The organism is Streptomyces buecherae (assembly GCF_014295035.1).
GTDB lineage: Bacteria > Actinomycetota > Actinomycetes > Streptomycetales > Streptomycetaceae > Streptomyces > Streptomyces youssoufiensis.
On sequence record NZ_CP060404.1, the window covers coordinates 6,200,296 to 6,257,966 of the forward strand.

Annotated in this window: 44 protein-coding genes, 2 tRNA genes and 2 pseudogenes (1 of these 48 running past the window's edge); 39 read left to right on the forward strand and 9 right to left on the reverse strand. The window is 72.3% G+C overall.

What is annotated here, in order from left to right:
* The 4 genes from H7H31_RS24500 to obgE all read left to right on the forward strand — a co-directional run.
* Positions 1 to 3,112, forward strand: the 3' portion of a protein-coding gene (locus H7H31_RS24500; RefSeq protein ID WP_187061770.1) for a ribonuclease E/G. 1,277 nt of this gene lie to the left of the window's left edge; 3,112 of the gene's 4,389 nt are visible here — the last part of the coding sequence; its start codon lies off the left edge, out of view; its stop codon occupies positions 3,110 to 3,112.
* Between the two features lie 412 nt (positions 3,113 to 3,524).
* The gene (gene rplU / locus H7H31_RS24505) at positions 3,525 to 3,845 is read left to right on the forward strand and encodes a 50S ribosomal protein L21 (RefSeq protein ID WP_176161587.1); all 321 of its coding nucleotides are present in this window, start codon (positions 3,525 to 3,527) and stop codon (positions 3,843 to 3,845) included.
* Positions 3,846 to 3,859: 14 nt separating this feature from the next.
* Positions 3,860 to 4,114: a 50S ribosomal protein L27 gene (gene rpmA / locus H7H31_RS24510; RefSeq protein ID WP_176161586.1), complete on the forward strand. Its 255-nt coding sequence runs from the start codon at positions 3,860 to 3,862 to the stop codon at positions 4,112 to 4,114.
* Between the two features lie 174 nt (positions 4,115 to 4,288).
* Positions 4,289 to 5,725 (forward strand): GTPase ObgE, encoded by a 1,437-nt coding sequence (obgE, locus tag H7H31_RS24515; RefSeq protein WP_176161585.1) that lies wholly within the window; start codon positions 4,289 to 4,291, stop codon positions 5,723 to 5,725.
* A 141-nt stretch (positions 5,726 to 5,866) separates the two neighbouring features.
* On the opposite strand, the gene H7H31_RS24520 is transcribed toward obgE, so the two are convergent.
* The gene (locus H7H31_RS24520; protein ID WP_187061771.1) at positions 5,867 to 7,981 is read right to left on the reverse strand and encodes a hypothetical protein; all 2,115 of its coding nucleotides are present in this window, start codon (positions 7,979 to 7,981) and stop codon (positions 5,867 to 5,869) included.
* A gap of 724 nt (positions 7,982 to 8,705) precedes the next feature.
* Between H7H31_RS24520 and proB the strand changes: the two genes are divergently transcribed.
* The 5 genes from proB (at position 8,706) to H7H31_RS24545 (ending at position 14,211) form a co-directional block, all read left to right on the forward strand.
* The gene (gene proB / locus H7H31_RS24525; protein ID WP_176166040.1) at positions 8,706 to 9,809 is read left to right on the forward strand and encodes a glutamate 5-kinase; all 1,104 of its coding nucleotides are present in this window, start codon (positions 8,706 to 8,708) and stop codon (positions 9,807 to 9,809) included.
* A gap of 215 nt (positions 9,810 to 10,024) precedes the next feature.
* Positions 10,025 to 10,540, forward strand: a complete 516-nt coding sequence (locus H7H31_RS24530; protein ID WP_176161583.1) for a hypothetical protein — start codon at positions 10,025 to 10,027, stop codon at positions 10,538 to 10,540.
* A gap of 159 nt (positions 10,541 to 10,699) precedes the next feature.
* Entirely contained in the window at positions 10,700 to 11,983 is a 1,284-nt protein-coding gene (locus H7H31_RS24535) for a glutamate-5-semialdehyde dehydrogenase (RefSeq protein WP_372455984.1), read from the forward strand.
* A gap of 170 nt (positions 11,984 to 12,153) precedes the next feature.
* The gene (locus H7H31_RS24540; RefSeq protein WP_372455983.1) at positions 12,154 to 12,966 is read left to right on the forward strand and encodes an SCO2584 family spore wall biosynthesis protein; all 813 of its coding nucleotides are present in this window, start codon (positions 12,154 to 12,156) and stop codon (positions 12,964 to 12,966) included.
* Positions 12,967 to 13,041: 75 nt separating this feature from the next.
* Positions 13,042 to 14,211 (forward strand): SCO2583 family membrane protein, encoded by a 1,170-nt coding sequence (locus H7H31_RS24545; protein WP_187061951.1) that lies wholly within the window; start codon positions 13,042 to 13,044, stop codon positions 14,209 to 14,211.
* 94 nt (positions 14,212 to 14,305) lie between these two features.
* On the opposite strand, the gene H7H31_RS24550 is transcribed toward H7H31_RS24545, so the two are convergent.
* Positions 14,306 to 15,520, reverse strand: a complete 1,215-nt coding sequence (locus H7H31_RS24550; protein ID WP_187061952.1) for a M48 family metallopeptidase — start codon at positions 15,518 to 15,520, stop codon at positions 14,306 to 14,308.
* 94 nt (positions 15,521 to 15,614) lie between these two features.
* Between H7H31_RS24550 and H7H31_RS24555 the strand changes: the two genes are divergently transcribed.
* From H7H31_RS24555 to H7H31_RS24600, 10 genes are all read left to right on the forward strand, one after another.
* Positions 15,615 to 15,809 carry a hypothetical protein gene (locus H7H31_RS24555; protein WP_176159880.1) on the forward strand — a complete coding sequence of 65 codons (195 nt, stop codon included), beginning with the start codon at positions 15,615 to 15,617 and terminating at the stop codon, positions 15,807 to 15,809.
* Between the two features lie 159 nt (positions 15,810 to 15,968).
* A complete protein-coding gene (locus H7H31_RS24560; RefSeq protein ID WP_187061953.1) occupies positions 15,969 to 16,139 on the forward strand; it encodes a hypothetical protein in 171 nt (56 codons plus the stop codon).
* 43 nt (positions 16,140 to 16,182) lie between these two features.
* Positions 16,183 to 16,794, forward strand: coding sequence for a nicotinate-nucleotide adenylyltransferase (gene nadD / locus H7H31_RS24565; protein WP_176161579.1), 612 nt, complete (start codon positions 16,183 to 16,185; stop codon positions 16,792 to 16,794).
* A gap of 10 nt (positions 16,795 to 16,804) precedes the next feature.
* Positions 16,805 to 19,066 carry a LytR C-terminal domain-containing protein gene (locus tag H7H31_RS24570; RefSeq protein WP_187061954.1) on the forward strand — a complete coding sequence of 754 codons (2,262 nt, stop codon included), beginning with the start codon at positions 16,805 to 16,807 and terminating at the stop codon, positions 19,064 to 19,066.
* Positions 19,067 to 19,240: 174 nt separating this feature from the next.
* Positions 19,241 to 19,693: a ribosome silencing factor gene (rsfS, locus tag H7H31_RS24575; RefSeq protein WP_176161577.1), complete on the forward strand. Its 453-nt coding sequence runs from the start codon at positions 19,241 to 19,243 to the stop codon at positions 19,691 to 19,693.
* The gene (locus H7H31_RS24580) at positions 19,690 to 20,343 is read left to right on the forward strand and encodes a histidine phosphatase family protein (RefSeq protein WP_187061956.1); all 654 of its coding nucleotides are present in this window, start codon (positions 19,690 to 19,692) and stop codon (positions 20,341 to 20,343) included. Before rsfS ends, H7H31_RS24580 begins: the two co-directional genes overlap by 4 nt.
* Before the next feature lie 140 nt (positions 20,344 to 20,483).
* A tRNA-Ala gene (locus H7H31_RS24585) sits at positions 20,484 to 20,556 on the forward strand.
* 693 nt (positions 20,557 to 21,249) lie between these two features.
* Positions 21,250 to 21,510 (forward strand): hypothetical protein, encoded by a 261-nt coding sequence (locus H7H31_RS24590; RefSeq protein WP_187060751.1) that lies wholly within the window; start codon positions 21,250 to 21,252, stop codon positions 21,508 to 21,510.
* Between the two features lie 3 nt (positions 21,511 to 21,513).
* Complete coding sequence (locus H7H31_RS24595; RefSeq protein WP_176161576.1) at positions 21,514 to 21,747, forward strand: hypothetical protein; 234 nt, start codon at positions 21,514 to 21,516, stop codon at positions 21,745 to 21,747.
* A 97-nt stretch (positions 21,748 to 21,844) separates the two neighbouring features.
* Positions 21,845 to 21,917: transfer RNA gene (locus H7H31_RS24600), tRNA-Ala, on the forward strand.
* A 75-nt stretch (positions 21,918 to 21,992) separates the two neighbouring features.
* Here the strand turns inward: H7H31_RS24600 and H7H31_RS24605 are convergent.
* From H7H31_RS24605 to H7H31_RS24620, 4 genes are read right to left on the reverse strand one after another with little or no spacing between them, the layout of a single operon-like run.
* Complete coding sequence (locus H7H31_RS24605; RefSeq protein ID WP_187060745.1) at positions 21,993 to 23,186, reverse strand: ABC transporter permease; 1,194 nt, start codon at positions 23,184 to 23,186, stop codon at positions 21,993 to 21,995.
* On the reverse strand, positions 23,183 to 23,878 hold the full coding sequence (locus tag H7H31_RS24610) for an ABC transporter ATP-binding protein (RefSeq protein ID WP_187060746.1): 696 nt from the start codon (positions 23,876 to 23,878) through the stop codon (positions 23,183 to 23,185). The genes H7H31_RS24605 and H7H31_RS24610 overlap by 4 nt, the downstream gene beginning before the upstream one ends.
* Positions 23,875 to 24,951: a peptidoglycan-binding protein gene (locus H7H31_RS24615; protein ID WP_187060747.1), complete on the reverse strand. Its 1,077-nt coding sequence runs from the start codon at positions 24,949 to 24,951 to the stop codon at positions 23,875 to 23,877. Before H7H31_RS24615 ends, H7H31_RS24610 begins: the two co-directional genes overlap by 4 nt.
* Entirely contained in the window at positions 24,948 to 25,604 is a 657-nt protein-coding gene (locus H7H31_RS24620) for a hypothetical protein (protein ID WP_187060748.1), read from the reverse strand. The genes H7H31_RS24615 and H7H31_RS24620 overlap by 4 nt, the downstream gene beginning before the upstream one ends.
* A gap of 134 nt (positions 25,605 to 25,738) precedes the next feature.
* On the opposite strand from H7H31_RS24620, the gene H7H31_RS24625 reads away from it, so the two are divergent.
* The 16 genes and pseudogenes from H7H31_RS24625 to H7H31_RS34340 all read left to right on the forward strand — a co-directional run.
* The gene (locus tag H7H31_RS24625; RefSeq protein ID WP_187060749.1) at positions 25,739 to 26,434 is read left to right on the forward strand and encodes a response regulator transcription factor; all 696 of its coding nucleotides are present in this window, start codon (positions 25,739 to 25,741) and stop codon (positions 26,432 to 26,434) included.
* A gap of 295 nt (positions 26,435 to 26,729) precedes the next feature.
* Positions 26,730 to 28,412: a sensor histidine kinase gene (locus tag H7H31_RS24630; RefSeq protein ID WP_232110059.1), complete on the forward strand. Its 1,683-nt coding sequence runs from the start codon at positions 26,730 to 26,732 to the stop codon at positions 28,410 to 28,412.
* On the forward strand, positions 28,409 to 29,077 hold the full coding sequence (locus H7H31_RS24635; RefSeq protein ID WP_308284277.1) for a hypothetical protein: 669 nt from the start codon (positions 28,409 to 28,411) through the stop codon (positions 29,075 to 29,077). Before H7H31_RS24630 ends, H7H31_RS24635 begins: the two co-directional genes overlap by 4 nt.
* A 381-nt stretch (positions 29,078 to 29,458) precedes the next feature.
* Positions 29,459 to 32,353, forward strand: a complete 2,895-nt coding sequence (gene leuS / locus H7H31_RS24640; RefSeq protein ID WP_187064860.1) for a leucine--tRNA ligase — start codon at positions 29,459 to 29,461, stop codon at positions 32,351 to 32,353.
* A gap of 1,427 nt (positions 32,354 to 33,780) precedes the next feature.
* A complete protein-coding gene (locus tag H7H31_RS24645; protein ID WP_187064861.1) occupies positions 33,781 to 34,695 on the forward strand; it encodes a hypothetical protein in 915 nt (304 codons plus the stop codon).
* A 143-nt stretch (positions 34,696 to 34,838) separates the two neighbouring features.
* A complete protein-coding gene (locus H7H31_RS24650) occupies positions 34,839 to 35,684 on the forward strand; it encodes a DegV family protein (protein WP_187064862.1) in 846 nt (281 codons plus the stop codon).
* A 398-nt stretch (positions 35,685 to 36,082) separates the two neighbouring features.
* Entirely contained in the window at positions 36,083 to 36,463 is a 381-nt protein-coding gene (locus H7H31_RS34335) for an MmyB family transcriptional regulator (RefSeq protein ID WP_232110360.1), read from the forward strand.
* Positions 36,464 to 36,473: 10 nt separating this feature from the next.
* Positions 36,474 to 36,785 carry an MmyB family transcriptional regulator gene (locus H7H31_RS34860; RefSeq protein ID WP_332112645.1) on the forward strand — a complete coding sequence of 104 codons (312 nt, stop codon included), beginning with the start codon at positions 36,474 to 36,476 and terminating at the stop codon, positions 36,783 to 36,785.
* Between the two features lie 1,178 nt (positions 36,786 to 37,963).
* On the forward strand, positions 37,964 to 38,974 hold the full coding sequence (locus H7H31_RS24660; RefSeq protein ID WP_187064863.1) for a ComEA family DNA-binding protein: 1,011 nt from the start codon (positions 37,964 to 37,966) through the stop codon (positions 38,972 to 38,974).
* Positions 38,971 to 41,193 (forward strand): annotated as a pseudogene (locus H7H31_RS24665) (ComEC/Rec2 family competence protein); the annotation flags it as partial. The gene H7H31_RS24660 and the pseudogene H7H31_RS24665, both read left to right, overlap by 4 nt.
* Positions 41,194 to 41,312: 119 nt before the next feature.
* A complete protein-coding gene (locus tag H7H31_RS24670; RefSeq protein ID WP_187064865.1) occupies positions 41,313 to 42,776 on the forward strand; it encodes a site-specific integrase in 1,464 nt (487 codons plus the stop codon).
* A gap of 104 nt (positions 42,777 to 42,880) precedes the next feature.
* The gene (locus H7H31_RS24675; protein WP_372456004.1) at positions 42,881 to 44,713 is read left to right on the forward strand and encodes a hypothetical protein; all 1,833 of its coding nucleotides are present in this window, start codon (positions 42,881 to 42,883) and stop codon (positions 44,711 to 44,713) included.
* A complete protein-coding gene (locus tag H7H31_RS24680; RefSeq protein WP_187064867.1) occupies positions 44,710 to 46,800 on the forward strand; it encodes an integrase in 2,091 nt (696 codons plus the stop codon). The genes H7H31_RS24675 and H7H31_RS24680 overlap by 4 nt, the downstream gene beginning before the upstream one ends.
* Before the next feature lie 14 nt (positions 46,801 to 46,814).
* Positions 46,815 to 47,243, forward strand: a complete 429-nt coding sequence (locus H7H31_RS24685; protein ID WP_187064868.1) for a hypothetical protein — start codon at positions 46,815 to 46,817, stop codon at positions 47,241 to 47,243.
* A gap of 35 nt (positions 47,244 to 47,278) precedes the next feature.
* On the forward strand, positions 47,279 to 47,941 hold the full coding sequence (locus H7H31_RS24690) for a HEPN domain-containing protein (RefSeq protein ID WP_187064869.1): 663 nt from the start codon (positions 47,279 to 47,281) through the stop codon (positions 47,939 to 47,941).
* 48 nt (positions 47,942 to 47,989) lie between these two features.
* Positions 47,990 to 48,802: pseudogene (locus tag H7H31_RS34340) on the forward strand (ComEC/Rec2 family competence protein); the annotation flags it as partial.
* Here H7H31_RS34340 and H7H31_RS24695 read toward each other — a convergent pair.
* On the reverse strand, positions 48,705 to 50,201 hold the full coding sequence (locus tag H7H31_RS24695; protein WP_187064870.1) for a substrate-binding domain-containing protein: 1,497 nt from the start codon (positions 50,199 to 50,201) through the stop codon (positions 48,705 to 48,707). The pseudogene H7H31_RS34340 and the gene H7H31_RS24695 sit on opposite strands and share 98 nt — an antisense overlap.
* Before the next feature lie 274 nt (positions 50,202 to 50,475).
* Between H7H31_RS24695 and H7H31_RS24700 the strand changes: the two genes are divergently transcribed.
* Both H7H31_RS24700 and H7H31_RS24705 read left to right on the forward strand, forming a co-directional pair.
* On the forward strand, positions 50,476 to 51,222 hold the full coding sequence (locus H7H31_RS24700) for a winged helix-turn-helix domain-containing protein (RefSeq protein WP_232110060.1): 747 nt from the start codon (positions 50,476 to 50,478) through the stop codon (positions 51,220 to 51,222).
* Positions 51,219 to 52,709, forward strand: coding sequence for an MFS transporter (locus tag H7H31_RS24705; RefSeq protein WP_187064872.1), 1,491 nt, complete (start codon positions 51,219 to 51,221; stop codon positions 52,707 to 52,709). The genes H7H31_RS24700 and H7H31_RS24705 overlap by 4 nt, the downstream gene beginning before the upstream one ends.
* Positions 52,710 to 52,810: 101 nt before the next feature.
* Here the strand turns inward: H7H31_RS24705 and H7H31_RS24710 are convergent, their stop codons facing one another.
* On the reverse strand, positions 52,811 to 53,038 hold the full coding sequence (locus H7H31_RS24710; protein WP_176166032.1) for a hypothetical protein: 228 nt from the start codon (positions 53,036 to 53,038) through the stop codon (positions 52,811 to 52,813).
* A gap of 438 nt (positions 53,039 to 53,476) precedes the next feature.
* On the opposite strand from H7H31_RS24710, the gene holA reads away from it, so the two are divergent.
* Entirely contained in the window at positions 53,477 to 54,466 is a 990-nt protein-coding gene (holA, locus tag H7H31_RS24715; RefSeq protein ID WP_187064873.1) for a DNA polymerase III subunit delta, read from the forward strand.
* Between the two features lie 344 nt (positions 54,467 to 54,810).
* Here the strand turns inward: holA and H7H31_RS24720 are convergent, their stop codons facing one another.
* Positions 54,811 to 55,824: a hypothetical protein gene (locus H7H31_RS24720; RefSeq protein ID WP_232110061.1), complete on the reverse strand. Its 1,014-nt coding sequence runs from the start codon at positions 55,822 to 55,824 to the stop codon at positions 54,811 to 54,813.
* A 431-nt stretch (positions 55,825 to 56,255) separates the two neighbouring features.
* On the opposite strand from H7H31_RS24720, the gene H7H31_RS24725 reads away from it, so the two are divergent.
* On the forward strand, positions 56,256 to 57,416 hold the full coding sequence (locus H7H31_RS24725; protein WP_187064874.1) for a GDSL-type esterase/lipase family protein: 1,161 nt from the start codon (positions 56,256 to 56,258) through the stop codon (positions 57,414 to 57,416).
* Positions 57,417 to 57,671: the final 255 nt, after the last annotated feature.

Consider the following 57,671-nt stretch of genomic DNA (forward strand, 5'->3'; position numbering starts at 1 on the left):
ACGACAGGACGACGGGTACGAGGAGGAGGAGCCCGCCGCGGAGCGGGCCACCACCAGCAGCCGGCGCCGCCGCCGGCGCCGGGCCGTCGAGGACGAGCCGGCCGCCGAGCGGGCCGTGCCCGAGACCAGGGCCCCGAGCGAGGCCGGCCAGCCCGCGACCGAGCCGGCCGACGAGGCCGACGAGGCGCTCGCCGACGGCGCCGCCGAGCCGGAGCACGACGCGGAGGCCGAGGACGAGGGCGGCGACCGCCCCTCGCGCCGTCGCCGTCGCGGTGGCCGCCGCCGTCGCCGGGGCGAGGCGCTCGACGCCGAGGGCGCCGACGAGCACGCCGATGGTGAGCGAGCCGACCAGCCCGAGCAGGCCGAGCACGCGGAGCAGGCTTCCGCGCCCGAGCCCGCCGACGAGGAGCAGCACGCCGAGGACGACGAGCCCGGCGAGGACGACGCGACGGGCGGCGGCTCCAGCAGCAGCCGGCGTCGTCGGCGCCGGCGCCGGCGCAGCGGCGACGGCGCGGACGCCACCGGCGGGGACGACCCGGAGCGTACGGTCGTCAAGATCCGCGAGCCGCGCGAGCGGCGCGCCAAGGACGTCGAGCCCTCCGACGAGGTGCAGTCCATCAAGGGCTCCACGCGCCTTGAGGCCAAGAAGCAGCGCCGCCGCGAAGGCCGCGAGCAGGGCCGGCGTCGGGTGCCGATCATCACCGAGGCGGAGTTCCTGGCGCGCCGCGAGGCCGTCGAGCGCGTGATGGTCGTCCGGCAGAGCGGCGAGCGCACCCAGATCGGCGTGCTGGAGGACAACGTCCTCGTCGAGCACTTCGTGAACAAGGAGCAGGCCACCAGCTACGTCGGCAACGTGTACCTGGGCAAGGTGCAGAACGTGCTGCCGTCGATGGAGGCCGCGTTCGTCGACATCGGCAAGGGCCGCAACGCGGTCCTGTACGCCGGTGAGGTGAACTTCGAGGCGCTCGGCATGGGCCACGGCCCGCGCCGCATCGAGACCGCGCTCAAGTCCGGCCAGTCCGTCCTGGTCCAGGTCACCAAGGACCCGATCGGCCACAAGGGCGCCCGGCTGACCAGCCAGGTCTCGCTGCCCGGCCGCTACCTGGTGTACGTGCCCGAGGGCTCGATGACCGGCATCAGCCGCAAGCTCCCGGACACCGAGCGGGCGCGGCTGAAGCAGATCCTCAAGAAGATCGTCCCCGAGGACGCGGGCGTCATCGTGCGCACCGCGGCCGAGGGCGCGAGCGAGGACGAGCTGACCCGCGACGTCGCCCGCCTGCAGGCGCAGTGGGAGGAGATCCAGCAGAAGGCGAAGAACGGCGGCAGCTCGCACGCCCCCACGCTGCTCTACGGCGAGCCGGACATGACCGTCCGCGTCGTGCGCGACATCTTCAACGAGGACTTCTCCAAGGTCATCGTCAGCGGTGACGGCGCGTGGGAGACCATCCACGGGTACGTCTCGCACGTCGCGCCCGACCTCGCCGACCGGCTCCAGAAGTGGACGTCGGACGTGGACGTGTTCGCCACGTACCGCATCGACGAGCAGCTCATGAAGGCGCTCGACCGCAAGGTCTGGCTGCCCAGCGGCGGCTCGCTGGTGATCGACCGGACCGAGGCGATGGTCGTGGTCGACGTCAACACCGGCAAGTTCACCGGCCAGGGCGGCAACCTGGAGGAGACGGTCACCAGGAACAACCTGGAGGCGGCCGAGGAGATCGTGCGTCAGCTCCGGCTGCGCGACCTCGGCGGCATCATCGTGATCGACTTCATCGACATGGTCCTGGAGTCCAACCGGGACCTGGTGCTGCGCCGCCTCCTGGAGTGCCTGGGCCGCGACCGTACGAAGCACCAGGTGGCCGAGGTGACCTCGCTGGGCCTGGTGCAGATGACCCGCAAGCGCGTCGGGCAGGGGCTCCTGGAGTCCTTCTCCGAATCGTGCGTGCACTGCAACGGGCGCGGCGTCCTGGTCCACATGGACCAGCCGACCTCCGTCGGTGGCGGGGGCGGCGGCAAGCGCGGCAAGAAGAAGAAGGGCGGCGCCGACCAGCACGAGCACGTCCACGTGCCGGCCGAGGCCGAGCGCCCGGCGATCCAGCCCGTGCCGGCCGAGACCGCCCCGGCCCCGGTGGCGGAGCCCGTCGAGCCGGCCGTCGCCGAGGCGGAGGAGGAGTGGTTCGGCAGCGCCGCCGAGGCGCAGGCCGCCGCCGAGTCGGGACGCGGTTCGGCCGCCTCGCGCCGCGGTCGCCGGCGCGCCAGCCGCAAGGCGTCGGCCCCCGCGGGCTCGCCCCGGCAGGCCGAGGTGAGCGTGGACGAGCAGGTCGCCCCGCCCGCCGCCGAGACCCCGGCCCCGGCCGTCGCCCCGGCCCCGGCGGAGCCGACCCCGGCTGCCGCCGAGCCAGTCGCCGAGCCGGCCGCGCAGCCGATCCCGGAGCCGGCCGCACAGTCGGTCCCGGAGCCGGTCGCACAGCCGACCCCGGAGCCGGCCGCGCCCGCCGCGCCGCCGCGCGCTCGCCGTCGGGTGACGCGCAAGGTCACCGCGCCGGCCGGGTCGCCGGCCGACGCGGAGGCGGCCGTGGTCGTGGTCGGCCCGTCCGGCACGGACCGCGTCGCGGACGAGACGCCGGCCGAGCCCGTGGCGGAGCCGGCGGTCGCCGGTACGCCGGAGCCGGTCGCCGCCCCCGACGCGCTGGTCGAGGCGGCGGAGGAGGAGGCCGCGTCGGAGGAGGCGGCCCCGGTGGCGAAGAAGGCCGCCAGGAAGGCTCCGGCCAAGAAGACCGCGGCCAAGAAGGCCACCGCGAAGAAGACGGCCGCGAAGAAGGTCCCGGCCAAGAAGGCGGCGGCCAAGAAGGCGGAGCCCGAGGCGGCGGCGTCCGACGCGGCCGAGGCCGAGGACGCGGCGGCCCCGGAGGCGGACGAGCCGACGACCGCCAAGAAGGCCACCGCGAAGAAGACGGCCGCCAAGAAGGCCCCGGCCAGCAAGGCAGCCGCCAAGAAGGCCCCGGCCAAGAAGGCGGCGACCAAGAAGGCCACCGCCAAGAAGACGGCCACCAAGAAGACCGCCGCGGCGGAGCAGTCGCCCGCCTCGGCCGTGTCGGCCACCACGGAGGACTGACCGCCCCGCGCAGGCACCCGGCCCCACCGAGCGCCGCTCCCCGGACCCGTCACGGGCCCGGGGAGCGGCGCGTCGGGGGTCCCGTGAGCCTGCGCGGCGGATCCCGTACGAGCGATCCCGTACGAGCCGCCCCGGGCGGGGGCGCGGGTGGCGTCATGGGACGGAGCGCTGTGGCGGGTGCGGCCCGTGGTGCGGCCGGTGCCTCAGCGGGGCCGGTTTGACCCTGCGGCGCGGCACGCCGTAATCTTGACTGTCGGCGTCTGTACGCCAAACCCCTGAGCAACTCCCTTCCGACGCGGGCCCTCGGGCTCCTCGGTAGAGGCCGCTCGTCCACTCGGATCTCATGAGCCCTCGGCCCATGTGAGCGGCTGGCATCAGGGGTCCCGTTTACTAGCGAGAGAGCGAGATCCGCGTGTACGCCATCGTGCGCAGCGGTGGTCGCCAGCACAAGGTTGCTGTCGGCGACATCGTTGAGGTTGACAAGATTTCCACCGCCAATGTTGGCGACACGGTAGAGCTCTCTACCCTGCTCGTTGTCGACGGCGACGCGGTCACCAGCGACCCGTGGGTGCTGGCCGGGATCAAGGTGCAGGCCGAGGTCGTGGACCACCACAAGGGCGCGAAGATCGACATTCTTCGCTACAAGAACAAGACCGGCTACCGGCGTCGTCAGGGCCACCGCCAGCAGTACACGGCGATCAAGGTCACCGGCATCCCGACGGCCGCGAAGTAAGGGACTGAGGAGAGATGGCACACAAGAAGGGCGCATCGTCCACTCGGAACGGTCGCGACTCCAACGCTCAGCGGCTCGGCGTGAAGCGCTTCGGCGGTCAGGTCGTGAACGCCGGTGAGATCCTGGTCCGCCAGCGTGGCACCCACTTCCACCCGGGCTCCGGCGTCGGGCGCGGCGGTGACGACACCCTGTTCGCGCTGAACGCCGGCGCGGTGGAGTTCGGCACCTTCCGCGGCCGCAAGGTCGTGAACATCGTTCCGGTCGCCTGATCACCCTGATCACGGCGGACCGCGCGTAACGGTTCTTTCGCGGAGGCGGACCTCCCTTCTCGTACGGACTCCGACGGAGTCCCGATGCGGGAAGAGGGTCCGCCTTTCGCGTGTTGTCCCACCAGACAGCACGCAGTAGACATCTTTGTATGCAGGTAACTGGAGGCACATCCCATGACCACCTTCGTGGACCGCGTCGAACTCCATGTCGCCGCGGGTAACGGAGGCCACGGCTGCGCCTCCGTGCATCGCGAGAAGTTCAAGCCGCTCGGCGGGCCCGACGGCGGCAACGGCGGACGCGGCGGTGACGTGATCCTGGTCGTCGAGCAGTCGGTCACGACGCTGCTCGACTACCACCACTCGCCGCACCGCAAGGCCACCAACGGCAAGCCCGGCGAGGGCGGCAACCGCTCCGGCAAGGACGGCGGCGACCTCGTGCTGCCCGTGCCCGACGGCACCGTCGTGCTCGACAAGAACGGCGAGGTGCTGGCCGACCTGGTCGGCCAGGGCACCACGTACGTGGCCGCGCAGGGCGGCCGTGGCGGCCTGGGGAACGCGGCGCTGGCCTCCGCGCGCCGCAAGGCGCCCGGCTTCGCGCTGCTCGGCGAGCCGGGGCACGCCGGGGACGTGGTCCTGGAGCTGAAGACCGTCGCCGACGTGGCGCTGGTCGGCTACCCGAGCGCGGGCAAGTCGTCCCTGATCTCCGTGCTGTCGGCCGCCAAGCCCAAGATCGCCGACTACCCGTTCACCACCCTGGTGCCCAACCTCGGCGTGGTGACCGCCGGCGCCACCGTCTACACGATCGCCGACGTGCCGGGGCTGATCCCGGGCGCGAGCCAGGGCCGTGGCCTGGGCCTCGAGTTCCTGCGCCACGTGGAGCGCTGCTCGGTCCTGGTGCACGTGCTGGACACGGCCACGCTGGAGTCCGAGCGCGACCCGCTGAGCGACCTGGACACCATCGAGGCCGAGCTGGCCGCGTACGGCGGCCTGGAGAACCGGCCGCGGCTCGTCGTCCTCAACAAGGTCGACATCCCCGACGGCAAGGACCTCGCCGACATCATCCGGCCCGACCTGGAGGCGCGTGGTTACCCGGTGTACGAGGTCTCCGCGGTCTCGCGGACGGGCCTGAAGGAGCTGTCCTTCGCGCTCGCGGGCATCGTCGCCGAGGCCCGTGCGGCCAAGCCCAAGGAGGAGGCCACGCGGATCGTCATCCGGCCCAAGGCCGTGGACGACGCCGGCTTCACGGTCACCGCCGAGGGCGACGACCTGTTCCGGGTGCGCGGCGAGAAGCCGGAGCGCTGGGTGCACCAGACGGACTTCAACAACGACGAGGCCGTCGGCTACCTGGCCGACCGGCTCAACCGGCTCGGCGTGGAGGACGCGCTGCTCAAGGCGGGCGCCCGGGCCGGCGTCGGGGTCGCCATCGGCGCGGACGAGAACGCCGTCGTCTTCGACTGGGAGCCGACCATGGCCGCGGGCGCCGAGATGCTCGGCCGCCGTGGCGAGGACCACCGCCTTGAGGCCCCCCGGCCGGCCGCTCAGCGCCGCCGGGACCGCGACGCGGCCCGGGACGAGGCGGACCAGGAGTTCGACCAGTTCAAGCCCTTCTGAGCGGGCGGGAGCCGCGCGCGCCCGGTCGGCTCAGCCGAAAGGCCCTGAGAAGCAGCCTGCTTCTCAGGGCCTTTCGCGTGCTCGGCGCGGTCACCGCGTCCCCGCCGGCCGGGCCGTGACCCGGCCGGCGGGTGGCCGGGGTCAGACCCCGGCGGTGGTGTCGCTGCTGGCGCCGTCGGACTCGCTCTGCGCCGGGTCGAGCGCCGGCAGGCCGTCGTCCGCGTCGGCCGCCAGGGCCGCGGCGGCGTCGCCGTCCGTGGGCTGCGCGGCACGCGCCGCCACCCGGGCCCGGCGGGCGTCGGCCTCGGCGCACAGGGCCTGGGCCGCCTGGTTGAAGCGCACGATCGACGGCGGGTCGGACGGGCCGAGCAGGTGCACCTTGAGCGCGGCGCGCTCGGCGGCGTACGGGTCGCGCTCCGGGTGGCGTACCGCGTCGAGCAGCGCCGGCACGCCGTCCGCCTCCGGGGTGAGGATCGCCGCGGCGCGCACGGTCGGGAACCCGGCCCGGAACTCCTCCTCGGACAGCCCGCTGGTGTTGGCCACGGCGTACGGCTTCTCGCTGCTCAGGTAGTCCGAGACCACGCTGGAGACGTCGGAGATCAGCAGGTCGGCGTGGTTGAAGCAGGAGAAGATCGCCGGTCGCGGGCCGGTGATGACCTGGTGCTCCCACTCCGGCAGCGAGGCCCAGAAGGCGTCCTCCCAGGCGGCGACGGCGGCGTCCACCGCGGCGGCCCGGTCGCTGTCCGGGGCGCCCTGGAGCAGCATCCGCTCCAGTTCGTCGCTGTCGCGCCGGAAGGAGGTCGTGGTCACGCTCTGCAGGGCCTCGGTGCACCGCGCCAGCTCGGCCGCCGCCTCAGGGCCCGGCCGCGCGCCGGAGCGGCGGGTGTTGGCCTCGGCGATCATCGCCTTGATGCGCTCGTTGGCCAGGCCCGCGCGCGGGTCGACCGAGCCCGTCATCGGGTGCGGCTTGTAGAGGAGGCGCACGCCGGGGTCGGCCAGCAGCGCGCGGACGATGTTCTCGCCGGCGAGGATGACCGAGGTGTTGCCCGGGTTGCCGTCCCAGCCCTCCCACGTGGGGGCGTACAGCACCTGCGTGTACGCGCCGGTGGGGGCGCCGGCGTACGGGGCGATCGGGGCGAGCTGCGGGCGGCCGACCTCGACCACGTCCCGGTCGTCGACGCCGATGTCGGCGAGCTGGTAGCGCTCGCGGGCGGCCGGCCCGGCCACCCAGACCTCGTCGTACGCCTTCGCGTACGGGTTGCAACTGGAGAGCTTGTCGCTCTCGCCGTGGTTGGTGAACGCGTGCTTGATCGAGGGGATGCGCAGCACCTGCGAGGTCTTGCCGGAGTTCGCCGGGTGCAGCAGCACCTTGAGCGTGCTGTGTTCGAGCCGCATCAGGTGGACGACCTTGGGGATGCACACGATCGGGATGTCCGTGGCGTCGATCTTCTGCACCATGAACCGCTCGCGGAGCACGATGATCGGGTTGCCGTCGAGCGCGGCGAGCGTGGAGAGCCACATGTTCGCCTGGTACGCGGACGAGGTGCCGCCCGAGAAGTACATGCCGACCGTCGGCTGGTACTCGGCCAGCCACTGGTCCAGCCACTCCAGGGCCTGCTGCTCGCTCACGGCCCGCTTGCGCGGCAGCAGCCAGGTGCTCAGCCAGGCGACGCTGCCGAGCGAGAGGGCGAGCGCGATGCCGAGGCCGGCCCAGCCCCAGGCGGCGTCCTCGGTGGCCGCGGTGGCGAGCAGGCCGGCGGTGGCCGGCACGGCGAAGCGCAGCAGCCGGCGGGCGGGCTGGCGGGCCAGCAGGCGCGGCGGCGCGGCGGTCAGGTGCAGGGCGCTCGCGTCGATGTTGCGGGTGACGAACGGCAGCAGCCGCCGGCGCTTGATGAGTATCGCGATCGCCTGGCAGGCGAAGTGCGCGATGTAGAAGACGAGCAGTCCCACGGTGAGCGGCGCCTGCTCGTGCGTGGGGTCGACGCCTTCGACCCGGAGCAGCCCGACCATGATCAGCATGTCGCGCAGCAACTGCCGAACCGTGGCGTCGAAGCGGACCTTGCTCAACAGCGACAGCAGACCCGGCTGCTTGTGCTGGAGATACAGGTCGAGGGCGAGCCCCGCCGCGGACGCGCCGATGAAGAGGGGCACGTTGGGGAGCAGGGCGCCGATGAGCTGAGTGGTGAAGAACACCATCATCGCGAGCAGTGCCGCCAACTGGACGAGTCGGCGGGGGGCGATTCCGGCAGAGGGCACGGGGTGGGCTCCTGGCAGAGGAGAGCGACGGAAACGAGGGGAACGAGCAAAACGGCCACACGTTGGCCGACCGTTCCACGCGCCGTCACCTGAGCGACAGCGTCTGGATACGGTTTGACCACCGAAGGTATGCCGTGGCCAGGCCCGGTGACAATCCGCTGCGGGGACAAGAGCCGCGAACTAGGGCAATTGCCTGGTGTTCGACGGATGATCGAGGCTCGCCACCCGCCCGCCGGCGCGTCGGCCCACGCCCGGCCCACGCCTTGGGGCCGCCCGCCCCCTCACCGTAGGACGCCCGCCCCCGCGCGGCGAACGGACGCCCGCCCCCGGCCGGCGCGGGCCCGTGGCGGAATGGCCGAAAGCGGCGCCCAGGTCGTGCCTCCGGGCTCCGGCGGGAGCCTAGCCCCGGCGGCAGCCAGTGCCCGGCCGGCGGCGCGGGCGGGGGCGTGACCCCACGGGCGGGGCGTACGCGCGGGCCCGCCCGGTCGAGCGGAGCGGCCCGGCGGGGCGGCGGTGCGCGGGCCGTCCGGCTGGCGAACGCCCGCCCGGCCGAACCGCCCGCTGCCGTACATTGCCCACGAACGTGGGCAGCGATGAGTGCGGTACGGAGGGGCAGGTGGCAACGGCCGTGGCAAGCCAGGACGGCTCGGCGCGAGCGGGCGCGCGCACGTCGGCGGGCGATCAGGCGGGGGCGAGCCCGGCGGACGGCGCGGCGCGCGACGAGGTGACCTCCGCGCGCCGGATCGTCGTCAAGGTCGGCTCCTCGTCGCTGACCACCGCGGCGGGCGGGCTGGACGCCGACCGGGTGGACGCGCTGGTGGACGTGTTGGCCGCCGCGCACGGCGAGCGCCGGGAAATCGTGCTGGTCTCCTCCGGCGCCATCGCGGCCGGCCTCGCACCGCTCGGCCTCGACCGCCGCCCCCGCGACCTGGCCCGCCAACAGGCCGCCGCCAGCGTGGGCCAGGGCCTGCTGGTCGCCCGCTACACCGCCTCCTTCGCGCGGTACGGGCGACGGGTCGGCCAGGTGCTGCTGACCAGCGACGACACCAGTCGCCGCGCCCACTACCGGAACGCCTACCGGACCCTGGACCAGCTCCTGGCCATGGGCGCGATCCCGGTGGTGAACGAGAACGACACGGTGGCCACCGACGAGATCCGGTTCGGCGACAACGACCGGCTCGCCGCGCTCGTCGCCCACCTGGTCCGCGCCGACCTGCTCGTGCTGCTCTCGGACGTGGACGGGCTCTACGACGGCGACCCGAGCACCCCCGGCACCTCCCGGATCGCCGAGGTCGCCGGCCCCGCCGACCTGGAGGGCGTCTCCATCGGCAGCGCGGGCCGGGCGGGCGTGGGCACCGGCGGCATGGTGACCAAGGTGGAGGCCGCCCGGATCGCCGCGGCGGCCGGCGTGCCGGTCGTGCTCACCTCGGCGAGCCGGGCGGCCGACGCGCTGCTCGGCCGGCCCACCGGCACCTTCTTCCACCGCACCGGCCGCCGCTCCACCGGCCGCCTGCTGTGGCTGGCCCACGCCTCCGCGCCGCGCGGGGCGCTGGTCCTTGACGAGGGGGCGGTGCGGGCCGTGGTCGACCGGCGCACCTCGCTGCTGCCGGCCGGCATCAGCGCCGTGGAGGGCGAGTTCACGGCGGGCGACCCGGTCGAGCTGCGGGACGCCACGGGCCGCCCGGTGGCCCGTGGCCTCGTCAACTTCGACGCCCGGGAGATGCCCAAGCTGATCGGCCGCTCGACCCGGGACCTGGCGCGCGAGCTGGGCCCGACGTACGAGCGCGAGGTCGTGCACCGCGACGATCTGGTCGTGCTGGCCCCCTGACGGGCGTCACCGGCGCACTGTGAGGCGAAGCGAACCGAAGGGAAAGCGGCAAAAGAGCCACCTTTCGCCGAGGACCTTCCGTAAAACCGCCACATCATCCGCCGCGGGCTGGTCAACTTTGTTGAACGGGGCCGCACGGGGAAAGCGGTCTCCCAGCGAGCACCACACGGCTTCGCTCGGGGGTGAGCGGAGCGGCGAGCAACAGGAGGCCGCCGGTGAGACGAGGGCGCCCAGTGGCGCAGTCCCGGGGCGGGGGAGCCTCCCCAACCCGTCGGACGATGACCGAGGAACGCAGACTGACCAGCGTGAACACGGGGGAGCAGCACGCGGGCGAGGCCACGGAGGCCGGCGCGACGGCGGCGGACGGACAGGCCCCGCGAGAGCGCGAGACCACCAGGATGTGGCACATCACGCTGAGCGTCTCCGGCCCCGTGGTCCCGCTGCCCGAGGTGCGGCAGGCCCTGGAGCAACTGGCGCACGACCACCCCTTCCTGCTGACCAGCCGGTACGCGGGCGACCACGCGGAGATCCGCTACTGGGAGGAGGCCCGCGACCTGCACGACGCGGCGGCGCTCGCGCTGCGCCTGTGGGGCGAGCACCGCTCGACGGCGAAGCTGCCGCCCTGGGAGATCGTCGGCCTTGAGGTCATCGACCGCGGGACGTACCACCACCGCATCACCCAGGGGCACGGCCTGACCCCGACGACGCCGGTGGGCGTGCACCCGTACTAGGCCGTCCCGGGGCGCCTGGGAGCCGTCGCCGCCCGGGCGGGAGCCGCCCGGGCGGGAGCCGCCGGGCGGCGAGGGCGGCGGGCCGGCGCGGGGCGGGCGGGCGTTTCGCAGGGCGAGATGGCCCGGGGCCCGCGCGGCGGCGCCGCTAGGCTGCCGCGCATGAGCAGCAGCGAATCCGCACCGTCCCCCGTCGTCCAGTCCGCCCACCGGGCCCGCGAGGCCGCCGCCACGCTGGCGCCACTGCCGCGCGCGGCCAAGGACGCGGCGCTGCTCGCGATCGCCGACGCGCTGGACGCCCGGACCACCGAGATCATCGAGGCCAACGCCGAGGACGTCGAGCGGGCGCGCGCGACCGGCACCTCCGACGCCCTCGTGGACCGGCTGACGCTGACCCCCCAGCGGGTGGCCACCGTCGCCTCCGACGTACGGGACGTGGTGACGCTCCCCGACCCGGTGGGCGAGGTGGTGCGCGGCTCCACCCTGCCGAACGGCATCGACCTGCGACAGGTCCGGGTGCCGCTCGGGGTGGTCGGCATCATCTACGAGGCCCGGCCCAACGTGACCGTGGACGCCGCCGCGCTGTGCCTCAAGTCCGGCAACGCGGTGCTGCTGCGCGGCTCGTCGTCGGCGTACCGCTCCAACACCGCGCTCGTCGCGGTGGTGCGCGACGCCGTCGCCTCGGCCGGGCTGCCCGCGGACGCGGTGCAGTTGGTGCCGGGTGAGGGCCGGGAGGCGGTCGGCGAGTTGATGCGGGCGCGCGGCCTGGTGGACGTGCTCATTCCGCGCGGCGGCGCCTCGCTGATCCGCACCGTCGTGGAACAGTCCACGGTGCCGGTCATCGAGACCGGGACCGGCAACTGCCACGTGTACGTGGACGCGGAGGCCGACCTCGACACGGCCGTGGAGATCCTGCTGAACTCCAAGGCCCAGCGGCCCAGCGTGTGCAACGCCGCCGAGACCCTCCTGGTGCACCAGGACATCGCGGAGGCGTTCCTGCCGCGGGCGCTGGACGCGCTCGCCAAGGCCGGTGTGACCGTGCACGGCGACGCGGCGGTACGCGCGGCGGCCGAGCGCGCCGGGTCCGCGGCCACCGTGACGGAGGCCACCGACGAGGACTGGGCCGCCGAGTACCTCTCGTACGACATCGCGGCCGGCGTCGTGCCCTCGCTCGACGCCGCGATCGCGCACATCCGCCGCTGGTCCTCCGGGCACACCGAGGCGATCGTGACCACCGCGCAGGCCGCGGCCCGCCGGTTCACGCAGTTGGTGGATTCCACGACGGTGGCCGTCAACGCCTCGACCCGGTTCACGGACGGTAGCCAGTTCGGGTTCGGCGCCGAGATCGGCATCTCCACCCAGAAGCTGCACGCCCGCGGGCCGATGGGGCTGCCGGAGCTGACCTCGACCAAGTACATTGTCACCGGCGACGGACACGTACGGTAACCGCCTCCGGGTGCCGGTCCGGCCGTGCGCCAGGGCCGGGGTCGCGGGGGCCCGGAGGGGATGACCCGCCCGTCGCGCGGCCGGGCCGCCACCCGGACGGCTCCGGACGGAATACCCCGGACTTTCCGTCCGCCCTGCCCAAATCGACCTCCCAGGGCTAACCTGGACGCGTGCCGGACGACGTGGGGGGCAAGCCGTTCCCGGACGGCGACGAGCCCGACGACCACCACCACGGGGCTGCCGAACTGGGTCCGACCTCGCCCTCGGCGGGCGAGGGGGACGCGTTCGCCTCCGTGGTCTTCGACGAGGACTTCGTGCGGTCCGCCGAAGTCCATGAACCCTCCGCCGTCGAGCGGATGCTGGCCGCCGCCCAGGCGCGCGCGGAGGCCGAGGCGACCCGCGGCGGACGCCGAGGCGCCCGCGACGACGATCCCTACGACGAGGGGTACGGGCCGGACGGAGAGTTCGGCCACGACCCCGACGACCCGCGCCACGACGGCCGGTACGGATACGGCCACGCGGGTGACGACCCCGACGCGGACGAGGAGTTCGGCCCGTACGGCGAGTACGGCGACGCGGGCCGCCCCTACCGTGGCCACGCGCACTGGCAGCGCCCGGTGGCCTGGGTGCTGGCTGTCCTGATGGGCATCGGGGTGGTGGCCATGGCCTTCACCGCCGTCTACCGGGGCGCGTCCGGGGGCGGCAACCGCCAGGACCCCAGCCCGCCGCCGGCCAGCTCGGAGGTGGACGGCGCGCCGGGCGCGCCCGGCGACGAGCCGGAGGCGGCCTACTCCGAGACGGTGCGCCGGGGCGCGGACACCCGACTCCTGGACCTCGACCCGCCCGACGTACGCGACGCGCGGGACGCCCCCGCCCTCCCGAACCCGCCGATCGCCTCTCCCGGACCCACCGCCTCCGCCGACGCCGTCGAATCCGCCCACACCACTCCGCCACCGGCCGCCGCCGCACCCCGGCTCCCGTGACCGCGTGCGCTTCCGTCCGAACTTGTCATGGCCGTGGGACGTTTATCCACGGCCCCGCCGGCCTACTCTGGTGATATGACCGGGCCTGGAGACCCTCCCGAGGGGACACCTGAGAGCGCCCCGGGAGGCGGTGACGACGAGTACCGCTCCGTCGTCTTCGACGAGTCGTTCGTCCGCGCCGCCCCCCTGCAAGAGTTCTCCGCCCAGGAGCGCATCGGCGACCACACGCCGGCCGTGCGCAGCCGGGGCGGTCCCCGACGGCGCGAGCGCGGCTCGCCGCAGCAGGCCGTCATCCTGGTCCTGCTCATCGCCGTCGCCTTCGCCACCGCCGTCTACATGGGCATCCAACGCCCGTACCAGAAGCCCACGACGCGCGCCGCCGAGCCGCTGCGCAGCACGCTGGTGCCGCTCACCCCGCGCGGCGAGGTGCCCGGCGGCGCCGCGGCCGACCTGTACGCGAGCAGCCCGGCGCGGAAGTTCCGCATCGGCGCCGAGGGCATCACGCTGCCCGCGGTGGAGCGCACCGCGCACTTCTCCGACGACCAGGTGCGGGAGGCGCTCGGCACGGCCAAGGAGTTCCTGGTGCACTCCGCGCTCGACGCGGACACGCTGGCCGGCGGCGACGCCCGCGCGGTCCGGATGCTGATCGACCCGGACCAGCTCGGCCAGTTCGACGCGAGCCTGTCCCGCCCCGCCGACGACGGGCGGCACGCGGCCACCGGCTGGGTGATGCGCTTCGACCCGGAGCGCGTCTCGCTGGCCAAGGAGCCGGTGCGGGTGCGGGGGAGCATGCGGGTGACCGAGGTGAACTCCACGGCCCTGGAGGTCGTCGCCGATCACACGTACGTGTACGCCGTACGCCGCGCCGCGGCGCACGCCCCGCGCACGGACACCCCGGCCACCGGCTCGGCCGGTACCGGGAACGGCCGGGACCTGGCGGAGCCGGTCACCGTGCCGGGCACCGGGCCGCACTCGCTGTTCACGGTGCGGCGCGAGGCCCGGCTCCGCTTCGACCGGGAGGACCTGCGCGACCACCACGTGGAGGTCGTGGAGAGCGCCCTACAGGCCGGGCCGCAGGCGTGCGCGACGGACGCCGCGACCTACCTCCAGCCGTTGTTCGCGGGGCAGCGCGCGCCAGCGGACGCCTCAGCCGGTACGAACCCGTACGCGACCGGGCGCCCCACCGACTCGCTGTGCGGCGTGCTGGCGCCGGACGCCCAGCCGTCTGGCACGGGCCGCCGCTAGCCCGGCGGGGGCCGTGCGGGCCCCGGGCGGGCCGTCGCGGGGCCCGTGGGGCCCCGGCGCGGGCCCGCCGGGGCCTTGCCGCTCGCGACGGCGCCTAGCGGCTCGCGTCGCCGCCCGTCGGGCCGGTGCCGCCGTCGCCCGTGGAGCCGTTGGAGCCGGTGCCGCCTCCGTCGCCCGCCGGGCCGCTGCCGCCCGCCGGGCCGCCGCCGGTCGGGCCGCTGCCGCCGGTGGGTCCCTCGCCGGCGGCCGGGCCGCCGGCGTCGGAGCCGCCGCCCCGACCGCCGCCGGTGAACCTGTCGCGCAGCTTGCCGCCCAGGTCGCCGGCGCCGCCCGCGATGTCCCGGACCAGGCCCATCAGCGGGTCCTTGCTGCTGCGCACGGTGTCCGCGTAGTGGCTCGCCGACTCCCGGAACGACTCGCTGACCGAGGTGTCCTTGTCCTCGTCCCGGCGCGGGTAGTGGCCGTCCATGATCCGCTGGTAGTCGCGGCTGGCCGCCCACTTCTTCAGCTCGGCCGCGCGCACGGTGGCGAACGGGTGGGTACGGGGCAGCACGTTGAGGATCTTCAGCACGGAGTCGCGCAGGTCGCCGCTGGCCTCGTACTCCTCGGCCTGCTCCAGGAACGCGTCCACGTTCATCTCGTGCAGGTGGTTGCCGCCCGCCAGCTTCATCAGGCCGCGCATCGACGCCCTGAGGTCCTGGCCGACGAGCAGCCCGGCCCGGTCCGCCGACAGCTCCGACTTGCGGAACCACTCGCGCAGCGCCGTCACGATCGCCATCACGGCGATGTTGCCGAGCGGGATCCAGGCGACCTTCGTCGCGAAGTTGGTGAGGAACAGCAGGATCGTGCGGTACACGGCGTGCCCCGACAGGGCGTGCCCCACCTCGTGGCCGATGACCGCCCGCATCTCCTCCTCGTCGAGGAGTTCGACCAGGCCGGTGGTCAGCACGATGATCGGCTCGTCGAGCCCGATGCACATGGCGTTCGGGTTCGGGTCCTGCTGGACGTACATCAGCGGGATCCGCTCCATGTCCAGCACGTAACAGGCGTCCCGCAGCATGTCGTTGAGGTGCGCGAACTGGCGGTCGCTCACCCGCACCGAGTCGGACAGGAACAGCAGGCGCAGGCTGCGCTCGGGGAGCAGGCCGCTGAGTGTCTTGAAGACGGTGTCGAACCCGCTCAACTTCCGCAGCGCCACCAGCGCGGACCGGTCGGCGGGGTGCTCGTAGGCGCGGGAGGAGATCCCGGGAAATCGCCTGCGCTCGCGGCTCGGTACGTGCTCGTGCCCGTGAGTGTTGCTGTCGCTCATCGTGCCCCCTCGTGTGACTGCCGGTCGTGGCCCCTGACGCCCCTTGGCCCCACCCCACCCTAGGACGTGCGGATGACGTGGCTACCGTGGAGTGATGCACTACCTCACTGGCCTGCACGACGTCGTCCTCGCCGTCCCCACCCCCACCGCGACCCCCGGCGGCGGTGGCTCGCACGGCGGCGGCGCGGGGCCCGTCCTGCGCACGGTGATCGTCGTCGGGGTGGTGGGCGCCGTCCTCCTCGCCTGGTTCCTGCTGCGCGGCTACCGGGGACAGGGCGGGCAGGACTGAGCCCCCGTCGGGCCCCGCCCCGGGCCTGCCAGTCGACAAGACGTGCGGAGTCGGCGTGAGGTTGCGCGAGGTCGCCGCATACGATGTGCCGGAAGTCTTCTGCCCGACCCTCCCCGAGCCGCGTGGCCTGGGGACCGCCCCGGATAGGTCCTGCTGACGATGACCGCATTCCACACCGCACACGCGACCCTGGCCACGCTCGCCTCCGAGGGCGGCGGCGAGCACAGTGGCAAGCACGACAGCCTCAACCCCTACCTGACCGGTGGCGGAGCCTTGCTCTTCCTGCTCCTGCTGCTGTGGATCACCACGCGCTTCAACCGGGACCGCTGACCTCGGCGCCGGGGTACGAGCGCGCTTAGTAGGGTCTGCACGCATGGGAGAACAGACAGCGTCCGTGAAGCGGCGACTCGGCGTGATGGGCGGGACCTTCGACCCGATCCACCACGGACACCTGGTCGCCGCCAGCGAGGTGGCCGCGCAGTTCCACCTGGACGAGGTGGTGTTCGTGCCGACCGGACAGCCGTGGCAGAAGAGCCACAAGACGGTGTCCCCGGCCGAGGACCGCTACCTGATGACGGTGATCGCCACCGCGTCCAACCCGCAGTTCTCCGTCAGCCGGATCGACATCGACCGCGGCGGCAAGACGTACACCGCGGACACCCTGCGCGACCTGCGGGCCGAGAACGCGGACGCGGACCTGTTCTTCATCACCGGTGCCGACGCCCTGTCGCAGATCCTGACCTGGCACGACGCGGCGGACCTGTTCTCGCTCGCGCACTTCATCGGGGTGACCAGGCCGGGGCACATACTGACGGACGCGGGCCTGCCCGAGGGCGGCGTCTCGCTGATCGAGGTCCCGGCGCTGGCGATCTCCTCGACGGACTGCCGAGCACGCGTCGCGCAGGGCGATCCGGTCTGGTACCTGGTGCCCGACGGCGTGGTGCGCTACATCGACAAGCGCGAGCTGTACCGCGACGACGGCTGAAGGGGCACCGGTGAACGACCGACAGGACCCGCCTCCTCCCGACGACTGGCCCGGGGACCGACCGTACGACCCCCACCCCCCGGGCGACCCGTACGGCACCGGCGCCGGGTACCCATCCGACGCCTCCTACCAGGCGCCCTACCAGCCCCCCTACCCCGCCGACGGTGGTTACCCGCAGGGCGGCTACCAGCAGAGTGGCTACCCGCAGCAGCCCCAGGGCTACGGCTACGACGCCTACCAGCAGCCCGACCAGCCCCACGAACCCCACCAGCCCAGTCAGGCCGGCTACCCGGCGCAGGGCCAACAACAGGGCTACCAGGGCTACCCGCAGGCGCAGGACGAGGGCTACGACCCGTACGGCGGCCCCGGCACACAGGGGCCCGGCCAGGGCCCCCGCCATGGCCAGGGTCACGGCCAGGCGCACGGTGACGCGTACGGACAGCAGCAGCCCGGCGTGGGGCAGCCGGCGTCCTACGATCCGTACGGCGGCAGCCAGCACCAGCGGTACCCGGGGCAGGACCAGGCCCCGCAGGGCCAGCACGGTTTCCCGGACGCCTACGGCGCGCCGCGGGCGTACCCGGGCCAGGGCCCCGACGGCTCGCGGTCGCCCGAGGCCGGCCAGCCCTACCCGACCGGCCGGCACGGCCACGCGGCGCCGACGGCCTCGCACGCGCCGCCCCAGGCGACCCAGGCACCCTCGCAGGACGGCTACGGCTACGACGCGTACGGCCAGCCCGCGCCCCAGGCGGCCACCCACCGCCGGGTGCCACGCCAGGGCCAGCCCGACCAAGCCCGACCCGACCAGGGACCAGCCCAGGCCGGGCGAGCCCAGGCCGGGCAGGCCGCCGACGGCGCGTGGCTGCCACGGCAGGCCGAGGCGCGGCAGGCACCGCCCGTGCCCGCCGGCAGCGCGCCGGGCCGGGGCTCCGACGAGGCACCCGGGCGATCCGGGCCGACCCGGGGCGAGGGTGGCGCGTCGGGGCGGGAGGGCGCTGACGGGGCGGACGACGACTACCGGACCGAGCAGTTCTCGTTCATCGAGGAGCCGGACGAGGAGTCGGAAGACGTCATCGACTGGCTGAAGTTCGCCGAGACCCGCTCGGAGCGGCGCGACGGGCGCAAGCGGCAACTGCGCACCCGCCTGATCGGGCTCATCGCCGCGCTCGCCCTCGTCGCCGGCTGCGGCGTGGGCTACCTCTGGTACGCCGACAAACTCCCGGGCGTCTCCAGCGGTGGGGACGACGAGGCCGCCGCGGGCGGCCCGCAGCAGCGCCAGGTGATCGTCGTGCACCTGCGCGAGACCAAGGGCGGCGGCAGCTCCAGCGCGCTGCTGGTGGACAACGAGACGACCAGGAAGGGCAGCACCGTCCTGCTGCCCAACGCGCTCGCCGTCGCCGGCGAGAACGGCACCACCACCCTCGGCAACGCCGTGGAGGACGAGGGGGCGGGCGGCACCAGGGACGCGCTGAGCACGCTGCTCGGCTCCGAGATCCAGGGCACCTGGCGCCTGGACACGCCCTACCTGGAGAACCTGGTCGAGCTGGTGGGCGGGATCACGCTCGACACCGACGTCACCGTTCCGGGCGCCAGGAAGGGCGACGACCCGCTGGTCAGGCCCGGCAAGGACGTACAGCTCGGCGGCCAGGGCGCCGTCGCGTACGCCACTCACCAGGAGCCGGGCGAGGACCAGGCCAAGCAGCTCACCCGGTTCGGCCAGGTGATGGAGGCCGTGTTGGAGAAGGTCTCCACCGACCCGGGGAAGGCCACCACCACCGTCGAGCAGCTCTCCCAGATCCCCGACCCCTCGCTGTCCGAGAAGCAACTGGGGGCCTCGCTGGCCGGGCTCGCCCAGCGCGCCCAGGACGGCTCGTACGCCACCGACCTGCTCGCCGTGCAGAGCGACGGCACGCTCAGCGAGGAGGCCACCGAGAACGTGGTCAAGGACGTGCTCGGCGGCTCGGTCAAGAAGCCGGACGACGCGGCCGACAGCCCCGCGCGGGTGAGCGTGCGCGACGCGACGGGCGACGACCAGAAGGCGAGCGCGGCACAGGTCGCCCTGGTCAACGGCGGCTTCACGGTCCTCGGCGGCGGCACGGGACCCGCCGAGTCCACCTCGCGCGTCAGCTACGCGGACGCCGCACAGGCCGGCCAGGCCAAGGAGGTCGCCGCGACGCTCGGGCTGCCGGAGAGCGCGGTACGCCAGGGCAAGGGCGCGGCCAACGCCGACGTCACGGTCGTCCTCGGCCGCGACTTCAAGGGCCAGCAGGGCTGAGGGACGCTCTGGCCCGGGACCGAGCCAGAGCCGAGCCCGGGCCCCGGCGGTGCGCCGGGGCCCGGGCCGCCGGCGCGTAAAGGGCTGGCGGAAGTGTCGGTGCGGCGTGAGACCCTTGAGGCACGCGCCCCCGGTCCTACCACGGGGGTTACCACCAACCGGAAAGCCCTGCTTGTGACCGCCACGGACCGCTCCACCGAGCTCATCAAGACCGCCGCTCAGGCCGCGGCCGACAAGCTCGCGCACGACATCATCGCCTACGACGTCAGCGACGTGCTCGCCATCACCGACGCCTTCCTGCTCGCCTCGGCCCCCAACGACCGCCAGGTCAAGTCGATCGTCGACGAGATCGAGGAGCGGCTGAACAAGGAGCTCGACGCCAAGCCGGTGCGCCGCGAGGGCGACCGCGACGCCCGCTGGGTGCTGCTCGACTACGTCGACATCGTGGTGCACGTCCAGCACAGCGAGGAGCGCGTCTTCTACGCCCTTGAGCGGCTGTGGAAGGACTGCCCCCAGCTCGAACTGCCCGCGGACGCCGTCGCCACCCAGGGCAAGGGTGCCGAGCACGCCAAGGCGCAGGCCGCGGCGGACGAGGGCGAGGGCGACCTGGACGGTGAGCTCCGCTGACCGGCACCGAGCGCGGCCGTGGCCGCCGCATCGTCCTGTGGCGGCACGGCCAGACCGCGTGGAACCTCGAACGCCGCTTCCAGGGCTCCACGGACATCGAGCTGACCGAGACCGGCGTGGCCCAGGCCCGCCGCGCCGCCCGGCTCCTGGCGGCGCTCAACCCGGACGCGATCATCGCCTCCGACCTGCGCCGGGCCGCCGCCACCGCCGCCGAGCTGGCCGCCCTCACCGGGCTCGACGTCACCCACGACCCGGCGCTGCGCGAGACGTACGCCGGCCAGTGGCAGGGCCTCACGCACGACGAGATCATGGCCCGCTTCGGCGACCAGTACACCGCGTGGAAGCGCGGCGAACCGGTCCGGCGCGGTGGCGGGGAGCTGGAGACGGAGGTGGCCGACCGGGCCGCGCCGTTCGTGTTGGCCATGGCCGACAAGCTGCCCGACGACGGCACCCTCGTCGTCGTCAGCCACGGCGGCACCATCCGCACCACCATCGGCCGGCTCATCGGCCTGGACCCGCACACCTGGGAGTCCCTCGGCGGCCTCACCAACTGCTGCTGGTCCGTGCTCGGCGAGGGCGCGCGCGGCTGGCGCCTCCTGGAGCACAACGCGGGCACCCTGCCCGAACCCGTCCTCGGCGACGACGACTGAGCCCAGCCCCCGACCAGCGCGGCCCAGCCCCACCGCCGCCCCCGGATTTCACATTCGGCCAGGTCACGGGTTAGAGTTCTACTCGTTCACGGCACGGAAGTGAGCCCCACCCGATGGGTTCACCTCCGAGACGGAACAGCGGGGCTATAGCTCAGTTGGTAGAGCGCCTGCATGGCATGCAGGAGGTCAGGAGTTCAATTCTCCTTAGCTCCACGAAGGCGATAGGCGACCCATGTCCGCGGAAAGCGCGGACCGGGTCGCCTTCGTCGTTTCTGCTCGGCTTCGCCTCGCGGGGCGGGGGCTTCGCCACCCGCGGCCCCCGCGGGGTGGCCTCCTCGGAGTGGGTGAGCCGGGTGCTCGGCTTCGCCATCGCGGGTGCTCGGCTTCGCCGGAGCGGGGTGGGGGTGCGCGGCTGCGCCGGCGCGGGGGTGAGGGTGCGCGGCTTCGTCGGCGCGGAGTGCTCGGATTTGTTGTGGCGGGGGGCGGTGCCGGGGTGCGCGGCTTCGTCGGCGCGGAGTGCTCGGGTGCGCGGTAGCGGGTCGGGTGGGTTCGTTGTCGGGTGCGCGGCTTCGCTGGTGCGGGGTGAGGGGTGCTCGGCTTCGCCGGAGCGGGGTCGGGGTGCGCGGCTGCGCCGGCGTAGTTGGGCGGGTGGCTTTGCTGGTGGGGGTGGCTCGGGGGGCTCGGGGTCGCCGGTGTGGGTGGGCTTGGGGCTCGGTGTGGGGGCAAGGGCGGGGCGGTGCCCGGGGGGTGGCGGGGCGTCAGGTGGGCGGCGGGGGGAATCGGTTCGCGGGGGCTGGGCGCGGGTGCGAGGGAGATCGCGCTGTGACCAGGCGCTGACCCGCACGCCTTCGCATGACAGAATCGAGATCGCCGCGAGGGGACGGTGCCGATGGGAGGGGCGGTGCGATGCCGACCAGCGTCCTGGAGGAGGTCAACGACCTGCTGGAGATCGCCGAAGCACAGGGATATGACTGGCTGCCGGAGTACGCACCGCGCGTCACGTGCCCCGTCGGTCCCTGTGGTGCGATGCCCGACGGGCCGCGGTCGACGAGGGACGTCACGGTGTTGCAGTGTCCGGCCTGCGGCTCGGCGCACGTGGCGCAGGTGCTGGGTGACAACGGCGGGATCTCCTATGTGTGCACGTCCTGCGGTCATAGCTGGAGCTGATTGATGGGTGCGCACAGCCGTAAATGCGACTGGTGTGGCAGCGGGACGCCGATCGTCCGCGACATGGAACCGCTCAACGCCGACTATCAGTACTGGTGCGTCGAGTGCGCGCGGGCGCTGATCATAAAAGGCGACCCCATCGAGACGTACCGCGAGCTTGAGGGCGAGCCGATCTACGGGCGTCTGCTGGACGAGCACTGCACCCTGAAGCGGTTCTACTCGTTCGCCACGGCATAGCCGTGGCAGTCGCCCGGAGAACCGATTTGGCGAAAGCCCAGCCGGTCCGTGTAATGTAGGCGATGCCGCCGAGGGAAACCGAAGCGGGAAACACTTTGGGGCTATAGCTCAGTTGGTAGAGCGCCTGCATGGCATGCAGGAGGTCAGGAGTTCAATTCTCCTTAGCTCCACAGAAGAACCCCTCAGTGGAGTTCCCGAGATCCCGTCCGATCGCATCGGACGGGATCTTCTGGTTTCCCCTGCTCTCACGCCGAGTTCAGCGCCACCGTCGGGTGCAGGCGGGAGGCGCGGATCGCCGGGTACAGGCCCGCGACCACGCCGATCGCCAGCGTGGCGGCCAGGCCGCCCGCCAGGGACCAGGGTGGGACGACCGTCGCCCAGCCCCGGGACCGCGCGAAGCCGTGCGTGGCCGCCGTGCCGAGCAGCGCGCCCGTGCCGCCGCCGAGCGCCGAGAGCAGCAGGGACTCGGTCAGGAACTGCAGCCGGATCGCGTTGCGCGTGGCGCCCAGCGAGCGGCGCAGGCCGATCTCCTGGCGGCGTTCCAGGACCGAGATGACCATGGTGTTGGCCACCCCGACCCCGCCGACCAGCAGGGCCACCGCGCCTAGGCCCAGCATCAGGTGGGTCAGGCCCTCGTTCGTGGCGGCCTTGGCGGCCAGCGCGTCCGAGGGGCGGGAGACCTTGACGACCGCCTCGTCGCCGGGGTTGACGGTGCGGGCCAGGACCGCCCGTACGTCCTCGACCGAGGCGTCCGTGGAGCGCTCGAAGACGGTGCTGGGGTGGCCGTCGAAGCCGAAGTAGCGTTCGGCGGCGGGGAATCCGACCATGGCCACCCGGTCCAGCGTGGGGACCAGTTCGATCGGCTTGAGGATGCCGACGACGACCACGCGCGTCTCGTTCATCATGATCGCCTCACCGGTGCGGGTGATGCCCAGCCGCTCCGCCGCCACCGCGCCGAGCACCGTCGTCGGCAGGCGCTCGCCGGCCGGGGTCAGCCAGGTGCCCCGGGCGACCTCGCCGCCCAGCGTGGTCAGCAGGTCGAGGCGGGCCGCCTGGGTGGTGACGCCGGCGGTGCGCTCCTGGGGGACCACGTCGCTGCGGCGAATGCGCGCGTCGACGTTGGCGGTCGCCGTGGCGTGCCGCACCGGGCCGATGCGCTCGACCATCGCCACCGCGTTCTTCGGCAGCTTCACCTCCTGCCCCGTGACGTCGTCGCCGGCCTCGGCCGTGAGCAGGTTGGTGCCGAGCCGATCGAGCTGGGCCATCAGGTCGGCGCGGCTCGACTCGGCGAGGCCGACGACCGCGACCATGGTCGCGATGCCGATGGCGATGCCGAGCGCCGAGAGCACCACGCGCGCGCGGCGTGCGCGCAGGCCGACCGCGCCGACGCGGAGGATGTCCCGTGGGGCCAGCCGGGCGGGCTTGAGGTCCCTCGTCATGGCCGGGCCCCTTCCGCCGGGGTGCGCGAGTCCGCGACGATCTCGCCGTCCCGGCAGCGCACCCGGCGCGGCAGGGCGTGTGCGATCTCGTTGTCGTGGGTGATGACGCAGATGGTGGTGCCGGCCGCGTTCAGCTCGCGCAGCACCTCCATGACGACCTCGCCGGACGCCGTGTCGAGCGCCCCGGTCGGCTCGTCGGCCAGCACCAGCCGGGGCTCGCCGACCAGGGCGCGGGCGATGGCCACGCGCTGCTTCTCGCCGCCCGACAGTTCGTGCGGCCGGTGCTCGAAGCGGTGGTCGAGGCGCACCCTGGCCAGCGCTTCGCGCGCCCGCGCGCGCCGCTCCCGCAGTGGCACGCCCGCGTACAGCAGCCCGTCGGCGACGTTGGCCACCGCGTCGCGCCCCGCCGACAGGTGGAAGTGCTGGAAGACGAAGCCGATGTAGCGGGCGCGCAGCGCGGCGAGCCGGGAGTCGGAGAGCGTGGCCACGTCGTACCCGGCGACCCGCACGGTGCCCGAGGTGGGCCGGTCGAGCGTGCCGATGACGTGGAGCAACGTGGACTTGCCGGAGCCGGACGGGCCGACGACGGCCAGCAGTTCGCCCGCGTCGACGGTGAGGTTCACGCCGCGCAGCGCGTGCACGCCGCCGGGGTACGCCTTGCTGGCGTCCCGCAGTTCGATCACCGGCGTCATGGCTTCGCCACCCCGACCCGCATGCCCTCGCGCACGTCCGGGCCGCTGACCTCGATCTGCCCGTCGGCCGTCATGCCCGTCTCCACCCGCACCACGGTGCTGGTGCCGTCCCGTACGACCTGAAGTCCGTAGCCGCCGTCCGCGCCGCGCAGGGCGATGACCGCCTCTACGGGGACGGCGAGGACGTCCTTGTGGGCCTCGCTGACGAATCTCACGCTCGCCGACGCCCTGGTGTCCTCGCCCGACGCGATGGCCGAACCGCCGTCCAGGACGACTTCGACGGTGATGCCCTCCTCGGCCGCGCCGCCCTCGGCGGCGGACTCCTCGGGGCGTACCGTCCCGGCGACCCGGCCGGGCACGGTCCTGCCGCTCGGCAGGGTGACCTCGACCTTGGTGTCGCGGGCGGTGAGCGCGCTGTCGCCGAGTTCCAGCTCGGCCCGTACGACGGGTTTGGTGGAGGCGACCGTGAGGACCGGGTCGCCCGGGCCGACCTGGTCGGCGAGTGCCGCGTCGGCCGCGACCACCTTGACCCTGCCCGGCTGGAAGACGACGTCGCCCCGGCCGACCCGGCCGGTGGGGACGCGGTTCAGGGACTTCTGCCACCGCTTGACGGCGGCCTCGGTGTCCTCGTCGTACCGCGGGTCGATGTACAGGCCGGCGCCGAACCCCAAGTCGCGCAGGTTGCGCTCCAGTTGCAGCACGTCGGTGCCCCGGTCGCCCACCTTCATCTCGCGGAACATCGGGGCCGGCCCGTACAGCAGCGTGACCGGTTTGTCGTCCAGCTCGTACAGCGCCTGGCCCTGGGACAGTGACGCGCCCTGGACGGCGGCCACCGTTACGGTGCCGTCGACGGCGGACTTGACGGGGCGGCGCTGGGCGAAGTCGAGCGTGCCGTCGACGGTCTTGGCCCGCACGAGGTCGGTGCGCACGACGGTGGCGGTGGCGGGCGGCAGGTCGCCGCCGCGCCCCGGGTTGCCGCCGTCACCGTCGTCGCCGAGGAGCAGGACGCCCCCGGCGGCAGCGGCGACGACGGCCACCGCGCCGCACGCGCGGATCGCGGTGCCGCGCCTCACTGCATGCCGTCCAGGCCCTCGAGCAGCTTGCCCTTGCACGCCTCGCGGGCCTGTTCGTACGCCGGCGACTCGGTGTCGATGACCGGGGAGCCCGGGTTCGGGTCGCCGCCGGGCTGGGCGTTGCCGCCGCTCATGGTCGGGTTGGTGAACCGCGAGACGCCGTTGTCCCGCATGCACTTGGCGTGCGCGAGCATCGACTCGTAGTCCTTCTGCTGGTCGCGCTTGGGTTCGGCCGTCATGGTCTTCCGGAGTTCGGGGACGCAGACGCCGTTCTTGCCGCCCTTGATGCCCTCGTTGCGGCCGGGTTGGGAGCCGATCGCGTTGACCTTCTTCCAGTCGAGGTAGCCGCTGAGCTTGGGGTCGGGGAAGTCCGGGTAGCCGCCCTTGGCGCGCATGCACTGGACGTACGCCAACTGCGCGTCGTAGAAGGCGCTCTTGCCGGCGGTCCGGCTGTCCGGGGCGCGTGTGTCCCGCGCGTCCTGTGTGGACTGCGAGGCCGACGGGGCTTGCGGCACCGAGGCGATGTCGTCGCTCGACCGCGTGCCGTCGGAGTCGTCGCCGCCGCACGCCACCGAGAGGGCGAGCACGGGGGCCGCGACGAGCGCGGCCAGCCGCAGTCGGGTGGGGCTCGGGGAGATCGTTGGGGAACTCATGGCCGTAACCCTCGGCAGGGCACGTGATGGCCGTTCCATGGCCACATGATGAGAACGTAACAATGCCCCCGACCTGCGTATCCGCCACCGTCCGGGGCGGCGGACCGGCCCCTCACATGCTCATAATCATCCGCATGCCGCACGTGCTGCTCATCGAGGACGACGCGTCCGTACGGGACGGAATGGAGCTCGTGCTGCGCCGGCACGGGTACGACGTCGACGTGGCCGCCACCGGCGAGGAGGCCCTCGCCCTGCTGGACGGCCCGGGCAGCGGGCGGATCGAGTTGGCCGTGCTCGACCTGATGCTGCCGGACCTGGACGGCTTCGAGGTGTGCCGCCGCATCCGCGCCAGGACCGCCGTGCTGCCGGTCATCATGCTGACCGCGCGCGGCGACGACCAGGACATCGTGGCCGGCCTGGAGGCGGGCGCCGACGACTACGTGGTCAAGCCGGTCACCGCGCCCGTCCTGGAGGCCCGCATCCGGGCCGCGCTGCGGCGCGCGGAGCCGTCCGGGGCGGCGCAGCAGGCGGGCACCGACCTCGCGGGGCTGGTGATCGACCGCGCCGGCCTGACCGTCACCAAACACGGGGTGCGGCTCGCGCTGCCCCCCACCGAGCTGCGGCTCCTCCTTGAGCTGTCGGCCTCCCCCTGCCGGGTGTTCAGCCGGGAACAACTCCTGGAGTCGGTCTGGGACCACACGTTCCTGGGCGACTCCCGGCTGGTGGACGCCGCGGTCGGACGGCTGCGGGCCAAGCTGGAGGACGTGCCGGCCAAGCCGCGGTACATCCAGACGGTGCGCGGCTTCGGCTACCGCTTCGGGCCGCTGTGAACGGGGCTGTTGTGAACGGGACCGCCGGCGGGCTGCGGGCCGCTGTCGGGCGCCGGGCTGTCGTCGGACGTCGGGTTGTCGTCGGGGTTCGGGCCTGGGGTGTGTGCCGGAAGTGGGGCGTACGGCGGGCTCCGGGTGTGCGCCGGGTCGGGGGTGCGCGTGGGGCTCGGGGCGCGGTCGGAGTCGTCGGGGGCGCGCGGGGCGCGGCGCGGCGCGTGGGAGGTGGCGTGGGGCGTACGTGGAGTGCCGGGGCGCTGGCGGGTGGCGTGCTGTGAGACGGGTGTGGGGTGGGGGAGTGAAGCGGCGCTCCCGTCGGCTCGTCGGCGGGCTGCGTACCCGGCTCGTCGTCACGTTCGTCCTGGCCACGCTCATCAGCGCGGCGACCGCGACCGCCCTCGCCTACCGGGACGCGCGCACCGCCGTGTTGCAACGCGCCCAGAGCGCGGCCGTGAGCGACCTCCGGGAGCGGGCCACCGTCGTCGCCGCCGACTTCGACGTACCGCCCGACCAGCGGTCGCTGTCCCGGTTCGCGGCCCGGGTGTCGGAGGGCATCGGCGCCCGGCCCGTGGTCGCCCGCTACCAGGACCTGGTCGCCGTATCCGACGCGCGCGCCGAGACGGCCGGCCGGATCACCGCCGAGCTGCGGGCCGCCGTGCGCGCCGGTGAGCAGGCCCAGTTCCAGCGCGTGGCCTGGCGCGGCGAACCGTACCTGGTCGTCGGCATGCCCGTGCGGTACGCCGACGGCGACCGCCGTACCTCGGGGCTTGAGGTCTTCGCCATCGCCGACCTGCGGGCCGAACGGGACGACACGGCCGCGCTGCTGGACTCGGTGCGGGCGGGCATCGTGCCCGTGGTGGTGCTGGCCGCGCTGCTGGCGCTGCTGGCCGCGGGCACGGTCCTGCGTCCGGTACGCAAGCTCAGCCGGGCCACCCGTGAGCTGGCGGCGGGCGACCTGGGGAGCCGGGTCGCCGTTCGGGGGCACGACGAACTCGCCGACCTGGCCCGTACCTTCAACGAGACCGCCGACGCGCTCCAGGCGTCGGACGCGGAACTGCGCGAGCAGGAGGCCAAGGCGCGCCGCTTCGTGGCGGACGTCTCGCACGAACTGCGGACCCCGCTCGCGGCCATGACCATGGTGGCGACGGTCCTGGAGGAGGACGCCGACCAGCTTCCCCCGGACGTGGCGCGGGCGGCCCGCACCGTCGGCGCGGAGACGGCCCGGCTGTCCCGGCTGGTCGAGGACCTGATGGAGATCTCCCGCTTCGACGCGAAGGCGGCGCACCTGAACGCGGCCGAGACCGACCTCGCCGAGACGGTACGGGCCACGCTGGCCCTGCGCGGCTGGACGGACCGGGTGCACACGCGCCTCGACGAGGGCGTGCGGGCGGTGGTCGACCGGCGTCGCGTCGACGTGATCGTCGCCAACCTGGTGGGCAACGCGCTGCGGCACGGGGCCCCGCCGGTGATCGTGACCCTGGCCACGGACGGCGCGGCGGACGGGGAGTGGGTGACCCTCACGGTCGCCGACCACGGGCCCGGGCTGCCGCCGCGGGCCCGGGAGCGGGTCTTCGACCGCTTCTACAAGGCGGACGCGGCCCGCACGCGCGGCGCGGCCGACGCGAGCGGTCAGGGCAGCGGCCTGGGCATGGCCATCGCTCTGGAGAACGCGCGCCTGCACGGCGGAACCATCGAGGTGGCGGATGCGCCGGACACGGCGGCTGGGACTGATAGGGCTGATGTGGTGGGTGGGGCGGATGGGGTGGGCATGGCGGCCGGGGTCGGTCGGGGCACGGGTGTCGGCCGGGGCGCGGAGGGCGGCGCACCGCCGCGCGGTGCGGTCTTCACGCTGCGGCTGCCGCTGCGACGCGCGGGAGACGCGGAGCGTTCGGATGAGACGGAGCGCCTGAGCGGCGCGGGGCCTACGGGGCCTACGGGGCGTACGGGGCACGCGGGATCTACGGGAGGGGTGGCGGAGTGAGCGACGGGCGAGGGGGCGCGGGCATCGCCGCATCGGGGACCGACGCCGCGCCGGGGATGCGCACCGCATTGGGCACCGGCGCCGCGCCGGGGATCGGCACCGCGCCGCAGCGCGCCCCGCGACGCCGCGCGCGGCCGCTGTCGCGGCGGTGGGGGCCGGGGCCGGCGCCGGCTCGGGCGCTCGGGCTGGGGCTCGGCCTCGGTCTGGTGCTCGGGCTGGCGGGCTGCGGCGTCCAGCCGACCGGCGTGGTGGACGCCGGCGAGCCCGCGTCCGGGCTGACGCGCGGGATGCGGTTGTACTACGCGTCCGAGGGCGGACTGCGCGCCGTGCCGCTGCTCGACCGGGAGGTCACCGAGCTGAACTCGGTGATCAAGCTGCTCGCCCAGGGCCCACCCGCCGCCGAGCAGCGCGACGGGCTCACCTCGCTCGTCCAACTCAACGGCGCCTCGGCGACCGGTTCGGGGTCGCGGGTCACCGTGCGCTACGAGGGCCCCTACCCGGCGGACGGGCGTGACCTGGGTACCGGGCAGTTGGTGTGCACCATGGCGCGCGCCCAGGCCGTGCTCGACCCCGAGGTCAGGACCGACGACGTCGAGGTCACCATCCGCCCGTCCGACGGCGACCCGCTGGGCCCCTACCGGTGCGCGGAGTTCCGCAACGGCTGAGCGGCGGCCGGCGCGCCGGGCCGTGGGGGCGGACGTCGCGGGCGTGCGGCGTCGGGCCCACGGCGGGTGACGGGCCGCGGGCCGGTCGGTCGGTCGCGGGGGGACCGTCGATCGCGGGTGGTCGGCGGGCCCGGACGGGCCGGGTCCGGGGCGGCGTACGGGCGGGCCGGGGCCAGGCGGCGTACGGTGCGGGTGCTTGAGCCGCTGCGGTAACCTGACCCCATGCGTGCCGTACGCCTTCTGCTTAGCGAGCCGCGCTGATCAGTACCGACCGAAGCGATGAGCCGGTCGGCATCGGCGCGGCGTCCCCTCCTGTGCGAGGGGATTTTTCGTTTCCGTACGTACCCGCTGGCAGAGACGATCGATGGAGCTTTGAGGACGATGAGCGAGACCCACACCGCGGCCGAGACCGCAGCCGCGTCGCCGCACCGCTACACGGCGGCGCTGGCCGCTGACATCGAGGCACGCTGGCAGGACTTCTGGGACGCCAACGGCACGTACGAGGTCCCCAACCCGACCGGTGACCTGGCCGGACGCGCCGGCGCCGGTGAGCCGGGGGCGGTGCTGGAGCGGCCCAAAAAGTTCATCATGGACATGTTCCCGTACCCGTCGGGCGCGGGGCTGCACGTCGGCCACCCGCTGGGCTTCATCTCCACCGACGTGTACGCCCGCTTCCACCGCATGACCGGCTACAACGTCCTGCACACGCTGGGCTTCGACGCCTTCGGCCTGCCCGCCGAGCAGTACGCGGTGCAGACCGGCACCCACCCGCGGGTCTCCACCGAGGCCAACATCGCGAACATGCGGCGCCAGTTGCGCCGGCTGGGCCTGGGCTACGACAACCGCCGGTCGATCGAGACGATCGACCCGGAGTACTACAAGTGGACCCAGTGGATCTTCACCCAGATCTTCAACTCCTGGTACGACCCGCGGGCGGGTAAGGCGCGGCCGATCGACACGCTGGTCGAGCAGTTCGCGTCCGGCGAGCGCGCCACCCCGGACGGGCGCCCCTGGAGCGAGCTGAGCGCCGCCGAGCGCGCGGGCGTGCTGGGCGACTACCGCTTGGCCTACGCCTCGGACGCGCCGGTCAACTGGTGCCCCGGGCTCGGCACCGTGCTGGCCAACGAGGAGGTCACCGCGGACGGCCGTTCCGAGCGCGGCAACTACCCGGTCTTCAAGGCCAAGCTGCGGCAGTGGAACATGCGCATCACCGCCTACGCCGACCGGCTGCTGGACGACCTGGACGCCCTGGACTGGCCGGAGGCGATCAAGCTCCAGCAGCGGAACTGGATCGGCCGCAGCGAGGGTGCCCGCGTCGACTTCCCCGTCGCGGCCGACGGGGACGCGCGGATCACGATCTTCACGACGCGCCAGGACACGCTGTTCGGCGCCACGTACATGGTGCTGGCGCCCGAGCACGAGCTGGTGGAACGAATCGTTCCGGCCGCCTGGCCCGAGGGCACGCACGACGTGTGGACCGGCGGCTTCGCGACCCCGGTCGAGGCCGTCGCGGCCTACCGCAAGCAGGCGGCGGCCAAGTCCGACGTGGAGCGGCAGGCCGAGGCCAAGGACAAGACCGGCGTCTTCACCGGCGCGTACGCCACCAACCCGATCAGCGGCGAGCGGGTCCCCGTGTTCATCGCCGACTACGTGCTGATGGGCTACGGCACCGGCGCGATCATGGCCGTACCGGCGCACGACAGCCGCGACTTCGCCTTCGCGCGCGCCTTCGAGCTGCCCATGCGCTGCGTGGTCGAGCCGAGCGACGACCGCGGCACCGACCCCAGCACCTGGGACGACTCGTTCGACTCGTACGAGGCGAAGATCATTAACTCGGCGAGCGCCGAGGTCACCCTGGACGGCCTGGTCGTCCGGGACGCCAAGGCCAAGGTGACGCGGTGGCTGACCGAGCGCGGCATCGGCGAGGGCGCGGTCAACTTCCGGCTGCGTGACTGGCTGTTCAGCCGCCAGCGCTACTGGGGCGAGCCGTTCCCGATCGTCTACGACGAGGACGGCGTGGCCCACACGTTGCCCGAGTCGATGCTGCCGCTGGAACTGCCCGACGTCGAGGACTACTCGCCGCGCACCTTCGACCCGGACGACGCCGACACCTCGCCGGAGACCCCGCTGTCCCGCAACGCGGACTGGGTCAACGTCGAACTGGACCTGGGCGACGGCCCCAAGCGCTACCGCCGCGAGACCAACACCATGCCCAACTGGGCGGGTTCGTGCTGGTACGAGCTGCGCTACCTGGACCCGCACAACAGCGACCGACTGGTCGACCCGGAGGTCGAGCAGTACTGGATGGGCCCGCGCGAGGGCCAGCCGACCGGCGGCGTCGACCTGTACGTCGGCGGCCAGGAGCACGCCGTACTCCACCTGCTGTACGCCCGCTTCTGGTCCAAGGTGCTGCACGACCTGGGCCACATCTCCTCGTCCGAGCCGTTCCACAAGCTGTTCAACCAGGGCATGATCCAGGCGTACGTCTACCGCGACAGCCGGGGCATCGCCGTGCCGGCGGCCGAGGTGGAGGAGCGCGATGGCGCGTTCTACTACCAGGGCGAGCAGGTCAGCCGACTGCTGGGCAAGATGGGCAAGTCGCTGAAGAACGCCGTCACCCCGGACGAGATCTGCGCCGAGTACGGGGCGGACACGCTGCGCCTGTACGAGATGGCCATGGGTCCGCTGGACGTCTCCCGGCCGTGGGACACGCGGGCGGTCGTCGGCCAGTACCGGCTGTTGCAGCGGCTGTGGCGCAACGTCGTCGACGAGGCGACCGGCGAGGTCACCGTCGTCGACGCGGAGCCGGACGAGTCGCTGCTGCGCGCGCTGCACAAGGCCATCGACGGCATCTCGCAGGACCTGGCCCAGTTGCGGTTCAACACGGCCGTCGCCAAGCTCACCGAGCTGAACAACCACGTCACCAAGGTGCGCGAGGTGCCGCGGGCGGTGGCCGAGTCCCTGGTGCTGCTCACCGCGCCGCTGGCCCCGCACATCGCCGAGGAACTGTGGCGCAGGCTGGGCCACGAGACGTCGGTCGTGCACGCCCCGTTCCCCGTCGCCGACCCGGCCTACGTCCAGGACGAGGCCGTGACCTGCGTCGTGCAGCTCAAGGGCAAGGTCAAGGCGCGCCTGGAGGTGCCGCCGACCATCTCCGACGAGGAACTGGAACAGCGCGCCCTGGCCGACCCCGCCGTCATCGCCGCCCTCGGCGACGCGGGCATCCGCAAGGTGATCGTCCGCGCGCCGAAGCTGGTGAACATCGTCCCGGCGTGATGCGTGTGGCCGGCCTGTTGGACAGCGGACGTGCCGGCCGGTGGGCGGGCCGGCCGGCGGGCCGGTGGGCGGCGTGCCGGTAGGGCGGGCGGGCCTGGCGCCCCGGGCTGGGGTGTGGTGCGTGGCCTGGGGCGGTGGGTGTGCCGGCCGGTGGACGGGCGGGCCTGGCGCCCCGGGCTGCGGTGGAGTGCGTGACCTCGGGCGGTGGGTGGTGTGCGGTCTGGTCGTGGGTGAGACGACGACCGGTGGGTGATGTGCGGCCGAGGGGTCCGCACGGCCGTGCGTCCTCTTGCTGCTCAGCGCGCTCTGGGGCCGGCCGTGCCGGGTTGGGATCGGCTGTGCCCGGTCGGATTCGGTTGGGACCGGTTCGGTTCGGTCAGGTCCGGTTGGGTCCAGCCGGGTTCGGTTGGGTTCGGCCGGGGCTTGGCGGGGCCTGGTTGGGGCTCGGCACGGAGCTGCGTTGCGGGGCAGCGTTGCGGGCCAGGTCTGTCGTGACCTGTCGTCGATGTTGTCCCCGCGCTTCGTCGAGCTGACCAGCACCCGTGAAGGCGGCGGGCCGTCCTGGTCGTGGGTTCCGCTGGATGCCGGCTGACGGCTTCGGGGTGCTGGCGCGTGCGGGCCGGGGCGGCGTGCGGGGTTGCTGCTCTGGAGCGGGGGCCTTGCTGGGTGGTGGCGTGCGGTGCGGTGGTGGTGAGTGGGTGATGAATGCGGGGTAGCAGCGGTCGGCTGCTGTGCTGGTGGTTGAGTTCTGCTGTCTGCTGTCTGCTGTCTGCTGTCTGCTGTCTGCTGTCTGCGGGTTGCCTGCTGCGGGCTGGGGGTTCCGCTGTGCGGCGGTGGCTGCTGGGTGTCTTTGTGCGTCAGTGGTGTGGCCTGTGGCCTTGGCCGCGGGTGGCCTGGTGATTGACCGTGATGGGCTGGCTGCTGGGCGTCGCCGTCTTCTGGCTGCCTTTGTTCGGCGGACTGTCTGGGTGGACTGCCGCTCTCCGCTGGTGGTGATGGCTGGTGCTGGGCGTAGGCGTGGGCACAGGGCTGTTCTTGTGCGCTGGGTGGCTGCCCACGCCGCACGCGGCTGTGCTGCTGCCCGCGCTCTCGCTGTTGCCTCGCCGCGCTGCCTACGGTCATCCCGGGCGGTACTGGCTACTGGCTTGCCGCTACGGGTCGGCCGTACCCAGTGCCCGGTACCCGAGGGCTGGCCCTGACCAGGGCTCGCGCCGTGGCGAGACCTGGCAACAGGCCGGCGCACTGGTACGGGGCGTGCGCCTCGGGGATGGCACCTAGGGGCGGGTTGCGGGTTCACGGGGAACCCACAGGCCGCCCGCGCGGTTTACGGTAGGAGGCGATGGCCGTCGTCGTCGGGCCCCGTGCGCGGGAACCCCGGCCGCGACGTCGTCGCGGTGTTGCTGACCTCCGAGACTCGCGGGAGCGCGATGGAAGCCGTAGTGGCAATCCTGGGGCTGTTTTTCCTGCTCTGCGTCTTCGCCGGCGTGTACGCCACCGTGAAGGTGGTCAAGGCGGCCAAGCGGGGTGTCGATCGCACGGTCAGCCAGGCCCGGCGCACGGTCGAGGACACCAAACTGCGCGCCAAGCAGTACACGCAGCTCGGCCCCGTGGCGGAGATCGCCGAGCTGCGGATCTCGCTGCGCACGTCGATGCGCGCGACCCGGGAGGCCCTGGACGCCGCCGCCTCCGAGGACGCCTCGCTCTCCGAGTCGCTGGCCCTCTTCGAGCGGCTCAGCGCACACGGCCACGACGTGGACGACGACCTGCGACGTCTGGAGGCCGAGCCCGACCGCAGCCGCATCGCCGCGCGCCTGCCGGAACTGCGCGAGCGTACGGAACGAGTGACGCGCTCCGCCGACTCGCTGCGCTGGGCGATCCAGGACCGAGCTGGCCGCTTCGCCGAGGACGACCTAGCCGACCTGGACGGTCAGATCCAGATGGAGGCCGCCGCCCTGCGGCACTGGCGCTCCGAGCGCCTCGCGGAGGACATCGACCGAGCGGCCGACGCCGCTACCGGAACCAGCACTCCCTCCGGAGTGAGCGGTCCGGCCGGCCCCGCGGGCACGCCTGGCGCTTCCGGCGGGGCACCGTCCGGCGCGGGAGCGACAGCGGCCGGGCCGTCGAGCGAGCGGCCCGGGAAGCAGTCCGGCACGACCGCCGCGGCCAGCGCGGGGCCGGGACCGGAAGCTGGGGCCGGGGCACATGCTGCGGACGGTCACGCTGGGGGCGACGGCGTGGAAGAGACGGACGCCCCTGGCCCACGGGCCCTGACGGCCGACGATCCCAGGCTCCGGAAGACCTACCCCTGGCAGCAGGCCGCCCGTCCGGAGAACACCACATGAGCAGCGGAACCATGCCCGACGGGACCAACGCACCCCGCGTCGGCTCCGCCCGCGTCCTCTCTCGCAACCCGGCAGCGGAGTCGTGACCGGCGCCGATCACCCCCAGCTATCGGCACTGGCCAGCCACCGATAGCCTGCGAACCATGTCCCGCCATGTCGCCATCATCACCGATTCCACGGCCTACTTGCCGCAGCAGGCGATGGAGCGACATCACATCACCGCCGTCCCCCTGACAGTGGTGCTCGGCAACGAGGCGTTGGAAGAGGGCACCGAGATCTCCGCCCGCTCCGTTGCCCACGCACTCCAGAAGCGGACCTCGGTCACGACTTCCAGGCCGAGCCCGGCGACGTTCGCCGCCGCATACCAACGGGCCGCCGACGCCGGCGCCCACGGCATCATCTCCCTTCACCTGTCATCCGAGATCTCCGGCACGTACGACGCGGCGCTGCTCGCCGCACAGAACGCGCCCGTTCCCGTGCGCGTGATCGATACGGGCATGGTGGCCATGGCGCTCGGCTTCTGCGCCTTGGCCGCTGCCGAGGCCGTGGCGGCGGGCGGCACCATGAGCGAGGCAGTGGCCGCAGCCGAGAAGCGAGCGGTTGGCACCTGCGCCTACTTCTATGTCGATACGTTGGACTACCTCCGCAGGGGCGGTCGCATCGGCGCCGCCCAGGCCCTGCTGGGGTCGGCCCTGGCCGTCAAGCCCCTGCTCCAACTCGACGCAGGGCGCATCGAGTTGCGCGAGAAGGTGCGCACCGCCTCCAAGGCCATCGCCCGCCTGGAGGAGATCGTGGTGGAGCGCTCGGGCGTGCAGGAGGTCGACATCGCCGTGCACCACCTGGCGGCCAGCGAACGCGCCGAGCAACTCGCGCAACGCCTGGACGCACGGGTGCCCGGCTTGGTGGAACTGCACGTCAGCGAGGTAGGCGCGGTGATCGGTGCCCACACGGGGCCGGGTCTCCTCGGCGCGGTCGTCTCGCCACGCTGAACCCGGTGGCCGGGGCCCGGTGGGCGATGGCCGTGCCTCGGGGTGGTGGCCCGGAGTCGGGGTGTGCCCGGTGGCCGGTGCCGGGTGGTCTGGGGTGGTGACCGGTGGCTGGTGGGCATGCCCGGGGGCGGGGGCCAGGGCGGTGACCGGTGGCTGGCCGGGCGGAGGCGGCAACGAACTCGCGATGACGGCGCTGGGTACGCGGCAGCGGATCAGCCAGCCCTTGCCCACGTGCCGGCTGCTGCCTCGTGTGTTGACGCGTCGCAAGTCGTATGACGTCTCTACCCCCTGGCCCACCGCGCGGCGACCACCTGGCCAGTGCGGAGCTGGTTCCCGAGTCGGTTGTGACCTTGATAGTGGCCTCCCTGTCCCAGAGCTGTGGTGTGCGATCTCTGCTGATGCCGGCGAGGTGGCCCGCCTCGCCGGTGTCAGTACCGAGTACGACGCCCGTCTTGAACAGGGCCGTGCTGGCTCTCCCTCTCCCTGGAAGTCATCGAGTCCCTGGCCCGCAACCTCCAATTCGACCCCGCGGAGCGCGAGCACTTTGCCGACCTCCTCGCGCGCCCCACCCCGTCTCACCGTTCCTCCACGGGGCCCCAGCGAGTCCGCCCCGACCTGCACCTCATGCTCCGCGCCCTGGACCACGTCCCGCCTTCATCCTTGGTCGGTGCACCGATGCGCTGGCCGCTCACCGGCTGGCACGCGACGTGCTGACCGACTTCGACACCCTCGCCGCCCCTCAACGCAACCTTGCTCGCTACTACCTGCTCGACCCGTAAGCCCGGTGCCGTGTGGCGGACTGGGAGCAGGTCGCTGCTGAGACGGTCGCCGTACTCCGCTCCGAAGCCGGACGCCATCTCACGATCGACGGCTCGCCGATGTCGTGGAAAACTCGCCCTGCACTGCACGGAGTTCACGGCTTGGTGGTACGACCATCGTGTCCTGCGTCGCACCCGTGGTACCAAGCCCTATCGGCACCCCGTGGTCGGTCACCTCCCTTCTCATGCGAGTCCTTCCAAACCCCCGGCGATCCAGACCAAACCCTGTGCGTCTACAACGCGGAGCCCGGCTCGGTCACAGCCGAAGCCCTGTGCCTGCTGAGTAGTTGGACCACCCCCGGCCCACAGGCGCACCCCTCGCCCGCAGACGCACGGTGAACGCCTCCTCCCTCGCTCTCATCTCTCACTCACTGTGATCGGGTCGCGCTGCGTGGCCGGCTGTGAAGTCGACGAATGATCGCGTGTGCGGGCCGAGCGCCCGCCCATGGCCACCCACCGCTCGCCGTCGCCAGCTCCGCAGACCTCGGCGCCGTGCCACGTCACGAGTAAAGCAACACGCCTGGTCCCAGCGGAAGTTGTCGGACCTATGTGCGCTCGCACGGGTGACCGTGTTTTCCACAGGGCCTTGGTTATCCACGGATTGCGGGAAGTCTCAGCGGGATCGCTGGCGGGTCTTTACCGTCGATCGACATGAGCAACCGAACACGGACAGTGAGCACGGGACTTGTGGCGGGACTGCTCGGCGGCTCCGGAACTCACGGTGCGCCGAAGCGGCGCCTCGGCCTCGGGCCGCGCGGGCCAGCGCCGTCTACCGGTATCGCTCGCGGCGAGCGTGGCGGCCAACGGAAGCGGGCGCCGGGCAGCGGAGTGGTGCGCGCACGGGCCTCCGGGCTGCTGGGACCGAGTGAGCCTTCACAGGTGTCTGGCGAGGCGAGACAACCAGTTGATGGACGGCCGGCGCCCGGTTGGGAGCGGACAGAACCAGCGCGAACCCTGACCGGTGGTCCGGGGCGCGCCAGCCCCTCCGCGACCGAGACGGCGGCGGGCCTCAGGCCGTCAGGGACGGGTGAAGAGGCCGGAAGCGGGCTACCTCGCACGAGCGCGGTGGCTGGGTCGCCTGGAGGTGAGCCGGCTCCTCACGCCGCGAGCGCCGTGCCACCGATGGCGGGGTCGTTCGGAGTGCGGGCTGAGACGGATGCGCGGCGTGGGGAGGAGCCGATGCACAGGAACGCGTCGTCCGGGGCGACGGCGGTGACCACGACGGGGCCAACCCCGTGGGGGCCCGATGCGCGAGCGAGGCGACCGATCGCGGACGACCTCGGCATCTGGGGAACGGCCGATGATGTTGACGGGGCATTGTCGGGGCGGCACGCCGCCCCAGCGGGCGCCCGCGTCGTGGCCCGAATGAGGACCCCAGCTCCGTCGGGTGAGACGGGAGACGGGACCGTAACTCCGGAGGACGCGGAAGGTACGGCCACGCGGCGTGCCGGCGAGGGCGACATGGGGCGCGACGATGACCTCACCCACGGCGCTCCCCGCGATGGCGACCTCCATGGCGACGGCTCGGCCCGCCGGGCCGTTGCGGGGAGGGTCCCGAATGCCGGCGTCGGAGACCCGCCCGCCGAGCGCGGCGGACGCGCGCCGTATGAGCGCGGCGACCGTGCGTCCGCTGAGGAAACCGAGTCCGACGGACGGGTAGGCGGGGAGCAGCGACCGGCCACCCCGCCGGGCCGTGCCAGCCCCGGTTCGCGCCTGCGTGACCTGCGTCTGGCGGTCTTTGAACGGCTGCCGTTGTGGCTCCAGGAGCGGTGTGCCGTTCGCCCCAAGGCGCTGGTCGCGGTGGTCGTGGTTCTGCTGGCGGCGGTGGCCATGGCTGTGCACCACTTCTGGACCGGACGCCCGGAAACGGTGAGTGCGCCTGCCGAGCAGCCGCCCGCGAAGCCGGTGTCGGGCCGGCAGCAGCCGGGCGCGGAGACGAGGCCCACGGCGGCGCGCCGCGCGGGCGCGGACCGGACCGTTGTGGTCGATGTGGCGGGCAAGGTGCGCGCGCCGGGTGTGCGCCGACTCCCAGCCGGCTCGCGCGTGGCCGACGCGATCGAGGCGGCTGGGGGAGCCGAACCCGGTGCGCGACTCGGCGAGTTGAACCGCGCGCGGGTGCTCGTCGATGGGGAACAGATCGCCGTCGGCGTCAGGCCAGGCGCAGGTGGCGCGCCGGTGAGCGGCGCGTCATCTGTCGGCGGGAACGGCATGCCCAGCACCGGTGTGCCGGGTCTCTCGGCGGGTTCCGGCGTCGGCGCCGCGGTCGGAGGAACGGCGGGGGCTCCCGTCAGCCTGAACACCGCGACGGCCGAGCAGTTGGACGGCCTCCCCGGGGTGGGCCCCGTCCTCGCGCGCCACATTCTCGACTACCGGGATCAGCACGGTGGGTTCGACTCCGTTGAGGAACTGCGCGAAGTGACCGGTATCGGCGACAAGCGGTTCGCCGACCTACGCCCCCTCGTCCAACCATGACTGGCCATGAGACCCGGGAGGCGGGTTCCTCGCACCCCCACGGCAGGTCAGCCCGCAGGGGGCCTGCCACGCCCAGCGGCCCGTCCCGTGCGGTGGCCAGCGCGGTCTCCGTGCCGACTGCGGGGCCGGAAGCCAACGTGACGGCCGCGACGACCACCGCTGCGGCGGGGAGGAGCGGAGCGGCAGACCGTCGTGGGTTTCTAGCCGGTGCGCGGGACGTTGAGGGGCCGGCCGACCTTCGGCTGGTCCCGCCTGTGTTGGCGGCTTGGCTGGCCGCCGCCCTGGCACTTGAGGCAGACCCGACGTCGGTTGCGGCCTGCTGCGCAGGTGCCCTCACAGCCGCGGCGGTGTTGCTGGCCGTTACCTGGCGCCTGGTCCGGCGGTCGGACGCGCTGAGCCAGGTGGGGGTGGCAAGGGTTCGCCGTCGGGCGGGAAGTGCGACCGCGGTGGTGATCGCCTTGTTGTGCGCTACCGCGACGGCCGCCGTCGCGGCTCTCCACGCGGCGGACAGCCATCGAGGGCCCATCCCCAAGCTCGCCCGAGAACATGCCGAGGCAGAAGTCGACCTCACCGTCACTGGCGATCCGCGCCTGATCAGACCCCGGGTCCGCGGCCCGGCGCCCACCCCACCGGCCCTCGCCATCGATGCCGTGGCGACCACGGTCAGGGCAGCGGAGCACACACCAACCCACCGGGCAGGCGGTGGCCCTGCCCAGCGCGTGGTGCGGACGCGTACGCCGGTGCTGCTGATCGTCGACCTGCGTGGCATGGCCCGGGCGGGTGAGGCATCGGCGGCGTATGGCGGAGCCGAGGCGACGCTCGGCGGGCGTTCGCGCCAGGGCGGTTCCCGCGGCCCCGGTGAGCCATACGCGACGGTGGACGCGCGGTGGCGGGGCCTCCTGCCCTCGACGCGGCTGCGGGTGCGCGCACGAGTGGTGCCACCGACCCGTGACGGTGATCGCGTTGCCGCTGTGCTGCGCACCGACGACGAGCGCCCACCCATGGTGCTCGCCGGGCCGAGCGACCTCCAGCGCACGGCGGGGCGGCTGCGCGCCGGTCTCCGGGCCGCCTCCGACGGGCTGAGTGCCGACGCGAGAGCGCTGCTGCCGGGCCTCGTCGTAGGCGATACCTCGCGGGTGCCACCCGACCTCGACGAGGCGTTCCGGGCCACCGACATGACGCACCTGCTGGCCGTTTCCGGAAGCAACCTGTCGATCGTGCTGGCGCTGCTCGTCGGGCCGCCACACCTGGCGGCGAGGGCCGAGCGGCGCGGACTCGCCGCTCGGCTCGGGGTGCCGCTCCGGCTGACCGCGCTGCTCGGCGGCGTGTTGACCCTGGGTTTCGTGGTGGTGTGCCGCCCCGAGCCGAGCGTGTTGCGGGCCGCCGCCTGCGGCCTGATCACTCTGATCGCCATCGGGACGGGACGCCGCCGGACGCTGCTGCCGGCGCTTGCCGCTGCCGTACTGGCTCTGTTGCTGTACGACCCGTGGCTGGCCCGTAGTTACGGTTTCCTCCTGTCCGTCCTGGCCACGGGTGCGCTGCTCACCATCGCCCCGCGATGGAGCGCCACGCTGCGGGCCCGCGGCGTGCCGGGGCGGCTGGCGGAGGTGTTGGCCGCGGCGGCTGCGGCGCAGGCGGTGTGTGCCCCGGTGGTCGTGGTGTTGGCGGCCCGGGTAAGCCTGGTCGCGATCCCCTGCAACCTGCTGGCTGAGTTGGCGGTCGCGCCCGCGACCGTCCTCGGCTTCGCCGCCTTGGCCGTGGGGCCGCTGGCTCCGCCGCTCGCGGTGGGCCTGGCCTGGTGTGCGGGGTGGCCGGTGGAGTGGCTGGCCTCGGTGGCCCGCACGGGCGCGGGGTTGCCGGGCGCGGGCGTGAGGTGGCCGGGCAGTTGGGGCGGCGCGCTGCTGTTGGCCGGGGTCACGGTCGTCGTCGTGTCGCTGGCCCGACGTGCCCTGCGCCACCCCTGGTTGTGCGCGGTCTGCGCGCTGCTGCTGGTGGTGGCTGTCGTGCGCCCGGCGCCCCTGGTCCGGGTGATCACCGGTTGGCCGCCGCCCGACTGGCGGATGGTGGCGTGTGACGTGGGGCAGGGCGACGCGCTGGTGTTGGCCGCCGGTGAGGGCACGGCGGTGGTCGTCGACGCGGGGCCGGACCCCGGCGCGGTGGACCGCTGCCTACGGGACCTGGGCATCGTGCGGATTCCGCTCATCGTGCTGACCCACTTCTTCTTTCCGCTGTTCAGATCTGTCTCATGAGATCTGTGGTTCAGTCTCGATCCGTTGTGGCGGTACGAGACAGGTGAGCCGACGGGAGTTCCTCTCCGGGTCCCTGGGGAGGGGCCAGAGTGGATCTTGCCTTTGTACAGTCCGGGCTGCTGGAGAGGTTCCTGGATAGTGACGTCATCTCCGCGGCGGAGGTGGAGGCGTTGCTGAAGCGGAGGGGTGTGCTCGATGGGACGCCGGTGTTCCTCGACGAGGAGACGCAGATGCCGGTGCCGCCCTTGTGCGAGTACGGCAGGTATCTGTCGACGGCGTTGTTGGACGAGACGACGCTGAAGGACTACGGACGGGCGGTCGGCCGCCTGGATGACCACCTCGCGGGCCTGGGCAGCGACGTGCTGTTGGCCGTGGAGTCTGATCTCGTTTCGTACCGAGACCAGAGGACCCGGTGGCAGAAGAAGCCGATCGGCTGGTCGGCGTGGGGCAAGGAGTCGTTCGTCCAGGACGACCTCTACGGGTTCCTCGTCGACCGCAAGATCCTGACGCACCGGCCGGCTCGGGTGGCGGCACGAGGACGCAACGCGCTGGCGCCGCAGGTCCGCTCCAGCATGGACATCCGGCATCTGAACTTCGAGCAGTACCGGTACTTCCGGGACGTGGGACTAGGAGGACAGCTGCCCGACGCCACTGTTGACCAGCGCTTTCGCGGATGGTCACCGCTGCGTGGCCGGGCCGGCTCCGATCTGGCCCTGGGAACGGGGGGACGGTGGCGGGAGTGGTCGACGGTGCTGCTTCCCGAAATGGGGCTGTGGCCCGGGATGCCGGGCGGGGCCGCAGAATACACGGTTCAGGCTTGCGCGAAGTATGGCAAAGCCCGCACCGTCTACGTCCCCGAGGACGCGGTCGCCTCCGCAGACCTGTTCTGCCTTCTGGAGCGTCCGGACATCGTCCGCAGGGCCGCCCGAGGTCTGGAGCGCAAGGCACGTGACTTGTTTGTCGTCGGTGAGGTCGACGTCGCCGGCGGGAGAGTGCGGGGCATCCTGGACGGCGTCGTGCGCGAGTTCCAGATGTCCGCCATGCCTGCCAAGCTGCGGCGGATTGCCGTGCATGAGGGCGAGTTCGGCCTGGAGGCGCTGTCCTTGTTCGTCTGCCGCGGCGGGCTCATGCCGGGGGCGGACGCCTGGAAGGGCTACCGCCACCGGGCATGGACGCGCATGACCGAACTCGCCGACCGGACCACCCCGCACCTGCCCACCCGGCGCTGGAGATGGCACGACCTGAGGCACACGTACGCTCTGCAGTTGCTGACCTATCTGGAGAACGCCATGGACGGCGAGGAGCCGGACATGCAGGCTCGCCGCCGTCGGCACCGCTCATACCTGACGGGGCATATCCGGCACAATCCGCTCTTGATCGTCAGCCGTCGGCTCGGTCACTCCAACCCGGAGACCACCTATCAGTACCTCCAGTACACGGATGACCTGATCAACGAGTTCGAGGCCGCGTTTTCCAGCTGGGTCGGCGACGAGGAGGCGACCTACGCTGAGATCGCCTCCCACGCCTTGGCCGGCACGAAGGGCGTTCGCTGATGTCGAAGCCGCGCCGGAGGTATTGGAACAAGCAGGAACGCGAGCGCCTGCTTGCGGCTTTGGCGGATCCTGTTCCGCCCGGTGGAGTGGGGCCCCGAGTGATCATGCTCCCCAGCGGGCTGTTGTCAGTGGACCCGTCCGTCTTCCGCTGCACACGACTGACCATGCAGTTGGCGGACGAGTGGGTGGAGTATGTGGCCGCCACTGCCATCACGGCTCACGCGAAGGTCTACGTCATGGCGATCCACCACTTCTGCGAGTACGTCGACGAGAAGCTCGGGCCGGAGGCAGAGGCGGTGAGTCTGGCCGATCACGGTCTATTTGACCTGCTGATCGGCTGGGAACTGTCCCTGCCCGAGTCCTACGCTCCGAGCTCGACCTATCCCTCGGTGCTGGCCGCCGCGCTGCGACTGCTGATCGTGCGTCGCGATGACCACTCCGATCGTGCTGTTGCACCGGACCTGGCCAGGTGGGCCCGCGGGCCCGCACTTCTCGCAGCCGGCAAGAAGACTGAGCGGGACGAGTTCTCGCGGTCGGAGAAGCAGGCTCTGGTCCGCACCGCATGGCAGAGTGTTCACGCGATCCGCAAGCGGTTGGACGAGGGCTGGGCTTTGGCCGAGCAAGGACAGCACCCCGACGTGGGCAGCTGGACCAGCATCGCCGACCTGCTCCACGGGCTGGCCAACGAGCAGATCACCCCCGACGACGTTCGCCGGCATATACCTCCGTCCCGCGAATGGCCACCAGAACTGAAGGCGTTCGCCACCCGCCCCGGCCAGGACCTCGTTCCGCAGTCGGCGCGACAGCAGTTGGTGAGACAACTGTTCGCGAGGTTGTATCCGCATACCTTTGACCTGCATGCCTTCCGTGTCCTGCTGATGGACGCGACCGGCTACACCTCGGAAGAAGTCACCGGCTTCGGCGAGAATCAGGTGGAGTTCCTACCGAAGGGAGTCCGGCTCACTCTCCTCAAGAACCGAGCCGGACTGCTGCGGCACAGGGCCTTTCGAGACCAGCCCGCACCCGCCGACGGGCCGCAACCGCAGAGCGCGAATGCTGACCAGGTCACCATGGACCGGCCCCGGCGCGAGGCCAGTGCGGTGGTCCGCCAGCTCCTGGACATCACTGCCCGGACCCGCGCCAAGGCGCCCCACGTCACCGACACGCTCTTCGTCGCCGCCGCAGTCTCGTCCCGCTTCACAGCCGAGTTCGGCAAGTGGGATCCTCAGTCCCGGGTCAACTTCAGCCACTGGCTCGATGCCATGGGCGTCGCGATCAAGGGCGACCGGCACATCGGCCGCCTTCGGAAATCGGTCAAGGTCGAGAAGGCCATCGTGACCGAAGGCCGCATCAGCGACGCAGCAGACGATCACACCGAGGAAGCCTTCGCCATCCATTACGCGCAGGGCACCACCCTTCGGATCCTGTCCGGCCGGACGATCGCCACGGCTCAGCAGCACTGGTTCGACAACGCACTCGCCCGCGTCGACGGCCCGACAGTCGTCCCCGACTCCTCCACGGTCGTCGACCACGACCTGCTCAAGGACACCGGCCTGTCCGCCGAGGAGGCCGAGGCCATCCTGGCAGGCCAGCTCGATATGGGTGTCTCTCACTGCAAGGACCCCTACCAGGGCCCCTACAGTCGCCCCGGTGAGCTCTGCGCCGTCGCGCCGTTGCGCTGTCTGGAATGCCGCAATGCCTGGGTCATGCCTTCCAATTTGCCTCAACTTCTGCTCTTCCAAAGGCACTTGGAAAGACTTCGCACCATCCTGACCCCGCCGGTCTTCGCCCGGCTATGGGGGCAGAGCTGGGTGAACCTCCGAGCTGTTCTGGAGGACCGCACACCCGAGGAGATCGCCCTTGCCCTCAAGCACATCGAGGCCGGCCAGGCCGTCCTTGACCTGCCACTGGCCGCGAACACGGAGTTCGACGCATGATCGTCACCCTGCCCCTGCAGCGACGCCCGTCCTTGTTCCGGGACGACGAACCAGTTGTCACAGCCCGCTCGCTGTTGCCCGGCGCCAACGTTCCCAGGTTCGGTGATACGCGCTGCTGGGACTTCAACGGAGTTCTCAAGAAGGCCGCCAACATCGCCGCCAGTGGCTGGAAGATCAATTTCAGCCTGGAGCTCGAGGACCCGTACTGGAATCTGCTGGCTCGTGAGTTCATCATGCTCTCCTTCAACCCACGGCATCGCCAGGTCCTCAAGAGCGGTGTCGTCCTGGAGAGGGCCGGTGACCCGCGAACCCTGAACCACATCGCCTCCCGCCTTCGAACGGCAGCACGTTGGGGCCGTGAGCGCGGGCTGTCGGCATACCCCGACAGATGGAGGGTGGAGGACCTGCGGCAACGCATCGCCGACCTGGCTGCCACGGGCATCGCCGAGGGAACGGTCAAAGGCCATGTGGGCACTTTCAAGGGCCTGGCGGCCGCCGGGTCGGCCCTCAGTCTTCCCTGGCCCGCTGAAGATCCGTGGCCGGGCCGAAGCGCCCGCAGTGTCGCCCGTGATACCCGGAACAGGTCGGTGGCGAAGCTCTCCACCCCCGCTGTTCCGCCGCAGACCTGGTTCCCGTTGATCAGATCCGCCTGGGCCTACATCCACGAGTTCGCCCCTGACGTCTTGCGCGCTGACCGTCGCGTCAGTGAGCTTCTGGCCGTCGCGGGCTCGTCCACGGTCGGCATCGACGCACGACTTGAGGAGTGGCTCGCCGACCTCCGAAACAAGGTCCCAGTCCATCCCGTGACATCGAAGAGGCAGACCCCGCAGGTGAACTGGAACCTGCTGCTACTACTCCTGGGCATCGACGCATCCACCAGCGCGAATGCCTTCTCTCGGGGCTCCCACGCATCGAAGCGACGCCGGGTGCTCGTCCTGGACGCGGCGGCTGCGGGACGGATCACAACCCATGCCCTGACCGGGGAGCTTCGCCAGGTCACTCGGCCGGACGGCAGCACCGGAGGATGGCACCCCGGCCTCGAACGCCGGGCCCTGAATGACCTCAAAACGGCACTGCGAGATGCGGCATTCGTGCTGGTCGTGGGCCTGTCCATGATGCGCGACTCTGAGATTCACGAGATCCTGCGAGATCCCGTCGTCGAGCACTACAGCACCCCCGCGATTGCCTCCACCAAGATCAAGGGCACCACCCAGCGCCCCGGCAAGCACTGGTGGATTACCGAGCCCGTCGTCGAGGCCCTCGCAGTCGCCGAAGCGATCTCCCTGCACCCCGAACGCATCTTCTCCCCGGTCACCGCCAGCAAGCAGGACGGCACCATCCTCGGAGTCAGGATGCTGGCCGCGTTCGTGGCCTTCTCGAACGCCAACCGCGCCAGGACCGGGCTCGATGAGATCCCCACCACCTACATCCGGCCTCACATGTTCCGCCGCACGATGGCCATGCTCACCGACCAGTTCCCCGGCTCCGAGATCGCCACCGGCATCCAGCTCAAGCACATCGCCGCACGGGCTTTCGCCAACGCGACCACACAGAGTTACGCCGCATCCGACACCGAGTGGGTCAAATACCTCGAAGGCGCCCTGGACAACGTCAAGTTCCGCAAGATCAAAGATCTCTACCACCGTCATACAGAAGGCGAAGAGATCGGGTTCGGGCCTGGCGCCGAGCGCGTCAAGGACGCCTTCGACCAGATCGCCGCGACCGTCAAGGCCCGCAACGGCGACGCCCGCACCGCCGAGACCCTTCTGCGAACGACCAGGATCCACATCCGCTTCGGCATGCTCAACAACTGCACCGCCGACCACGCCAACCCGGTCGGCGCCGTCTGTCTGGAGAACGCGATCGTCCCCGAAGGGCACGTGGGCCCTCTCGACGAACGATGCCGGCCGGACCGATGCGCCAACAGCATGATCGGCCCCGAACACCTGCCGATCTACGACTCCCACCAGCGCAAACAGCTCCAGATCATCAACAGTCCCTCCACGCCCGCCTGTCGCAGAGACCTCGCCGAACGCGAACTGGAGATCACCCGCAACGTGCTCGATCTGGCAGGCCAGCCCCAGTGACCCACGCCACCGACATGCCTGAAGACCAGGTCAGCCCCAAGACCGCCGCAGCCCTGCGGGCGGCGATGACCCGCCTTTTCGAGGGACGTCCGCAGCGGACCGACGGCCGCCTCACGAAGGAGAACCTCTACAAAGAGGCTCAGGTCAGCCGCGCGACCATGAACCGAGCGCACGCGATCCTGGCCGAATGGGACGCGCACCTCGCTGCCCACGGCAAGGCCACCCCCGGCGAGGCCAAGCGCGACGCGACCATCGCCGACCTCAAGAAGCGCCTGACCAAGAAGACCCAGGAATGCACGCTCCTCGAGAAGAAGCTCAAGGCCGCCCACACCGCGATCGCAGCCCTCTTCCACGACAACGAAGCCCTGCGGCAGCAGCTCAGTAGGGACGTCTCAACCACCGTCACGCCTCTCCGCCCACGCGGCCCCCGCCAACGCCGCTAACCTGCCGACTTAACCTGACCCTCCAGAGGAGTCCAATGCCCAGCAAGGCTCGCAACGCCTTCGACGCGAACCGCAAGGACATCGACCGTCTGCTCGAAATCCATGCCGACATCACCCCCAAGGGTCCAGGCCGCAAGTGGCAAGTCGACTCGCTCCACAAGGCATCGATCGTCCTGCTCTCGGCTTTCTGGGAAGCATTCTGCGAAGACCTTGCCGCCGAAGGGCTGGAGCACCTGGTTACCCACGGGGCAGACGCGCAGGCACTTCCGCAGCCGCTCCGCAAACGCGTCTCCAAGGAGCTGGATCCCAAGAACCAGCTCGCCGCATGGGACCTGGCGGATGGCGGATGGCGCACGCTCCTCCGCACACGACTTGCTGACCTGCAAAAGGAGCGGAACAAGGGGTTGAACACGCCGAAGACCTGGAACATCAAGATGCTCTTTGGCGACGCCATAGGCCTCGAGGACGTCCCGGACCACTGGGCTTGGCAGGGAATGAGTGCTGAGAAGGCCGAACAGAAACTCGACGCCTTGGTCACCCTTCGAGGAGACATCGCTCATCGTGGCTCTTCGCTGACAGCACCCACCAAGCCCAAGGTCGAGACCTACTACACCCACGTTCAGAGGCTTGTCGACGCGACCGAAACCTACATCGGCTCAGAGCTGCAGAAGGCGACCGGCGTCCCTCTCTGGACATAGCGGTGGTGCGGGAGCGGCTGTCTCATGAGACAGCCGCGATCCGAAGAACACGCCCACGCGGATCACGTGGCGGGTCTGCCAGGTGTGTTGCGTGGCCGGGCCGTAGGCGCTGTGGAGACCACGAGTCTGCGGGAGCCGCCGGGGCAGGCCGCGTTTGTCCGCAGGGCGGTGTCGGAGGCCGGCGTGCGGCACCTCGAAGCGGCACCGGGCGAGCGCCGTCGCACCAGCGGCCTCTCCTGGCAGGTGCTGTGGCCCCCGCGCGTGGCACCCGGGCCCGTGGTGTCCGGACCCGTGACGTCCGGGCCCGTGGCGCCGACGGGCGACCCCTCGGGCGCCCCCTACACCGCGAGCCCGGGAGGCACCCCGGCCCTTTCCGACAGCGCCGGCACGGTGGACACGAGTGCCGTCACCGGAGCAAACGACGCCAGCGTCACCCTGCTCGTGCGCACGGCTGGGCTGACCCTGCTGCTCCTCGGCGACCTGGAACCGACGGCGCAGCGCGCACTGTTGGCAGCCCACCCAACCCTCGGTCCGGTCGACGTGCTGAAGGTCGCGCACCACGGATCGGCCCATCAGGATCACCAGTTGCTGCGCAGCCTTCGCCCGCGACTGGCACTCATCTCGTGCGGCGCGGACAACCCGTACGGCCATCCCGCCCCGCGCACCGTGGCCGCGCTGCGCGAACAGGGGGCGCGGGTGCTGCGTACCGATGTCGACGGCGCGGTGGCCATCACCGGAGCCGGTGGTGCGCCGAAGGCGTCGATCAGAGGGCGCAGGCGTGGTGGTAGGAGTTTGCCTTCGCGGAGCAGGGGAGGTGTTGATGCGCCCTCAGCAGCACTTCGGCGTTCGCGCCGTTCATGAAGGACAGGAACTTGGCGGTCAGGGAGCCGTCACGGGGCTCTCGGTAGGTGTAGAGGCGCTCGGTCGCCCAGAACGGGTAGCTGTCCGGCTTGTTCAGTACGATTTCCGGCGCCTTCCCGTTGAGTTGAACGGCGGTGAGAGCACGGCGAGAGCTCGCGGAGTACGTCTCCGCGTAACCGATCGCCCCTGGCGCCCCCTCGATGGCGTCCAAGGCGGACTCCGTGTCCGAAGCCTCGCAGTGCCGGGAGCGGGAGGACGGCTGGTTGTTCCTGGTGGTGCAGTCGGAAAGCCCGATGAGCTGGCCGGTGGGTATGCCCTCCAGCACCTCCCGTTCGAAGGTGATGCGGGTGCCGGACTGGGAGTCCCGGGTGATCAGGCTGATCGGCAGGTTCTTGCCGCCCACGTCTTTCCAGTTGGTGTGTTTGCCGCTGAAAATCCCGCGCAGTTGTTCCGTGGTGAGGTCCTTGACGCCGCTCCCACGGTTGACCACCACGCTGAGCGGGACGACGCTGACCGGCCGGTGTGCGGTCAGGCCCTTGTAGCTGTTGGTCTCTGGGGCCCGTACATCCGACATGGCGATGAAGGCGGGCTGGCGGTCGGGGTCTTCGCGGCCGGCGTGACTCAGGTTCCTGAGCCCGTTCAGGCTGCCGTTGGCGCGCACTTCGATCTCGGCCCCTGGGCACTGCTTCTGGTAGTCGTTGGCGATGGCCCTCATCGGCTTGGCGAAGGCGGTCGAGCCGTCGATGACCAACTCGCCCGCGGCGCAGACCGGATCGGCTGGTGCGTCGCTGGAGTTGCGGATGAGCAGTCCCCCGAGCAACCCCATCAGGATGATGAACACCCCACCCAGGGCGAGGCTCAGCTTGCTGGGTCCGCGACGCTGCGCGTTGCGTCGGATGGAGCCGCCGCTGAGGAAGCCGCCCATCGTCACCCGATCGCCGTCCCCGGTCAGCAGGACCAGAAGTTTGAAGTGATCCCTGCGGTTGAGCGGCACTTTCGGCAGGGTGAGTCGGTCGCCCGCCACGCGCAGCCCGTTGTTCCGCGTCAGCATCGAACGCAGCGAGGCGTCGGTCTCGGTTACCGTCACCGCCTGGATCGTGCGCCCGGGGAACTCGACGACGAGGGGCTCCTGGTAGTCGTGGCGCATGATGTCCTTGCTGCCGTCGTTCTCGACCCGCAGCAACGCCACGGTCGCGTCCGTGACCTCCTGCTCGTTCAGCAGCAGCCGAAGCTGCACGATGTCGTGAGCCGCCTGAGGGTTCATGCTGACCGCGGTGTCCATCTGCACCCGGTAGCCGATGCGTTTGCGACCCGGGAGGAAGCGCTCGACCGCCCAGACCGCGCCAGTCAGCACCAGGCCGGCGGCTGCCAGGATCGTCTCGGTGTCAGGGACCGCCACAGCAACCTCGCACACATGGTCGTACAGGGATGCGAGAAATCTACGAAGGACGTTCGTACTCCGCGCCCGCTTGGCTGGGCCAGCACCAGAGATTCATCTACTGGCCGCCAGGTGTCGTCCATTTGGTATGCGCATGACCCCTGTACGGGCCGTGGTAAAGAAGTCTTTCTAAAACTAGCTGCAGAAGATGCCAGAACGCGGCGAAGGTGCCACCCAGGGATCAGCACGATCCGCCGCCTCACACCCGGCACAACACACGGCACGCGAGACACCGTTGACCGACGCCCGCGCCCTGCGCGCGTACGCGCATCCCACGCGGATGCGTCTGGTCGGCCTGCTCCGCGCCCAGGGGCCCCGCACCGCGACCCAGGCGGCCGATCTGATCAACGAGTCCGTGGCCAGTTGCTCCTACCACCTGCGGATGCTCGCCAAGTACGGCCTGGTCGAGACGGCGGCGGGCGGTCGAGGCAGGGAGAAGCCGTGGCGTGCCACGGCGCGCCTCACGCAGTGGCCCACTCACTCTCCGGAACCGGCCGTGGCCGAAGCGGCGGAAGCGGTGGAACTCGCGGCTGTGGAGCGGTACTCCGAGCTGCTCAGCGCCGCGATCGAGACGCGCCGCACGCTATCGCGGGTCTGGCAGGAGGCCGGTGGGATCAGCGACGTCCTGCTGTACCTGACCGCGGGCGAACTGTCCGCCATCCAGCAGCAGATCGACGCGTTGCTGCGCCCCTTCGAAGCGCGCGAGACGCGACCGGACTCCCGACCGCCTGGGGCCCGACTCGTGCAGGTCATCCGGGCGGGCTTCCCGGTGCCGCAGGTGACAGCGTCGGGGCCAGCCCAGGAGGCGAGCCGGGCCACCGACGTGGCAACGACAAGGAGTGGAGCAGTGGAGGCCACACCGGCGGTGGACAGCGGCGGGCCGCGGCTGGGCAACTCCGCAGGAACGAAGCCGACAGAGGCGAACCCGGCAGCGACGGGCACGGCAGCAGTGAGCGACATTCCGAACCCGGAGGGCACGTGAACATTGCCGGAAGAGTGCCCGCGCTGCTGCGCCAAGGCCCGTTCCGCCGGTACTGGGTTGGCCAGAGCGTCTCCCTGGTCGGGGACCAGATCTCCCTGCTGGCGCTGCCCCTTGCCGCGGTGATCATCCTGCATGCCGACGCGGCCGAGATGGGGTGGCTCGCCACCGCGCAGTTGCTGCCCGCGCTGCTGTTCTCCCTCGCTGCCGGGTCCTGGGTCGACCGGCGCGCCAGCCGTCGTCGGATCATGATCGTCTCCGATCTCGCGCGAGCCGGGCTCATCGCGTCCCTGCCCGTCGCGTACGCCTTCGACCTCCTCAGCCTCACCCAGCTCTACCTCACGGCCTTCGCCGTCGGCTCGCTGACCGTGCTCTTCGACGTCTGCAACGCCACGCTGTTCGTCGCGCTGGTCCCCGGTACGCGCTACGTCGAGGCCCACTCGCTGATCAACGGCAGCCGTTCGCTCGCCTACGTGGCGGGGCCGAGCGCCGGCGGCTTCCTCGTGCAGCTGCTGGCCGCTCCCCTCGCGCTGGTCGCCGACGCGTTCACCTACCTGTTGTCGGCGCGGTGCCTCACCAGGATCGACCCTGTCGAACCGCCGCCCTCGGCGCCGGCCAAGGGGCACTTCACGGCCGGGTTGCGGTGGATCATGCGCTCACCCGTCATGCGCGCCACCTTCGCCGCCTCCTCCACCATCCAGTTCTTCAACTTCATGTTCCACACCCTCTTCGTCCTCTACGTCACCTCAGAACTCGGGCTCGGTGCTGGCCTGCTCGGCATCGTGCTCGCGGTGGGGGCGGCCGGCGGGCTCGTCGGCGCGGCCACCGCGGGACGGGTGACCCGCCGCCTGGGCATCGGCCGCGCCGCCGTCCTGGGGTACACCCTCTTCTCCGCTCCGCTGCTGCTCGTGCCGCTCGCGGGCGGGCCGACGCCGGTCGTCCTGGGACTGCTCTTCCTCGCGGAACTGGGCTCCTGCGTGGGCGCGATGATCGCCGACGTCTCCGTCAGCTCACTGCAGGCCGCGCTCATACCGGACGCGCTGCGCGCCCGGGTCACCGGCGCCTACCGCACTCTCACCCACGGCGTTCGCCCCCTGGGCGCCCTCACCGCAGGCGCGCTCGGGACGGCCATCGGACTGCGCCCCACCCTGTGGATCGGGACAGCGGGTGCCCTGCTGTGCCTGCTGTGGGTCCTGCCGTCGCCGGTGCCGCACATACGCGAGTTGCCCACACCCGAAGCCGAGGTTGTCGCCGGCTCCGCCACCACGGCCGAGGCGCGGGGTGAGCACGGGCTCGGGACGGATTCCGAGGCCGAGTCGCGGACCGGGGGAGGGCTGGGAACCGAGGCCGGACCGGGGAGGGAAGCCACACCGGAGACCAAGGCCGGGCCGGGGAACGGGACCGGGGCCGAGGCAGGAGTGGAGCCCGGGGTCACGACGGAGGCCATGGCGCCCCCGGAGAGAGAAGGGCTCCCACGGCAGAAGGGGTGACCAGAAGCGAGGCCCGGGGCGAGGTAGCGGCGGAAGCCGGACCGAGGCCGCGGAACCCCGCCGCCCGAGGCAGCGGGCGCCCCCGCCGCCCGACGCCACCTTCACCCCGCCTCGTGCCACCCGTCGTACTCCGCGGCGAAGGCGTCGAGCGCCGGCACGGCGAGGGCCGCCTCCGGGTCCTCGATCACGACGAGCCACTGGGCGTCCTCGGCGTCGTCCTCTCCGGCCAGCGCCTCCCGTACGACCTGCGGTTCCTCGCTGAGCCCGAAGCGGTCGACGACCTCTTGGGCCGCGTCCTCGGCGGCGTCGCGGTCGGGGAGAACCAGCAGGTGACGGGTCGCGGGTTCGGGCTGCTCGTCGGTCAGGGGTCGTGCGCTCACCGGCCCATTGTGCGCGACGGCGGACGAGCGCTCCGGACCACCCCGCGAGACGGACCACCCCGCGAGACGGGCGACCTCGCGAGACGGCCCCCCCCCCCGCGAGACGGGCGACCCCGCGCGAGCGCCTATCCACGCGCCCTCGCGAGCGCCGCACTGTGGCTCGACCTGAAGGCGACGACGGCCGGCCCCCGGGCCCGAGCGAGGGGCGAGCGGGGGCCGACGCGGGCCGCGTACCCAATGGACGAGCGAAGGGCGTAGGACGGAGAGGGACAGCCGTAGGCGTGGGGGAGAGGAGGGGCAGGGACGTGCGAGAAGGGGTGAGCGTGGGCGGGAGTGGGAGCGGGCTGGTCGTCCGGTGTGTCAGTGGCCCGTGGGATGCTGTGAGCGATGGCCAAGAAGACGACGACCGACGATCCGCTCGCCCCCGTGACGCTGGCCGTGGGCCAGGAGGACCTGCTGCTCGACCGCGCCGTGCAGCAGGTGGTGGCGGCTGCGCGTGCCGCCGACCCCGACACGGACGTGCGCGACCTCGCCCCGGACGCGTTGCAGCCGGGCACCCTTGCCGAGTTGACCAGCCCGTCGCTGTTCGCCGAGCGCAAGGTCGTGGTGGTCCGCTCCGCGCAGGACCTCTCCGCCGACACGATCAAGGACGTGAAGGGGTATCTCGCGGCGCCGGCCGAGGAGATCACGCTCGTTCTGCTGCACGCGGGAGGGGCGAAGGGCAAGGGGTTGCTCGACGCGGCTCGCAAGGCCGGGGCGCGCGAGGTCGCCTGCCCCAAGATGACCAAGCCGGCCGACCGACTGGCGTTCGTACGGTCGGAGTTCCGCGCCATCGGCCGTTCCGCCACGCCGGAGGCGTGCCAGGCCCTGGTCGACGCCATCGGCAGCGACCTGCGGGAGCTGGCCAGCGCCTGTACCCAGCTCACCGCCGATGTCGAGGGCACCATCGACGAGGCGATCGTCGGGCGCTACTACACGGGCCGGGCCGAGGCGTCCAGCTTCACCGTGGCCGACCGCGCGGTCGAGGGACGGGCGGCGGAGGCGCTGGAGGCGCTGCGCTGGGCGTTGGGTACGGGGGTGGCCCCGGTGCTCATCACCAGCGCGTTGGCGCAGGGGGTGCGCTCCATCGGCAAGCTGGCCTCGGCCCCGCGCGGTGCGCGCCCCGGCGATCTCGCCCGCGAGCTGGGCATGCCGCCGTGGAAGATCGACCGGGTGCGGCAGCAGATGCGCGGCTGGTCAGCGGATGGCGTGGCCATGGCGCTGCGGGCGGTGGCCGACGCCGACGCGGGGGTCAAGGGCGGTGGCGACGACCCGGAGTACGCGTTGGAGAAGGCCGTGGTCGCCGTGGCCCGGGCCGCCCGTTCCGGCCGCGGCTGACCCCGCCCCAGGGCCCGTCGGCACGCGCGGGGGCCGCGCGGTGCGCGGCGGCGCCGGTGGTGGGCGCGCCCACGGGGCGAGTTCGGCCATCCGGAACGCCGTGCCGCGCGATGCCGCCCGACGTGGCCGCCGACACGCGGCTCACGGCCCCTCACCGCGCCCGGCGCCTGACCTCGCGTGTCGCGTCCTCCCCGAAGCGCCGCCGCGAGGCGGTCGCTCCAGGGAGGCCATGCGTACGCGAAACCCTCCGGAGGAGGTCAGGGGCGCACGGAACCCTCCGGACCGGCGAGGGCGGGCCTCGGCTACCGCCGGGTCGACGGAGCCGGGGAGCAGAGGCGGGAGGGTTACTCCGACTCGTCCTGCGGCAGCGGTTCCTGCTTCTGCCAGTGCTCCATGGTGGACTTGGCGCTCTCCGAGAGCATCTCGGTCACCTTCTTGCTGTCCGGCGGGGTGACGCTGGAGCTGCTGGAGATGTAGTTGGACCAGGACAACTGGTACGTCATCCAGCCGTCGCGGACCCCGAGGATCACGTAGCTGCCGTCGTCCTCACCGTCCTTCTCCACCTGCGTGACCACGTACGCCTCGTCGCCGAGGTCGGGAACCGGGGCGACCTTGTACGTGTACGTGGTCCCGCGCTGGTTCTCGTAGGCGCGGTACTGGGCCTCGAACTCCGGCTCCGGGTCGGTCTCGCGGTGGAGCAGGGCCGACGTGGAGAGCCAGGTCGAGGCGTAGTCGGAGCTGCTGGTGTTCTCCGCCTCCAGGTCGGTGTTGCACTGCATCGTGTCGAGCGCCTCGTGCTCGGTGCCGCTCGCCAGCGGGTTCTTCTTCTCCCCGGTCGACTCCTCCTTGCTGAACCCGGCCTTCTTGATCGGGGCGTAGTCGGTGTAGCTGCACAGATTGCCGGTGTAGGCGTAGCTACCGAGTTCGGGCTCCGGGTCGCCCTCGAAGCCGCCCGTGGCGAAGGTGACGCCGGCCCAGACGGCCGAGGCCACCACCGCGCCGCCCAGCGCCCACAGCGGTCCGCGCTTCTTCGCGCCGCTGGAGGGCGCGGCGGGCGCGGGAGCCCCCGGGCCGTAACCGGCCGCGACCTGACCGGGATACGGGCTCGCGGGCTGTCCCAACGGGCCGGGCGTCTGACCTGGCGGCTGAGTCGGCACGCCGCCGGGCATCGTCGGGTGCGCCGCGGCGGACTGTCCTGGCTGCCCGGGCTGCGAGCCGGCCGGAGCGGGCGGATACGCGTACGGATGGGGCGCTGGTTGGCCCGGTTGTTGCCCGCCCGGCTGCTGCGCTGGGACGTTTCCGTACGGGTTCGACGGTGGCTGGGCGTACGGATTGGGCTGATCCCCCGGTGTCGACATGGCGTGCACATTACCCGACCCCCCAAGCCCCGCCGGTGCCGTCCGCGGCATCGCTTCCGGACCGCGACATTCACCGCGTCGCGCCCCCCCTATACCCCCCACGGCGCGCCGCACGCGCCCCGACAGCCGCCCCCCGGGCACCGTTCGCACGCCACCACGACGCGGGCCACGGGGCCTCGCACCCCACCACCTCGTACGCTCCCCGGCACCCGCCACCACCTCGTACGCCGGCTCGCAGAGGCATCACCGCCGGGTACGCCCCCGGTGCGCCGGGCGGTCGGTTCCCCGCGCGGGCGGTAGGGGGAAGCTCCGCCTCCGGAAGGGGCGGGCCGGGCGGCCGTGGTGGGAAGGACAAAGGGCAGCGTCGATCGCGGCCTGGCGGCGCGCGGTAGGGCACCCTGTCGACCCGCTCACGGAGGAGCGCACCACCCATGACGGAACTGGTCACCACCCCCCTCACACCGGCCATGCTGCGCGGCGCTCTCCACGTCGAGGCCACCGTCGACGGCCTCCTCCCGCGCAGACTTCCGCCGCACGCCATCGCCCAGGCGCACGACGACCACCTGGCCCTGATGGCATCCCAGTCCGCCGGCGTACGCCTGGCCCTGCGCGGCGCCGCCACCGTGCTGGAGTTGGACGTGCTGGCCACCCGCACCGTGCAGCCCGGCGCGGTCGCGGGCCCGGCCGGCCAGTACGACCTGCTGGTCGACGGCCGGCTGGTCGCGCAGGCCGCGCCGTCCGGCGGAGCCATCGTCACCGTCGACCCGGTGACGCGGGCCGTCGCGTACGCCTCCGGCACGCCGGGCACCGTACGCTTCACCGGCCTGCCCGCCCGCGAGAAGGACATCGAGATCTGGCTTCCGCAGACGGAGGTCACCCACCTCTGCGCGCTGCGTGCCGACACCCCCCTACGGCCGGCCCCGGAGTCCGGGCGGCGGGTGTGGTTGCACCACGGCAGTTCCATCAGCCACGGCGTGCGGATCGCCAGCCCCACCCAGACCTGGCCCGCCATCGCCGCCGCCCGCGCGGGCGTCGAGCTGATCAACCTCGGGCTGAACGGCAACGCCCTGCTCGACCCGTTCACGGCGCGCGCCATCCGGGCCGCGGCGGCCGACCTGATCAGCGTCAAGGTCGGCATCAACCTCGTGAACACCGACCTGATGCGCCGCCGCGCCCTGACCCCGGCCGTCCACGGCTTCCTCGACACCGTGCGCGAGGGCCACCCGGACACCCCGTTGCTGGTCGTCTCGCCGATCCACAGCCCGCTGGTCGAGGACGCCCCGGGGCCCACGGCGCCCGACCCCGACGCCCCCGTGCCGCGCTTCAGGACCTTCGGCGATCCGGCGGATCTCGCCACCGGGCGACTGAGCCTGCGCGTCATCCGCGACGACCTGTCCCGCATCGTCACCGAGCGCGCCGCCACCGATCCGTGGCTGTACTACCTCGACGGCCGCGACCTCTACGGCGAGCGGGACTTCGCCGACCTCCCCCTGCCCGACCTGCTCCACCCCGACACCGGCGGCCACGCGCTGATCGGCGAGCGCTTCGCCCGCGCCGCCTTCGCCGCTGGCGGCCCGTTCGCCCCGCACTAGCGCCGCCGCACGCCACCGCCCGAGGGGTACGCCAAAGGCCCCGCGCCCTCCGGGGGAATCGGAAGGGGCGCGGGGCCTTGGCGAAGAATCCGCGAGCTAAGCGCACAACACCCGCGTGGCGAACGCAGGCCGCGTGTTGTGCGATGCCGTCACCGGCCTGCGGAGCGTGCGCTCCGGGGCTGACGGGACGACTGCCGTACGGCGCGGGAGAGAGGGTCCGCGGAGTCCGTATCGACGTGGAGAACGAAGCTCGGT

What these genes read in the sequence shown, in the direction of transcription:
- rpmA (WP_176161586.1), top strand. Translation starts at nt 3,860, where the DNA reads ATGGCACACAAGAAGGGCGCATCGTCCACTCGGAACGGTCGCGACTCC.
- obgE (WP_176161585.1), top strand. Translation starts at nt 4,289, where the DNA reads ATGACCACCTTCGTGGACCGCGTCGAACTCCATGTCGCCGCGGGTAAC.
- H7H31_RS24535 (WP_372455984.1), top strand. Translation starts at nt 10,700, where the DNA reads ATGAGCAGCAGCGAATCCGCACCGTCCCCCGTCGTCCAGTCCGCCCAC.
- H7H31_RS24545 (WP_187061951.1), top strand. Translation starts at nt 13,042, where the DNA reads ATGACCGGGCCTGGAGACCCTCCCGAGGGGACACCTGAGAGCGCCCCG.
- H7H31_RS24550 (WP_187061952.1), bottom strand. Translation starts at nt 15,520, where the DNA reads ATGAGCGACAGCAACACTCACGGGCACGAGCACGTACCGAGCCGCGAG.
- H7H31_RS24555 (WP_176159880.1), top strand. Translation starts at nt 15,615, where the DNA reads ATGCACTACCTCACTGGCCTGCACGACGTCGTCCTCGCCGTCCCCACC.
- H7H31_RS24560 (WP_187061953.1), top strand. Translation starts at nt 15,969, where the DNA reads ATGACCGCATTCCACACCGCACACGCGACCCTGGCCACGCTCGCCTCC.
- nadD (WP_176161579.1), top strand. Translation starts at nt 16,183, where the DNA reads ATGGGAGAACAGACAGCGTCCGTGAAGCGGCGACTCGGCGTGATGGGC.
- H7H31_RS24590 (WP_187060751.1), top strand. Translation starts at nt 21,250, where the DNA reads ATGCCGACCAGCGTCCTGGAGGAGGTCAACGACCTGCTGGAGATCGCC.
- H7H31_RS24595 (WP_176161576.1), top strand. Translation starts at nt 21,514, where the DNA reads ATGGGTGCGCACAGCCGTAAATGCGACTGGTGTGGCAGCGGGACGCCG.
- H7H31_RS24605 (WP_187060745.1), bottom strand. Translation starts at nt 23,186, where the DNA reads ATGACGAGGGACCTCAAGCCCGCCCGGCTGGCCCCACGGGACATCCTC.
- H7H31_RS24610 (WP_187060746.1), bottom strand. Translation starts at nt 23,878, where the DNA reads ATGACGCCGGTGATCGAACTGCGGGACGCCAGCAAGGCGTACCCCGGC.
- H7H31_RS24620 (WP_187060748.1), bottom strand. Translation starts at nt 25,604, where the DNA reads ATGAGTTCCCCAACGATCTCCCCGAGCCCCACCCGACTGCGGCTGGCC.
- H7H31_RS24625 (WP_187060749.1), top strand. Translation starts at nt 25,739, where the DNA reads ATGCCGCACGTGCTGCTCATCGAGGACGACGCGTCCGTACGGGACGGA.
- leuS (WP_187064860.1), top strand. Translation starts at nt 29,459, where the DNA reads ATGAGCGAGACCCACACCGCGGCCGAGACCGCAGCCGCGTCGCCGCAC.
- H7H31_RS24645 (WP_187064861.1), top strand. Translation starts at nt 33,781, where the DNA reads ATGGAAGCCGTAGTGGCAATCCTGGGGCTGTTTTTCCTGCTCTGCGTC.
- H7H31_RS24650 (WP_187064862.1), top strand. Translation starts at nt 34,839, where the DNA reads ATGTCCCGCCATGTCGCCATCATCACCGATTCCACGGCCTACTTGCCG.
- H7H31_RS34335 (WP_232110360.1), top strand. Translation starts at nt 36,083, where the DNA reads ATGCCGGCGAGGTGGCCCGCCTCGCCGGTGTCAGTACCGAGTACGACG.
- H7H31_RS24660 (WP_187064863.1), top strand. Translation starts at nt 37,964, where the DNA reads ATGGGGCGCGACGATGACCTCACCCACGGCGCTCCCCGCGATGGCGAC.
- H7H31_RS24675 (WP_372456004.1), top strand. Translation starts at nt 42,881, where the DNA reads ATGCTCCCCAGCGGGCTGTTGTCAGTGGACCCGTCCGTCTTCCGCTGC.
- H7H31_RS24680 (WP_187064867.1), top strand. Translation starts at nt 44,710, where the DNA reads ATGATCGTCACCCTGCCCCTGCAGCGACGCCCGTCCTTGTTCCGGGAC.
- H7H31_RS24685 (WP_187064868.1), top strand. Translation starts at nt 46,815, where the DNA reads ATGCCTGAAGACCAGGTCAGCCCCAAGACCGCCGCAGCCCTGCGGGCG.
- H7H31_RS24690 (WP_187064869.1), top strand. Translation starts at nt 47,279, where the DNA reads ATGCCCAGCAAGGCTCGCAACGCCTTCGACGCGAACCGCAAGGACATC.
- holA (WP_187064873.1), top strand. Translation starts at nt 53,477, where the DNA reads ATGGCCAAGAAGACGACGACCGACGATCCGCTCGCCCCCGTGACGCTG.
- H7H31_RS24720 (WP_232110061.1), bottom strand. Translation starts at nt 55,824, where the DNA reads ATGTCGACACCGGGGGATCAGCCCAATCCGTACGCCCAGCCACCGTCG.
- H7H31_RS24725 (WP_187064874.1), top strand. Translation starts at nt 56,256, where the DNA reads ATGACGGAACTGGTCACCACCCCCCTCACACCGGCCATGCTGCGCGGC.